At 52.3% G+C, this 57,671-nt stretch carries 51 protein-coding genes, 2 tRNA genes and 1 pseudogene (1 of these 54 running past the window's edge); 29 read left to right on the plus strand and 25 right to left on the minus strand.

The features are described 5' to 3' along the window. Window positions 1–286: 286 nt before the first annotated feature. The 9 genes from ACXAF9_RS15260 to glyA all read right to left on the minus strand — a co-directional run bounded on the left by ACXAF9_RS15260 (window position 287) and on the right by glyA (window position 10,522). On the minus strand, window positions 287–640 hold the full coding sequence (locus ACXAF9_RS15260; protein ID WP_475075553.1) for a hypothetical protein: 354 nt from the start codon (window positions 638–640) through the stop codon (window positions 287–289). An 84-nt stretch (window positions 641–724) separates the two neighbouring features. Further along, complete coding sequence (locus tag ACXAF9_RS15265; protein WP_475075554.1) at window positions 725–1,111, minus strand: MAPEG family protein; 387 nt, start codon at window positions 1,109–1,111, stop codon at window positions 725–727. 33 nt (window positions 1,112–1,144) lie between these two features. Further along, window positions 1,145–2,521, minus strand: a complete 1,377-nt coding sequence (locus ACXAF9_RS15270) for an L-serine ammonia-lyase (RefSeq protein ID WP_475075555.1) — start codon at window positions 2,519–2,521, stop codon at window positions 1,145–1,147. A 276-nt stretch (window positions 2,522–2,797) separates the two neighbouring features. Further along, on the minus strand, window positions 2,798–3,670 hold the full coding sequence (gene purU / locus ACXAF9_RS15275) for a formyltetrahydrofolate deformylase (protein WP_475075556.1): 873 nt from the start codon (window positions 3,668–3,670) through the stop codon (window positions 2,798–2,800). A gap of 209 nt (window positions 3,671–3,879) precedes the next feature. Next, the gene (locus tag ACXAF9_RS15280; RefSeq protein ID WP_475075557.1) at window positions 3,880–4,563 is read right to left on the minus strand and encodes a sarcosine oxidase subunit gamma; all 684 of its coding nucleotides are present in this window, start codon (window positions 4,561–4,563) and stop codon (window positions 3,880–3,882) included. Beyond that, complete coding sequence (locus ACXAF9_RS15285) at window positions 4,556–7,576, minus strand: sarcosine oxidase subunit alpha (RefSeq protein WP_475075558.1); 3,021 nt, start codon at window positions 7,574–7,576, stop codon at window positions 4,556–4,558. The genes ACXAF9_RS15280 and ACXAF9_RS15285 overlap by 8 nt, the downstream gene beginning before the upstream one ends. A 12-nt stretch (window positions 7,577–7,588) precedes the next feature. Then, entirely contained in the window at window positions 7,589–7,879 is a 291-nt protein-coding gene (locus tag ACXAF9_RS15290; RefSeq protein ID WP_475075559.1) for a sarcosine oxidase subunit delta, read from the minus strand. A gap of 20 nt (window positions 7,880–7,899) precedes the next feature. Next, window positions 7,900–9,153 (minus strand): sarcosine oxidase subunit beta family protein, encoded by a 1,254-nt coding sequence (locus tag ACXAF9_RS15295; protein WP_475075560.1) that lies wholly within the window; start codon window positions 9,151–9,153, stop codon window positions 7,900–7,902. A 103-nt stretch (window positions 9,154–9,256) separates the two neighbouring features. After that, entirely contained in the window at window positions 9,257–10,522 is a 1,266-nt protein-coding gene (gene glyA, locus ACXAF9_RS15300; protein ID WP_475075561.1) for a serine hydroxymethyltransferase, read from the minus strand. A gap of 419 nt (window positions 10,523–10,941) precedes the next feature. Here glyA and ACXAF9_RS15305 point away from each other — a divergent pair, with 419 nt between their 5' ends. Then, window positions 10,942–12,207: a DUF6630 family protein gene (locus ACXAF9_RS15305; RefSeq protein WP_475075562.1), complete on the plus strand. Its 1,266-nt coding sequence runs from the start codon at window positions 10,942–10,944 to the stop codon at window positions 12,205–12,207. Window positions 12,208–12,217: 10 nt separating this feature from the next. Then, window positions 12,218–12,826, plus strand: a complete 609-nt coding sequence (locus tag ACXAF9_RS15310) for a hypothetical protein (protein WP_475075563.1) — start codon at window positions 12,218–12,220, stop codon at window positions 12,824–12,826. A gap of 54 nt (window positions 12,827–12,880) precedes the next feature. Here ACXAF9_RS15310 and ACXAF9_RS15315 read toward each other — a convergent pair whose 3' ends face one another. From ACXAF9_RS15315 to ACXAF9_RS15325, 3 genes are all read right to left on the minus strand, one after another. Further along, window positions 12,881–13,324 (minus strand): hypothetical protein, encoded by a 444-nt coding sequence (locus ACXAF9_RS15315; RefSeq protein WP_475075564.1) that lies wholly within the window; start codon window positions 13,322–13,324, stop codon window positions 12,881–12,883. After that, window positions 13,308–14,186 carry an N-acetylmuramidase family protein gene (locus ACXAF9_RS15320; RefSeq protein ID WP_475075565.1) on the minus strand — a complete coding sequence of 293 codons (879 nt, stop codon included), beginning with the start codon at window positions 14,184–14,186 and terminating at the stop codon, window positions 13,308–13,310. Before ACXAF9_RS15320 ends, ACXAF9_RS15315 begins: the two co-directional genes overlap by 17 nt. An 89-nt stretch (window positions 14,187–14,275) precedes the next feature. Next, window positions 14,276–14,683 (minus strand): hypothetical protein, encoded by a 408-nt coding sequence (locus ACXAF9_RS15325; protein ID WP_475075566.1) that lies wholly within the window; start codon window positions 14,681–14,683, stop codon window positions 14,276–14,278. Window positions 14,684–14,953: 270 nt separating this feature from the next. On the opposite strand from ACXAF9_RS15325, the gene ACXAF9_RS15330 reads away from it, so the two are divergent. From ACXAF9_RS15330 to ACXAF9_RS15360, 7 genes are all read left to right on the plus strand, one after another. Further along, a complete protein-coding gene (locus ACXAF9_RS15330; protein ID WP_475075567.1) occupies window positions 14,954–15,883 on the plus strand; it encodes an ABC transporter substrate-binding protein in 930 nt (309 codons plus the stop codon). A 36-nt stretch (window positions 15,884–15,919) separates the two neighbouring features. Further along, complete coding sequence (locus ACXAF9_RS15335; protein WP_475075568.1) at window positions 15,920–16,984, plus strand: FecCD family ABC transporter permease; 1,065 nt, start codon at window positions 15,920–15,922, stop codon at window positions 16,982–16,984. Beyond that, a complete protein-coding gene (locus ACXAF9_RS15340; protein ID WP_475075569.1) occupies window positions 16,981–18,045 on the plus strand; it encodes a FecCD family ABC transporter permease in 1,065 nt (354 codons plus the stop codon). The genes ACXAF9_RS15335 and ACXAF9_RS15340 overlap by 4 nt, the downstream gene beginning before the upstream one ends. A 10-nt stretch (window positions 18,046–18,055) precedes the next feature. Then, complete coding sequence (locus ACXAF9_RS15345) at window positions 18,056–18,868, plus strand: ABC transporter ATP-binding protein (protein WP_475075570.1); 813 nt, start codon at window positions 18,056–18,058, stop codon at window positions 18,866–18,868. Between the two features lie 111 nt (window positions 18,869–18,979). Next, window positions 18,980–19,924: a hypothetical protein gene (locus ACXAF9_RS15350; RefSeq protein WP_475075571.1), complete on the plus strand. Its 945-nt coding sequence runs from the start codon at window positions 18,980–18,982 to the stop codon at window positions 19,922–19,924. 25 nt (window positions 19,925–19,949) lie between these two features. Beyond that, window positions 19,950–21,896 (plus strand): methyl-accepting chemotaxis protein, encoded by a 1,947-nt coding sequence (locus ACXAF9_RS15355; protein ID WP_475075572.1) that lies wholly within the window; start codon window positions 19,950–19,952, stop codon window positions 21,894–21,896. Between the two features lie 86 nt (window positions 21,897–21,982). Then, entirely contained in the window at window positions 21,983–22,504 is a 522-nt protein-coding gene (locus ACXAF9_RS15360; RefSeq protein ID WP_475075573.1) for a hypothetical protein, read from the plus strand. Between the two features lie 95 nt (window positions 22,505–22,599). On the opposite strand, the gene ACXAF9_RS15365 is transcribed toward ACXAF9_RS15360, so the two are convergent. Next, on the minus strand, window positions 22,600–24,771 hold the full coding sequence (locus tag ACXAF9_RS15365) for a TonB-dependent siderophore receptor (protein WP_475075574.1): 2,172 nt from the start codon (window positions 24,769–24,771) through the stop codon (window positions 22,600–22,602). 219 nt (window positions 24,772–24,990) lie between these two features. Here ACXAF9_RS15365 and ACXAF9_RS15370 point away from each other — a divergent pair, with 219 nt between their 5' ends. Next, complete coding sequence (locus ACXAF9_RS15370) at window positions 24,991–26,001, plus strand: helix-turn-helix transcriptional regulator (protein ID WP_475075575.1); 1,011 nt, start codon at window positions 24,991–24,993, stop codon at window positions 25,999–26,001. Window positions 26,002–26,026: 25 nt separating this feature from the next. After that, a complete protein-coding gene (locus ACXAF9_RS15375) occupies window positions 26,027–26,974 on the plus strand; it encodes an alpha/beta hydrolase (protein ID WP_475075576.1) in 948 nt (315 codons plus the stop codon). Between the two features lies 1 nt (window position 26,975). Here ACXAF9_RS15375 and ACXAF9_RS15380 read toward each other — a convergent pair whose 3' ends face one another. The 5 genes and pseudogenes from ACXAF9_RS15380 to ACXAF9_RS15400 all read right to left on the minus strand — a co-directional run bounded on the left by ACXAF9_RS15380 (window position 26,976) and on the right by ACXAF9_RS15400 (window position 31,912). Next, on the minus strand, window positions 26,976–28,286 hold the full coding sequence (locus ACXAF9_RS15380; RefSeq protein WP_475075577.1) for an RDD family protein: 1,311 nt from the start codon (window positions 28,284–28,286) through the stop codon (window positions 26,976–26,978). Continuing rightward, window positions 28,286–29,986, minus strand: a complete 1,701-nt coding sequence (locus tag ACXAF9_RS15385) for an Hsp70 family protein (protein ID WP_475075578.1) — start codon at window positions 29,984–29,986, stop codon at window positions 28,286–28,288. The genes ACXAF9_RS15380 and ACXAF9_RS15385 overlap by 1 nt, the downstream gene beginning before the upstream one ends. 88 nt (window positions 29,987–30,074) lie before the next feature. Further along, complete coding sequence (locus tag ACXAF9_RS15390) at window positions 30,075–30,464, minus strand: CBS domain-containing protein (RefSeq protein WP_475075579.1); 390 nt, start codon at window positions 30,462–30,464, stop codon at window positions 30,075–30,077. Window positions 30,465–30,571: 107 nt separating this feature from the next. Then, a pseudogene (locus tag ACXAF9_RS15395) lies at window positions 30,572–30,840 on the minus strand (ABC transporter permease subunit); the annotation flags it as partial. 166 nt (window positions 30,841–31,006) lie between these two features. Beyond that, window positions 31,007–31,912 (minus strand): choline ABC transporter substrate-binding protein, encoded by a 906-nt coding sequence (locus tag ACXAF9_RS15400; protein WP_475075608.1) that lies wholly within the window; start codon window positions 31,910–31,912, stop codon window positions 31,007–31,009. Window positions 31,913–32,389: 477 nt separating this feature from the next. On the opposite strand from ACXAF9_RS15400, the gene ACXAF9_RS15405 reads away from it, so the two are divergent. Further along, window positions 32,390–33,607 (plus strand): sigma-70 family RNA polymerase sigma factor, encoded by a 1,218-nt coding sequence (locus tag ACXAF9_RS15405; RefSeq protein ID WP_475075580.1) that lies wholly within the window; start codon window positions 32,390–32,392, stop codon window positions 33,605–33,607. Here ACXAF9_RS15405 and ACXAF9_RS15410 read toward each other — a convergent pair. Continuing rightward, the gene (locus tag ACXAF9_RS15410; RefSeq protein ID WP_475075581.1) at window positions 33,577–34,119 is read right to left on the minus strand and encodes a gamma carbonic anhydrase family protein; all 543 of its coding nucleotides are present in this window, start codon (window positions 34,117–34,119) and stop codon (window positions 33,577–33,579) included. The genes ACXAF9_RS15405 and ACXAF9_RS15410 overlap by 31 nt on opposite strands. Window positions 34,120–34,341: 222 nt before the next feature. Here ACXAF9_RS15410 and prlC point away from each other — a divergent pair, with 222 nt between their 5' ends. The 4 genes from prlC to ACXAF9_RS15430 all read left to right on the plus strand — a co-directional run bounded on the left by prlC (window position 34,342) and on the right by ACXAF9_RS15430 (window position 39,321). Continuing rightward, complete coding sequence (gene prlC, locus ACXAF9_RS15415; RefSeq protein WP_475075582.1) at window positions 34,342–36,363, plus strand: oligopeptidase A; 2,022 nt, start codon at window positions 34,342–34,344, stop codon at window positions 36,361–36,363. A gap of 66 nt (window positions 36,364–36,429) precedes the next feature. Continuing rightward, a complete protein-coding gene (locus ACXAF9_RS15420; protein WP_475075583.1) occupies window positions 36,430–36,690 on the plus strand; it encodes a YheV family putative zinc ribbon protein in 261 nt (86 codons plus the stop codon). 31 nt (window positions 36,691–36,721) lie between these two features. Then, window positions 36,722–37,312 (plus strand): DNA-3-methyladenine glycosylase I, encoded by a 591-nt coding sequence (locus tag ACXAF9_RS15425; protein WP_475075584.1) that lies wholly within the window; start codon window positions 36,722–36,724, stop codon window positions 37,310–37,312. Window positions 37,313–37,425: 113 nt separating this feature from the next. Beyond that, entirely contained in the window at window positions 37,426–39,321 is a 1,896-nt protein-coding gene (locus ACXAF9_RS15430; RefSeq protein ID WP_475075585.1) for a methyl-accepting chemotaxis protein, read from the plus strand. A gap of 38 nt (window positions 39,322–39,359) precedes the next feature. On the opposite strand, the gene ACXAF9_RS15435 is transcribed toward ACXAF9_RS15430, so the two are convergent. The 4 genes from ACXAF9_RS15435 to ACXAF9_RS15450 are packed head-to-tail and all read right to left on the minus strand — an operon-like array spanning window position 39,360 to window position 42,834. Next, window positions 39,360–40,712, minus strand: coding sequence for an MATE family efflux transporter (locus ACXAF9_RS15435; RefSeq protein WP_475075586.1), 1,353 nt, complete (start codon window positions 40,710–40,712; stop codon window positions 39,360–39,362). A gap of 5 nt (window positions 40,713–40,717) precedes the next feature. After that, the gene (gene znuB, locus ACXAF9_RS15440) at window positions 40,718–41,512 is read right to left on the minus strand and encodes a zinc ABC transporter permease subunit ZnuB (protein WP_475075609.1); all 795 of its coding nucleotides are present in this window, start codon (window positions 41,510–41,512) and stop codon (window positions 40,718–40,720) included. A 48-nt stretch (window positions 41,513–41,560) separates the two neighbouring features. Then, a complete protein-coding gene (gene znuC, locus ACXAF9_RS15445) occupies window positions 41,561–42,346 on the minus strand; it encodes a zinc ABC transporter ATP-binding protein ZnuC (protein WP_475075587.1) in 786 nt (261 codons plus the stop codon). Continuing rightward, window positions 42,343–42,834 (minus strand): Fur family transcriptional regulator, encoded by a 492-nt coding sequence (locus ACXAF9_RS15450; RefSeq protein WP_475075588.1) that lies wholly within the window; start codon window positions 42,832–42,834, stop codon window positions 42,343–42,345. Before ACXAF9_RS15450 ends, znuC begins: the two co-directional genes overlap by 4 nt. Window positions 42,835–42,948: 114 nt before the next feature. On the opposite strand from ACXAF9_RS15450, the gene znuA reads away from it, so the two are divergent. The 9 genes from znuA (at window position 42,949) to ACXAF9_RS15495 (ending at window position 49,973) form a co-directional block, all read left to right on the plus strand. Further along, a complete protein-coding gene (znuA, locus tag ACXAF9_RS15455) occupies window positions 42,949–43,977 on the plus strand; it encodes a zinc ABC transporter substrate-binding protein ZnuA (RefSeq protein WP_475075589.1) in 1,029 nt (342 codons plus the stop codon). Window positions 43,978–44,048: 71 nt separating this feature from the next. Beyond that, window positions 44,049–44,135, plus strand: a tRNA-Leu gene (locus tag ACXAF9_RS15460). A gap of 118 nt (window positions 44,136–44,253) precedes the next feature. After that, window positions 44,254–44,340 (plus strand) — tRNA-Leu (locus ACXAF9_RS15465). 465 nt (window positions 44,341–44,805) lie between these two features. Continuing rightward, entirely contained in the window at window positions 44,806–44,877 is a 72-nt protein-coding gene (pqqA, locus tag ACXAF9_RS15470; protein ID WP_084332595.1) for a pyrroloquinoline quinone precursor peptide PqqA, read from the plus strand. A 119-nt stretch (window positions 44,878–44,996) separates the two neighbouring features. Beyond that, a complete protein-coding gene (gene pqqB / locus ACXAF9_RS15475) occupies window positions 44,997–45,917 on the plus strand; it encodes a pyrroloquinoline quinone biosynthesis protein PqqB (RefSeq protein WP_475075590.1) in 921 nt (306 codons plus the stop codon). Between the two features lie 10 nt (window positions 45,918–45,927). Beyond that, window positions 45,928–46,692, plus strand: a complete 765-nt coding sequence (pqqC, locus tag ACXAF9_RS15480) for a pyrroloquinoline-quinone synthase PqqC (protein ID WP_475075591.1) — start codon at window positions 45,928–45,930, stop codon at window positions 46,690–46,692. Continuing rightward, window positions 46,689–46,964: a pyrroloquinoline quinone biosynthesis peptide chaperone PqqD gene (gene pqqD / locus ACXAF9_RS15485; RefSeq protein ID WP_475075592.1), complete on the plus strand. Its 276-nt coding sequence runs from the start codon at window positions 46,689–46,691 to the stop codon at window positions 46,962–46,964. The genes pqqC and pqqD overlap by 4 nt, the downstream gene beginning before the upstream one ends. Further along, a complete protein-coding gene (gene pqqE, locus ACXAF9_RS15490; RefSeq protein ID WP_475075593.1) occupies window positions 46,961–48,115 on the plus strand; it encodes a pyrroloquinoline quinone biosynthesis protein PqqE in 1,155 nt (384 codons plus the stop codon). Before pqqD ends, pqqE begins: the two co-directional genes overlap by 4 nt. Continuing rightward, window positions 48,081–49,973 carry an alpha/beta hydrolase family protein gene (locus ACXAF9_RS15495; protein ID WP_475075594.1) on the plus strand — a complete coding sequence of 631 codons (1,893 nt, stop codon included), beginning with the start codon at window positions 48,081–48,083 and terminating at the stop codon, window positions 49,971–49,973. Before pqqE ends, ACXAF9_RS15495 begins: the two co-directional genes overlap by 35 nt. On the opposite strand, the gene ACXAF9_RS15500 is transcribed toward ACXAF9_RS15495, so the two are convergent. Next, a complete protein-coding gene (locus tag ACXAF9_RS15500; protein ID WP_475075595.1) occupies window positions 49,952–51,268 on the minus strand; it encodes a peptidoglycan DD-metalloendopeptidase family protein in 1,317 nt (438 codons plus the stop codon). The two genes, ACXAF9_RS15495 and ACXAF9_RS15500, sit on opposite strands and share 22 nt — an antisense overlap. A 157-nt stretch (window positions 51,269–51,425) precedes the next feature. Here ACXAF9_RS15500 and ACXAF9_RS15505 point away from each other — a divergent pair, with 157 nt between their 5' ends. Further along, window positions 51,426–52,028 carry a gamma-glutamylcyclotransferase family protein gene (locus ACXAF9_RS15505; protein ID WP_475075596.1) on the plus strand — a complete coding sequence of 201 codons (603 nt, stop codon included), beginning with the start codon at window positions 51,426–51,428 and terminating at the stop codon, window positions 52,026–52,028. 331 nt (window positions 52,029–52,359) lie between these two features. Next, entirely contained in the window at window positions 52,360–53,307 is a 948-nt protein-coding gene (locus tag ACXAF9_RS15510; RefSeq protein WP_475075597.1) for a DUF808 domain-containing protein, read from the plus strand. Between the two features lie 83 nt (window positions 53,308–53,390). On the opposite strand, the gene ACXAF9_RS15515 is transcribed toward ACXAF9_RS15510, so the two are convergent. Then, window positions 53,391–54,515 (minus strand): porin, encoded by a 1,125-nt coding sequence (locus ACXAF9_RS15515; protein WP_475075598.1) that lies wholly within the window; start codon window positions 54,513–54,515, stop codon window positions 53,391–53,393. 426 nt (window positions 54,516–54,941) lie between these two features. On the opposite strand from ACXAF9_RS15515, the gene ercA reads away from it, so the two are divergent. Both ercA and ACXAF9_RS15525 read left to right on the plus strand, forming a co-directional pair. After that, the gene (gene ercA / locus ACXAF9_RS15520) at window positions 54,942–56,102 is read left to right on the plus strand and encodes an alcohol dehydrogenase-like regulatory protein ErcA (protein ID WP_475075599.1); all 1,161 of its coding nucleotides are present in this window, start codon (window positions 54,942–54,944) and stop codon (window positions 56,100–56,102) included. Next, window positions 56,086–57,671 carry the 5' portion of a PAS domain-containing sensor histidine kinase gene (locus tag ACXAF9_RS15525; RefSeq protein ID WP_475075600.1) on the plus strand. Its footprint extends 175 nt past the window's final position, so only the first 1,586 of its 1,761 coding nucleotides appear in the window; the start codon lies at window positions 56,086–56,088; its stop codon lies off the right edge, out of view. Before ercA ends, ACXAF9_RS15525 begins: the two co-directional genes overlap by 17 nt.

A 57,671-nucleotide genomic window follows, 5' to 3' on the forward strand; every position in this document is an offset into this window, starting at 1 on the left:
CTTAAGTTCTCGCTTAGATAGGCTGAAATCTGGTATCTTTGACCTTCGATCAACTGCTTGTAACTCATGGTAATACTCTTTTTTGTTTGGCGACGATAGAGTACCACCAACAGGCAGTTGATCTCTCCTCACCGTTTAACCATGAGTGGTGCACTTATTATCTGAATTTGCGGAGTATTTTTGACATCGTTGGTCATGCTCACTCCTTGAGCTGGAACTGTAGGCACTCAATTTTAAGAAACATGCCATAGGCTATGCGCTAATGGCATGTTTCTCTGAAAGAAGGTTAGATTTTGATTTTTCTAAATTCTTTCAGCCCTTTCTTAGAGTCTACATTGTTTGTAGTGCAGAGGCTTTTCAGCTTCTTTATAACCAGAATGCTCGGTATACAACTCGCAAACATAATAACGACTAATGCCAGCAAGATAGCCGCTGTGACAATTAAACGCCCAACATCTGCTTCGCTTTGCGCATTAAACGTATAGCCTTTTAATATAAACGTGTACGCAATAAAGCCAAAAAATAAGGCTTGGCCTAGATAAACAAAAACCAACTTCTTTTGATGCTGTTTTTTTAGTTCGATAACTTCGTCTTTTGGTAGTTTTGAAAGGTAATCGGTGTTTTCAATCATACGTGACATGCTTTCATCCTGAATGCATTATATAAGGTAGGTCGTTATTTTACGAAACAAACCTACCTCTTGTCTGTAAAGTGTACAGATGTCTTAAAACGCGCTCGTCGCGATGTAAAGACAGCACAGCATGCTGCTGACAAATACCAGTGATCGGATCAGACCCAACCCCTTGGCGTAACAGATTACAAACAGGACGCGTAAGGCTAAATAAACCCAAGCAATGGTATCGAATTGGTGCATATCGACATTGTTGGCGTAAGCGATGAAAGTTACGGCCACAAAGATGATAAGGGCTTCCCAGCAGTTATTCTGAGCGGCCACTAAACGCGCGCCTAAGCCTTTTAGCTCCGTGTATTGTCCACGTGGGTTGCGATTATCGATCTTCCCAAGCTGTTTAAATCGCACATAGGCAGTCATCCAGGTTAAAACAAATGGGAATAAGGTCAGAATAAACAGTACGTAATAGATGTGTGCCATAGGAAGGTCGCCATGCTAAAGGAGACCTTAACATTAGCACTCAATGGCATTCACGGCCAAACCGCCTTTGGAGGTTTCTTTATACTTGTCCTGCATGTCGCGGCCGGTGTCGCGCATGGTGCGGATCACCTTATCCAACGAGATGAAATGCTCGCCATCGCCGCGCAAAGCCATTTGTGCGGCGTTAATCGCTTTTACGGCCGCAATGGCGTTGCGCTCGATGCAGGGGACTTGTACTAAGCCGCCCACCGGGTCACAAGTAAGGCCTAGGTTATGCTCAAGACCGATCTCGGCGGCGTTTTCCACTTGGGCTTCGCTGGCCCCTAAAACTTGCGCAAGCCCAGCGGCTGCCATGGCGCAGGCGCTACCCACTTCCCCCTGACAACCCACTTCAGCACCCGATATAGACGCATTCTTTTTGCACAACGCGCCAATCGCGGCCGCAGCCAACATAAAGTCGACGACATCGCTATCGCTCGCGTCAGGGTTAAAGGTCATGTAGTACATCAGCACCGCTGGAATAATACCGGCCGCGCCATTGGTAGGTGCCGTTACCATACGCCCACCTGCGGCGTTCTCCTCATTCACCGCTAGGGCATAAAGGTTAACCCAGTCCATCCCCGAGAAGGTGGAGCTGATCACGTTCGCTTTGGTGCCTTGCTTTAACGAGGCGTGCAGCGAGTTAGCGCGACGGCGAACATTTAACCCACCAGGTAAGATGCCTTGATGATTTAAACCGTTTTCGATGCACTCTTTCATCACCGCCCAAATCTGCAGTAAGCCTTGGCGGATCTCGTCCCCTGTGCGCCAGACTTTCTCATTTTCCATCATCAATTGGCTTACGCTTAATTGATGCTGAGTGCACAGCTCCAGCAGTTGCACGGCGGTATTAAAATCGTAAGGGACGTCGGTTTGTGGCACTAAGTGCGCATCGCGCGTCGCTTCGCTTTGGTCCAATACAAAACCGCCGCCAATGGAGTAGTAGGTGTTTTCGTACAAAACGCAGTCATCGCTGTAAGCGACAAGGCGCATGGCGTTTGGGTGGTAAGGCAACGGGTCGTCAAAAAAGCGAACGTCGGTCGCGTAAATAAACTCGATTGGGTGGCTGCCATTCAGCGAAAGCTGGCCTTGCTCGATGGTGGCCTCAACGCGCGGGTGCAGCTCGTTAGGGTTAACTTTATCGGGCCACTCGCCCATCAAACCCGCAATGATAGCGCGATCCGTTGCGTGGCCTTTACCCGTAGAGCTTAATGACCCGAACAGCTCTACATGCACCGCTTTTACGTGTGGTAGTAAATTCTGGGCGTGTAGGTGTTCTGCAAATAACGCCGCCGCACGCATCGGGCCGACCGTATGAGAACTCGACGGACCAATACCGACCTTAAAAAGATCAAATACGCTAATACTCATACGGTGTACCTCAAGCCACGGCTTTTTAGATCATTATTCTGTTGGGTTAATACGCGATTATCAGTGGCCTTCAGCACTGAAACATTGCACGAAACGACATGCGATTCACTTGGATCGACGTTCACTCATCTGTTCTTTTTATTAAGTGATATCACAGGGATTATAGGGTGCTTGGGCTAAAATGTTGACCATTAGGTTTGTTGTATACCAGACGAAGGTCGAAGTGATATGGATAAGCTGAGGCGAAGAGGGGCATGATGCCCCTCGCATGAATCATCAGTTCGAAAACACGACCGTGCGTTTCCCGTTTAAGAACACGCGTTTTTGTACGTGGTAACGTACGGCGTTAAACAGCGTAATACGCTCAATGTCCTGACCTTTGGACACCAAATCCTCAGGGTAGAGGGAGTGATCCACAGTCTGAATGCCCTGTGTGATGATCGGGCCTTCATCCAGATCGTTATTCACGTAGTGAGCGGTCGCACCCACCATCTTCACGCCTTTCTCCCACGCTTGGTGATACGGCTTAGCGCCTTTAAAGCCAGGGAGCAGCGAGTGGTGGATGTTGATCGCTTTGCCATCCAGCGCTTGGCACATCTCAGGTGAGAGCACCTGCATGTAACGAGCCAGCACCACCAGATCGATGTTGTACTCTGCCAACAGTTTTAAGATCTCGGCTTCTTGCTTCGGTTTGGTCTCAGCCGTAATCGGCAAGTGGTAGTAAGGAATGTCATGCCACTTGGCCAGCGGCTCAAGGTCTGGGTGGTTGGAGATGATCACAGGAATGTCGATCTTTAGCTGGCCGGTACGGTGGCGGTACAGAAGATCGTTCAAGCAGTGATCGTATTTCGACACCATGATCGCCACACGGGAGCGATACCCCGGTGGGGTCAACTGCCAGGTCATTGCAAATTCGTTTGCGCGGGCTTGGAAACATTCGTTGAACTGCTCGGGGCTAAAGTCGGCGTGTTCTGGGTGAAACTCGATGCGGATAAAAAAGCGCTCAGACTCACGGTCATCGTACGAGTGAATCTCGTCAATGTAGTTGCCCTGTTCGGCCATAAAGCGGGTCACGACATCCACTGTGCCAATCGTGCTTGGGCAATCGGCGGTGAAGATCCAACGGTCAGTGATGGGGGATTGGCTCATATGTTTTACCTTTGTGATAAGGGCTAAGCGTAAGCGTGTTCAGAGCTGGTGGGCGGTTTGGGCCATCAGCAAAAAAAGGGCATCGATGCCTCATCGATACCCGTAAAAACCGTGCTGTCCTCTCGATTGCTTTCCAGGGGTTAGACAGTCGGTTCGGCCTGTGTGAGGTCACCACCGGTCGCGATGATCGACCTGATCGGGTGAGCGAATCAGGTGCGAACAACTAAGCCGTATTCTTGGCTTGCGGCTTGAATCCAACGCCACAAGTAATCCGAGAAGCTACGGCGTACCACCAACTCGAACTGATCTTCGCCGGTGCGACGAATCAGCGCGGTGGATTTGGCAAACAAGGTGCTGACCGCTTTACCCACGGGGAAGGCATCCAAGTGAAGGTCCACAGGCGTGCTTTTTTGCATCACACGAAGCGCATCGGGTCCACTGAGTTCAAACACCGTTTGGCCGCCGCTCACGTTGACCACGCTGTAGTGCCCTTCGATCTGCTTACGCAGTGACTCTTCGACCGTAAACGCACGCTCGTTAGGCAGTACGACAAGCCACTCATCAGGGCCGACCCAGCGTACCGAGAGGTCACCGTTTTCAGCGCTGGTCAGCGCTTGTGTGGGCAGCGTTACCCCAAGCACATTCTCACAGCCACGCATAAAGCTTGCGTTGCTTGGCTGGCCACGCAGGGTCAAATGTCCCAGCAGTGGCTTTTCGCAAAAGAACACGCCCGCCTGACCATCCCGAAGGGATGGACGAGGTGTCATATTGGTGTGGTGCAGCGGGGATTGGCCGCTGACCGACGCAGGTACTTGGTTCATGGTTGCACAATGGTGCTCATGGGTACCGGAATGGGCTTCGGTTGCCGTTGTCGGGGTGAGTACTTCAGACATTCTGACGCTCTCCTTTAGGGTCCAAGAAGATAGGGCTGCAGATTTCAGCCTCGATCACGCTACCGTCTTTCATTGGGTAGTAAACGGTGTCACCCATTCTGTTCAGACCATCGCTGATGAAGCCCATCGCGATGCTGTGTCCCAAGTTGGCGCTGTAGTAGCTGGAGCTCACATGGCCCAGCATGGTCATCGGGATCGGTTGTTTTGGATCCGCCACCGCTTGCGCACCTTCTGGGATCACCGCTTTCGGGTCTTTGGTTTTTAGGCCCACCATCTGCTTACGGGCGGCGCGAAGGTTATCTTCACGGTTCATGCCACGCTTACCGATGTAGCTGAACGGTTTCGCGTTCGATACACACCAGCTCATGCCCAAGTCGTGCGGGGTCACCGAGCCGTCGGTGTCTTGACCAACGATGATGAAGCCTTTTTCGGCACGCAGTACGTGCATGGTTTCGGTGCCGTACGGTGTTAGATCGTATTTAGCACCGTGCTCGAAGAGTTTTTCCCAAACGTGCAGGCCAAAGTTGGCTTGAACGTTGATCTCAAACGACAGCTCACCGGTGAACGAGATTCGGAACACACGTGCAGGTACACCTGCGACCGTGCCTTGACGCCAGTCCATGAACTTGAAGTTCTCGCCAGACAGATCAATGTCGTCGCACAGATCTTCCAACAGTTTGCGGCTATTAGGTCCCGAGATCGTCATGGTTGCCCAGTGATCGGTCACCGAGGTGAAGTAGACTTCAAGCTCTGGCCACTCGGTTTGATGGTACAGCTCAAGCCATTCCAGTACGCCGGCGGCGCCACCTGTCGTGGTGGTCATCAAGAAGTGGTTTTCACCCAGGCAAGAGGTCACACCATCGTCGAAGACCATGCCATCTTCGTGGCACATCAAACCGTAACGGCATTTACCCACCGCCAGTTTGGCCCACGCGTTGGTGTACACACGTGCTAAGAACTCACGCGCGTCTTTACCTTGGATATCAATTTTACCCAGAGTCGAGGCATCCAGAATGCCGACGCTGTCGCGGGTCGCTTTACACTCACGGTCCAGCGTTTGCTGCATGGTTTCGCCCGCTTTTGGGTAGTACCAAGGGCGCTTCCACTGACCGACATCTTCAAACAGCGCGCCGTGCGCCACATGCCAGCTGTGCATCGGGGTGTAACGCATCGGATCAAACAGATCTTTCGCGTGCATACCAGCTACCGCACCAAAGGTGACAGGCGTGTAGTTCGGGCGGAACATGGTTGTGCCGGTTTCTGGAATGGTTTTACCCAGTACATCGGCGGTGATCGCCATGCCGTTGATGTTACCGAGCTTACCTTGATCCGTACCAAAGCCCATCGCGGTGTAACGCTTAACGTGCTCGATCGACTCAAAACCTTCGCGGGTCGCAAGCTCAATGCCTGCGGCAGTCACATCGTTTTGGTAATCCACAAACTGTTTTGGCGCACGAGAGCGTTTTTTCGTGTGCGGCACATAAAAGAGCGCCATCGCAGGGCCAACGCCAACTTCTGCAACCGCAGGGGCTGTGATCTCGACCGGTGTTTTACCCAGTTCGGTGATCACCTTCGCGGCGCTTTCAAACCCTTCGCCAATGGCGCGGTCGTACGCCAGTGTACCGTTGATGCCGCCAGCAAACAGGCAGTTTTGGTTGGTTTTACCCGGCAAGAAGCCGATCGCTTCATCGCTCCAGATCGGGCGTGTGCCGGTGTGGCAGCACAGGTGAATAACAGGGCTGTAGCCACCAGAGCTTGCGATGGTATCGCAGCTGAGCTTTTGAGTGCTGCCCGAAATTTGACGACCATCGGCGCTGATGGAGGCCACCAAAGCACCGCTCACACGTTTCGTGCCTTGGGTATCGATGACCGCAGAACCTGTGATGATGTTCAGGCCTTTTTTACGTGCCCTCTCGATCAAATCGCCTTGTGGGTTGGCGCGGGTATCCACAATCGCCACCACTTTACGGCCTGCTTCGGCCCAATCCAGCGCGGTTTGGTAGGCGTAATCGTTGGTGGTCATCAAGACCAGCTCATCGCCTGGTACCACGCCGTAACGGTTGATGTAAGTCGATACCGCCGACGCCAGCATAGAACCCGGCAAGTCGTTGTTGCCATACACCAATGGACGCTCGTGAACGCCGGTGGCCAACACCACATGGTGCGCACGGACACGGTGCATACGCTGACGCGCTTGGCCTTCCGGTGCGCGATCGCCTAGGTGATCGGTTAAACGCTGGTGGATGGTTAAAAAGTTGTGATCGTGATAGCCGTTAACGGTCGCGTTTTTCAGAATCGTCACGTTCGCATTTTTGCTCAGTGTCGCTTCCACTTCGCTGACCCAAAGCGATGCTGGATTGCCGTTGATCTCAAGCGTGCTGGACAGCAATGAGCCACCTAACTCGTTTTGCTCATCGGCAATGATCACACGCAAGCCGCTTTCAGCCGCCAGCAACGCTGCAGCAAGACCGGCTGCACCTGCACCCACAACCAATAGGTCGCAGTGCTGGTTCATCTGATCGTAAACGTCGGGGTCTTTTTCCGTGGACGAACGACCAAAACCGGCCGCTTTACGGATGTACTTCTCGTACGTTTCCCACATGTTTTTTGGGTACATGAAGGTTTTGTAGTAGAAGCCAGGAGGCATCATTTTGCCACCGATTTTGCCCAGCGCGCTCATCATATCGAAATCAGCGTTTGGCCAGCCGTTGGTGGCGGTGCAGGTTAGCCCGTCAAACAGCATCTGCTGTGTGGCGCGCACGTTAGGTACTTGAGTTGCTTCGGTCGAACCGACTTGAAGAATCGCATTGGGTTCTTCGGCACCGGCGGCCATGATGCCGCGTGGGCGGCTGTATTTGAAACTACGGCCAACAATGTCGACGCCATTGGCTAACAGAGCAGAGGCGACCGTGTCCCCTTTAAAACCCGGGTATTGCTTACCGTTGTAGTTAAAGCTGATCGGTTTGCTGCGGTCGATACGACCGCCCGTGCTAAGACGATTTTTCTGGCTCATCTTCCGGGCTCCTTAAACTGCTTCATCGGTGAACTGTGGTTGTTCACCCATGAGGTACACTTCTTTGATTTCGTAAGTTACGGTGTCGCGTGTCATGTTAAAGAACTTACGACAGCCCGCGCTGTGGTACCAAATTTCGTGGCGCAGACCCTTGGTATTAGGGCGGTAGTACATGTAGTCGCCCCATTCCTCGTCCGTGCAGTTATCTGGGTCCAGCGGGCGCGGAATGTGAGCCTGACCTTTGTGATGAAACTCTTCCTCTTCGCGGTATTCTTCGCAGTGAGGGCAATAAATATGAAGCATGTTTTTCTCCTTACTGCTGATCAGTGAGCCACACCGGCCGCGCCGTGCTCATCAATCAATTTGCCGGAATGGAAGCGGAACATCGAAAACGGATCCGCAATCGGGTGAGCGCGTCCTTCAGCCAAGGTCGCTGCAAACACATGGCCTGAACCGGGTGTTGCTTTAAAGCCACCGGTACCCCAGCCGCAGTTAAAGAACAGACCGTTAACCGGTGTTTCCGAAATGATCGGGCAAGCATCCGGTGTGGTATCTACAATGCCGCCCCATTGACGGTTCATGCGTACCCGACTAAAGATCGGGAACATCTCAACGATGGCTTGTAACGTGTGCTCAATCGTTGGGTAGGAGCCGCGCTGGCCGTAACCGGTGTAAGAGTCGATGCCTGCGCCGATGACCAAGTCGCCTTTGTCGGACTGCGAGCAGTAACCGTGTACGTGGTTGGACATAACAACGCAGTCGATGATCGGTTTGATTGGCTCAGATACCAAGGCTTGCAGTGGGTGCGATTCGATGGGCAAGTTAAAGCCTGCCATTTTCGCCAATACAGAGGAGTTACCCGCCGCAACACAGCCAACGCGATCGGCTTTAATCACGCCGTGCGTATTGGTTTTTACGCCTACGATGGTGTTGTTCTCGATCACCATATCGATCACTTCGCAGCCTTGGATCAGATCCACACCCAGTGCATCGGCACCGCGAGCATAACCCCACGCAACCGCATCGTGACGCGCGTTACCGCCGCGACGTTGCACGGACGCTCCCAATACTGGGTAACGTGCGTTAGGGGAGCAATCCAGTGCCGGGATCTCTTTTTGCAGTTGCTCCGCATCCAGCATCTCGTTGTCGATGCCGTTTAAGCGGTTGGCATACACAAGGCGCTCGTTGGTGCGCATATCCTGCAGGGTATGACAGGTGTGATAAACACCGCGCTGCGAGAACATTACGTTGTAGTTCAAATCCTGAGACAAACCTTCCCACAGGCCCATCGCGTGCTCGTACAAACGCGCCGCTTCATCCCACAGGTAGTTAGAGCGCACGATGGTGGTGTTACGTGCCGTGTTACCACCGCCTAACCAGCCTTTCTCGATAACCGCCACGTTGGTGATGTTGTGCTCTTTGGCTAGGTAGTACGCTGTAGCCAGTCCATGACCGCCGCCCCCAACGATGATGACATCGTATTTCTTCTTCGGCGTGGGGTTACGCCACTGGCGCTGCCAGTTCTCGTGATGCGTTAAACTGTGTTTTAACAGTCCAAAACCTGAATAATGCTGCATCGTCTCAGCTCCAACTGCCCACTTGGGCGCGATCTATGGATTTGTTTCAAAAGGTGTCAGCGAATCAATCCCGCCATGACACCTTTACTCATCGAGTGCTCGCTTAGCGATACACTGGGTAGTCTTTGCACAGGGCTTGGACTTGGCCTTTCACCTGCTCGATAGCGCCTTCAAGCGCGGCTTCATCGTTCAGCACATCCAGGATGTCGCAGATCCAGCCCGCCAAAATTTTGCATTGCGCTTCTTTGAAACCACGCGTCGTGATCACAGGGGAGCCAATACGCAGACCCGACGTGACAAATGGCGATTGAGGGTCGTTAGGCACGGCGTTTTTGTTCACCGTGATGTGCGCACGACCTAAAGCTGCATCCGCCGCTTTACCGGTCAGACCTTGGCGGATCAAGCTCAGCAAGAACAAGTGGTTGTCGGTACCGCCCGATACCACATCAAAGCCGCGCTCAATGAACACATCCGCCATTGCACTCGCGTTTTTAACCACTTGGGCTTGGTATTCTTTGAACGCAGGCTCCAGTGCTTCTTTAAACGCAACGGCTTTACCCGCGATAACGTGCATCAGTGGGCCACCTTGGCCACCTGGGAATACCGCCGAGTTCAGTTTTTTCTCGATCTCTGGGTTGCTCTTCGCCAAGATCAAACCACCGCGTGGGCCGCGCAATGTCTTGTGGGTCGTGGTGGTGACCACATCCGCATACGGCATAGGGTTCGGATATGCACCGGCGGCGACTAAGCCTGCAACGTGTGCCATATCAACAAACAGGAAAGCGCCTACGGAATCGGCGATCTCGCGGAAACGCGCCCAATCCACAACGCGTGAGTAAGCCGAGAAGCCCGCAACGATCATCTTTGGCTTGTGCTCTTTCGCCAGTTGCTCCACTTCGTCGTAATCGATCTCGCCAGTTTCGGCGTTTAAGCCATACTGAACCGCGTTGTAGATCTTGCCCGAGAAGCTAACGGAGGCACCGTGTGTTAAGTGACCACCATGCGCCAAGCTCATACCCAGAACAGTATCGCCCGGTTGGCAAAGCGCCATGTACACCGCAGCGTTCGCTTGGGAGCCAGAGTGAGGCTGTACGTTGGCGTAATCCGCACCGAACAGCTCTTTAGCGCGACCAATCGCCAGTTGCTCGACTACGTCTACGTACTCGCAACCGCCGTAATAACGTTTTTCCGGATAGCCTTCAGCGTATTTGTTAGTCAGCACAGAACCTTGTGCTTCCATAACGCGTGGGCTGGTGTAGTTTTCGGACGCGATCAGTTCGATGTGGTCTTCCTGACGCTGCGCTTCATTTTCAATCGCTTGCCACAGTGCAGGATCAAACTCGGCAATCGTATCGGTCTTCTGGAACATGTGTGTCTCCACCTTTGGAAAAACCGTCATCAACGGTTCTTGAGTTCTTTCCAGCGATGGTAAAGGCGCAGGCGGGGCTGATGATGTGTCCTAACGCCCTAGGAATGTCCGAAAGCGACAAGGGGATTTACGTGTCGTTTTCCAAACAATCGCCTCGTTAGTTTTTTGACCTGCCGCCTAGAAACTAGGGCAATGCCCAAAGAGGTGTATGAGCGCAAAACCCAATCCGATCATTAGCGGTTGCTTGGTAGTAGAACTTCGCGCGGAAGAGTGGCGGGGCGGTAATGCCGGCGTCTGGCCTAGTGAGTAGGGATGTACCCTTAAGGTACGGGTTGGGGTATATTGAATCTTGCGGTGCAAAGGATGTATGCACGAACGCTTAAAGACTTTAAACGTACCTTAACTGACAGGGATGTAAGATGAATTCATTTGAATATGATTTCACAGAAGCGATTCTAGATGACCAACGTTTTGTAAATGAAAACCTTAAAGAAATTGAATTGGCTTTTAAAGATGATAATCTTTCTTTAGGTATGTATTTGTATTCGTCTTCGATGTTGTTTATTTTGGATAATATTCTTAGGCGGGTGCAAGGTAATAATATTAATGATTTTTCAGATGTTGTAGTAGATTGCAACTTTTTGTTTGATCTGTTCGAAGAAGTGGTAGAAAAAAATCTTGTTTCCTCTATTAGTCTGTTAGCTTTTAATAGGCTTTCGAATGAAAGGGTTGCTAGTCTTTTATTTGTTTTGTCCTTTTGTGTTGATAGAGGTTCTTACATTAAATTTATATCCTGTTCCAAATTTGATAACTTGAATTTTCTGTCTTTCTTAAAGCTTTTATATAAAGGTAGTGTTTGCCCGCTTTCTGTTGATAACAGAGAGTATGATAAATTGCTTCAGTTGAATAGCGGTGCAGCAAAAGAGGTGATCCCTGATTTTCTTAGGTCTTGGCCGTTATATCTTAAAAAAGATAAAGTTTCCTTTTGTTCTTATAGAAGTAATGGTAGAAATAATAAAGGTGCTTGGGATGGAGATGACTGCTACATTGTTATGCTTCTATCATTTCTATTTAGTGTTGATAAGGATCTAGACCCTAATGAAGAGTATCTACCCACCCACTTAATGCCTTTGTTCAAAGAGCGCTTTCCACTGTATGGCGTTTTAAGTAATGCTTCGCTTCGTGAATCTGCAGTAACAGTACCGCCCGCGGTGAAAAATACAGATATCCACCCTTACGCACAAACCATTCTGAATGAAGAGGAAGCCTTCATCGTTTCCGCTATCTATGCCTATTCTACTCTTGAGTATGTCAACGAGGTCTTTAAGCATCAGGAAGCGTCGGAAGATCTGATGGAGTTTGTCTCCATGCTCAATTGCAGCGAGTGTGAAGTGGGTGGCTTTGCATCAGACGAAATCTATTTCTCGATAGAAGTGGATCATAAGAATAAAGAGTCGGCGATTGAGTTTCTGAATCGCGCAGCGAGCTATATTTATGGCTCTACCTTCGAATTTGATCTGTTAGCGTGTGACACCGTTTATGAAACCATCCAAACCTTTAATCGTGCGCTTGAGCCGCTAGGCGGCATGGTTTACTCACTGGATACCGGTTGCGATAACTATCTGTTTTTTATTACGGATACAGCGAATAAAGCGCAACTGGATCGTATTTTTGAAGAGGTTTAAGGGGCGGCAGATGATGTATCCATATTTTAAACAATCTCTCCTCATCGCTTTAGGAGCATTTTTTTTTGCGATGAGTCCTACCTATGCGGCGGCCGAGCTAAGTTGCCCGCATGGTGAAACGTCTGCCGTAAAGCTTTATGTTCGGTCATTAAAATATGACCCTACCGTAGGCGGGTTGCTGTACGATTTTTACGTGCATAAATACTATCACCCTTCGGGTATTGAATATGTCACTTACAGTGGTACGGCCAAGAAAAACCCAGACGCAGGTATGATGCCGGTGTCTAAAAAAACACTTCATTTGTTTGATAAAACGATCACCTATAGCGACGGTAACCGATCGGAGCGCTCGCCGACTGATATAAAGGCTCGCTCTAAGATTCCTATTTCGTACAAACGCGTAAAGAACAGTTCAGATTTACCTTCGTATGACGGCTTTAAGTGTAACCCTTCGGTAAATAGTATGGGTGAGATGCATATGGAAGTCTGCAACGTACTGATTTACGGAAAAGTGGCGACCGTATCGGGGGAGACTCGTGTGGGCGGTTCAAATACCAGCACGCGATTTCTATCTTTAAGTCAGAAGTGCGTTCCAAAGCATTACTTTGAAGACCTTTAGTATTGTCGTTAAACGTTATGCAGATAAAAAATGGCTCCCGAAGGAGCCTTTCTACTATGGGTTATCCAGCAAATAGAGCTTGCTGAAGGACGCGCCTTCACAGGCGTAGTCGGTTTCGAGGCCTTCTTGCTCAATGGTAAAGCCGACCACTTTTTTCGGCCCGATATCCGGATCAGTCCGATCATAGAGGCTGACCTGTTTATCACCTACAGAAAAATCTAACGTATGCATGGTGACTTGAGGCCGAATGTAAGTCTCAAAAGAAAACTCATTGTTGAGTGTCCCCATCTGCTGCTTAGTGCCAACTGTGTCGGTTACCGTCGCTTCCAATTGATTTTCAGAATGAGAAAGGGTGATGGAGTAGTCCGTACTGGTGCACTCAAATACAGTAACCCGTTGCTCGTTTTCTTTTAACGTATCGCTCGTACACGCCGATGAAACCAAGGTCAAAGTGGTAACAGACAGGGCGGTAGCGAACCGCTTAATCTTTGTATTCATCGTAAGCCTTTTGAAGTTTTGTGTCGTAACTGTTCTCGGCGTATGAAGGCCCGTTATAGCCACGTGCAAAGGTAGCCCAGTTCTTAGAGATAAGGGCTGAGTCTAAATTAGTGGATTTTAGGTACTTTACTAAAGCGGTTAAATGCTTAGCTTCAGATTCGAACATATCTTTTACAAAAGATTCCACGTCTGAATAGCCGCATAATTTATAGTTGAATCCCATAATCTGGAACTTGCCCCACGACGCGGCCTTTAGCGCTTCTTTACGGTTTAAAGTCATAGCCATGATCAAACGTTCGTATTCTTTTTCACCGCCTTTATAGAGCTTTCGGTTCCAAGATCGGCTAGAAATGTGTGGATGAGTCTTATCGTAAGCTCTAGAGGTGTTGCGCGAGAAAATATGAGCTTCATATAGAATTTTTGGGCGGCCAGAGGCTAAAAAAGCACTTCCACGTGTTTCTACCTTAGCTACAGCTTTAATTGCAGCTACTTCGCATCCTATAAGCGCAGCTGCGCTTGTGTAGTCATCCTCAGTAATTTCTGATCGTGCTGAAACTACAGGGAGATGGGCACTTTGCTTTGCAGGACTGAGGCGAAGGTGTGACTTCATAGACGATTCAGTTCGTCCACGAGGATCTACACGTCCATCGGGCTTAATCATCCGGACGACGATCTTCTGGAACTCAATGATTGCGGCAACGGTTTTCGATTTTTCAGGGTTTCTGCCGAGTGTGCCGTCAACGGCTAGAGTTTTAATGTTGGGGATAAATCGGCTTAAACCATTGAGTGTTGTTTGAATGGTTTTGACATCACTAGGGTTGTTGGTGCCATCGACACCAACAGAACGCGTAATTAAAGACATGCATAACTCCATTTATGCAAATAATTGGAGTCTTCATGGTAAATATTTTGTATGTCCTAATCAACGTTATACAACAGGCAGCATCACCATCAAGACGGCTTAGCAAACCAACCCTGCACCCACTCCAGCAGACTGGTTTCTTCAACCTGAATCGACTTAAGCTTTTCTTTAAGGATATCCATCGGGGCTAATGACGTTTTGACCAAGATGTCTTCACCATCTCGCTCGTACTGGACGCTGAAATAAAAGTGCGAGCGGGTCACGTGCAGGAGTTGGTTGAAGATCAGTAAAGGTTGCTCTTCGCTGTGCATCATCTCCGGTGCGGGGAAAAACTTACCCAGCGTGAGGCTGTCGGCTATCTCTTCCACTTCGGTGTCGCACACAAGGGTGTGCAGTTCTTGGATGCGTCGTGCGAGTGTTTCATCAATCGCGATCTGAAACAGGCGAAGGTCAGAAGCCCCAGGGCCTTTGGTCGGCAAAGACAATGTGTTTGGCATGATGTATCCCTCGCTGAGCGTGATCATTGACGCATGATGCGATCGGTTTTGGACATCCCTGAAAACCGCTAGGGGTGTGGTTATCTATTATACGGCCGTTTTATTCAAAGAGATCAGGAAAAGTTCCCTTATTTTTAAACTTTTTTTGTTCAGCTTCCTAGAACGCAATGTTCCGCATGTTTCCTGTTTATAACGTAGCGGCTACTGCTAGAAATCAGTATCATAATGAGAATCATTCTCCTTACTGTTTGGGACGACAAGGGTAATACCATGATCCATTCTGCTTTACGTCACACCTTTAAGCGCAGCCTGTCAGTGTTAGCGTGTTCGGCTGCTTTGATTTCTGCTCCGTTTGCTTTTGCGGATGCGTACAACGTTGAGACTCTATACGGTTCGATCACTGTGCCAGATGAGCCACAACGTGTGGTTGTTTTGGACGATGCGGCATTGGATACCGCTTTAACGGTTGGGGTAACACCGGTGGGTACGTTGGCGACCCGTGGCGGTACGGCGGTGCCAGATTATCTGCAAGAAAAAGCCGGTGACATTCAAATTGTAGGCGCAGTACGTGAGCCAAACCTTGAGGCAATTTTTGCTGCAGAGCCTGACTTGATCATTGCGACCAGCAGCACGGATAAAGCGCTGTACGATAAGCTGTCACAAATTGCCCCAACGGTCGTGTCGACTTACAAAACCGGCCAGCCGTGGGAAGAGGGCGTGATGTTCTACGCGACTGCACTGAACAAAGGCGATGAGCTAAAAGGCAAAATCGATGAGATCCACACCCGCTTGGCGGATCTGAAAAGCCAACTGCCAGAAGGTAAAACCGTGTCGGTGGTTCGCTGGAACCCCCAAGGCCCGATCGTAATGTCGGATCGTCTGTTCATCGGTCAAATCCTTGAAACCCTAGGCATGAAGGTGCCTGAGATTGCGACAGGCATGGGGGCACGTCCTCACTCTGATACGCTGAGCCTTGAAAACCTAAGCCAAGTGGATGGTGATTGGTTGTACCTTGCGACGCTGAACAGCGATGGCAAAGAAGCGTTGGATGCGGCTCGTAAGCAACCTGCATTTGAGCGTCTGGATGCGGTGAAACAAGGTCATGTAACCACTGTGGATGGTCAAATCTGGTCAAGCGGCTACGGCGTGATGGCGGCTGATTCTGTTCTGGATACGTTGGAATCAACACTGGCGAAGTGAAGTAATGCTGATGTTTGACATCCTTCGGGGTGTGGCATGAGCCGCACCCTAGAGCCGTCTTGTTCTGAAAAGACGGCCACCCACCTTACCCAACAACGGTCGGCTTTGTCTGACCGTTCGTTGTTTCTAATGATGCTTGGATTGATCCCCATTTTATTGGGGATTTTGCTGTTCAGCTTGCTGGTCGGCGCGGGGGATGTGTCTATCTCGCGTGCATGGGCGGCCTTGATGGGCGCGGACGACCCCGATGCACACTTTACCGTTTTTCAACTGCGTGGCGTGCGTACCTTGCTGGGGCTTTCGGTGGGTATCGCCTTAGGGGCAGCCGGTACTTTATTGCAAGCGGCGACCCGTAACCCGTTGGCAGAGCCTGGTCTTCTTGGTGTCAGTGCCGGAGCCTCCTTTGCGGTGGTGATTGCCATTGCGCTCGGTGCCAGTGCGGCGTCGGTGCACGTGAGTGTTGCGATCGTCGGTGCGGTAATCGGTTGTATGTTGGTGCTGCTGGTTTCCCAAGTGCGTGGTGTGGGCGATGACCCGGTGCGCTTAGTGTTGGCCGGTGCGGCGTTCTCCTCCTTGTTGATGGCTTTTATCTCCTTGTTGTTGCTGTACGATCAGCGCGCAGCGGATGAGATCCGTTTTTGGATCATCGGTGCGTTAGGGGGGCGTCCTTTGGATGTGCTCAACTGGACCGCGCCCATCATTGCGATCTCCTTAGTGTGTTCACTTCTGATTGTGCGCCCTCTGGCAAGCTTGGCTTTGGGCGAGCAGATGGCAACCGGCTTAGGGCACAACCCGAAAATGACCCGTCTGTACAGCTTGTTAATCGTGGCAGCCTTGGTGGGTGCGGCAACCAGCGCCGCAGGACCTATTGCGTTTGTCGGGTTGGTAGTGCCTTTTGTGGCGCGGGCCTTTGTCGGTAGTGATGTGCGTCGTACGCTTTGGTTATCCCTCTTGATTGGCCCAATCTTGGTGGTGTTTGCTGACATCTGCTCCCGTTTGGTTGTTAAGCCTTATGAGCTGCCCATCGGTGTGATCACGGCGTTAATCGGGGCTCCGGTTCTGGTGATGGTAGTGCGCAGTCAAAGGATGCCAACGCTATGAATGCCAGAACAAAAATGCTCCACAAAAGTCGGCCGATTCCTGGATTTAAAGCGTGGCGCGTGGGTGGTTTCAGCGGGTTGCTCTCTACCCGAAGCGTCGCGACCGGCTTAATCCTAATGGTGGGCTTAGCCCTCGTCGTTGGCATCAGCCTCGCGTTTGGCAGCAAAGAGTTACCCATTACGGATGCGCTGTTGGCCAGTATGGGCATCGGCGAGCCAAGAACCGTGTTCTTGGTGCAAGAGCTTCGCATGATGCGGGTTGTGGCGGGTGTCTTTACCGGGTTTGCCTTTGGTGTGGCGGGGTGTTTGTTGCAAACCTTGGCACACAACCGTTTGGCAACCCCCGGAGTGATCGGCATTGATGATGGTGCAACGGCGTTTGCCGTGGCATCGATAGTGGCGGTCCCACTGACCATCGCGCCTTCCATGCTGGCGTTAACCGGTGCGGTCACGGCGGCGGTTTTGACCTTTGGCCTAAGTGGCGGCGCGGGTGCGCGCGGTTATCGATTTATCGTGGTTGGCATCGGCGTTGGCGCTTTGCTGGCGGCGATTACTAACCTGATGCTAGCGCGTACCGATATGGACAGTGCCAACGCAGCATACCCCTGGACGGTCGGGAGTTTAAACGCACGCAATGAGCAATCCGTTTGGTTATTGGGCGGTGCGTTAGTGCTGTTTTTACCGCTGATGGGGCTAATCGCTCGGCAGGTGAATACACTTCGGTTCAGCCCGCAGGTGGCGGCCGGTCTTGGGCTTCGGTTAAACCAAGCGCGCATCACGGTGTTGCTGATCTCCGTTGTGCTAACAGCATTGGCTGTCGGTGTAGTTGGCCCTGTGGGGTTAATCGCCTTGTTGGCACCCGAACTTGCCCGTTACATGAACGGTCATCGAACCGTCCCCATCTTTAACGCAGGCCTTGCCGGGGCGTTTGTTATGGTCTTGGTCGATTGGGTCGGGCGCATCTTGTTTACACCTGTCGAGATCCCCGTCGGGGTCATTCTGGCCGTTGTGGGCGGCCCTTATTTGCTGTGGATAGTTATGCGACCAAACGGTCGATTCTAATGGAAGAAGTATGTCAGGCTCAGAAGAAAACACCCTCACACAGGCCACGCTAAGCGCGGAATCCGTCAAGCTTGGGTACCGCGATCAGATCATCATCCCCAATCTATCCGTCTCTTTGCCCGAGGGTAAGGTCACAGCGATAGTCGGCCCCAATGGTTGCGGTAAATCCACCTTACTATCGGCTTTGGCCCGCCTTCGGGCACCCAAATCGGGCCAGGTGTTGTTGGATGGAAAAGTGATCCAATCCATGCCCAGTCGAGAAGTCGCAAGACGTCTGGCCTTACTGCCTCAGGAGGCCGAAGCCCCCGAAGGAATGACGGCGTTTGAGCTGATCCGCTTTGGGCGTCAGCCTCACCAAGGCTTGTTAAAACAGTGGTCCAAGGAGGACGAATGGATCGTCGAGAAGGCGCTTCGCTCGGCGGATATTTTGTCGCTTGCGCACAGGCCGCTGGATGAAATGTCCGGTGGGCAGCGACAGCGAGCGTGGATTGCGATGGCGATCGCACAGTCGACCCCGATCTTATTGCTGGATGAGCCGACATCGGCGTTGGATCTGGGCCACCAGATCGAGGTATACGAGCTGATTCGGCACTTAAGCCAAAATAAAGGCAAAACGGTGGTGATGGTGGTGCACGATCTGTCCAGTGCATGTCGCTATGCCGATCACCTGATCGCGATGAAAGAGGGAGAGGTCATTGCCGAGGGCGCACCGAGTGAAATCGTCACCGAAGCCTTGGTCGAATCTTTATACAATGTGAAGTGCACACTTTTGTCAGACCCCGTTTCAGGAACCCCAGTAATAACAGGTGCTTACACACGTTAAAGATAGAGACTTCCCCGTACTTTTTTGGGAGAAAGCGTTCTATTTACGACTTTTGATGGATTTTTTCTAATTTGAACTAAGCTTTAAGAACTGTCTACCGATAGGTTCTTCATGCGTACATTATTTCTCTTTGAAAAAATCCATGACAGCGCAGGACATTCGCTTCTGCGCTTTGGGGCAATGTGTTTGTGTGTTCTGCTGCTGGGCTTGAACTCGTCGGTGGCACACAGCGCCATTGTGAATAACAACCATCTGTTCAAGAAGGTCGGAGAGCTGCACGCCAAAGTGGAAGCTCTGGCTAAAGCCCATAAAAAGACCCTCACTGACATCGAAGCGCCTACCTTTTCTGATCGGCTTCCTATCCATTTATACGCCAAGTCGATCGACATCTACGATCAACTGCGCCGCTTAGACTCAGAGCTGGGTTTGGCGCCGATGTCACTGCCCAACAAAACCTTGCGTCCTCGCGATGTGATGAACCCGTTGAACCAGATCAACCAAGTGCTTGATCAGCTGTTGGCGAAAAAGATGGTTCTGTTGGCGGTGCCCGAATCTCAGGTTCCCTTGGGTAAGAGTGCGGCCGATGTCTATCAGCAGCTTTGGTGGTTAACCACCATGCTGTCGCAGTTGGTACCGCCACCGAGTGCGTCAGAAACTTTGGTGCAGTTAAAAGCCGTATCATTGGAGATCGATCAGATTGCCAAGGCGCTTAAGCAGGAGCCAAGTGCACCCAAGTCTGTGGTGGTCGAGGGTAAGATCCCGCGTGATGTTCTTCTGGTGCTCTATCAAGATATGCACCTGTTAGGTCGCTGGCAGCGTCAAACCAATGTGGAGTCGATGGCGCCAGGCGCTTTGCGCAGCGGTGTGCTGAGCATGGCGGACGTGTATGACACGACCCGATCTTTCTTGGCAGACCTGCATCGGATGAAAACCTCCATGTCGATCACCACCGATGTGAAAACGCCCGAGCCTAATAGCTCGGCGAGCGTTGATGCGTTGTACACCGAGGCCAAAGTGATCCATGACCAGCTTCGGTCTTTGACCGATCCGAAGTAACTGAATAGTCGAGTAGAGATCTCCTATGCGATTGAGTGATTTACCCTTAGCCGTCAAGTTAAGTCTGGTCCCCGCGGTGATACTGGCGCTCTTGACACTGTACAGCGGTGTGACCACTTGGACGTTGCTGGGCATTAATGATCAGGCACAGCATTTCAGCCGCGAGATAGAACCCAGCACGCGTCTATCCAGCGAGCTATCGAGCAACATTCTTGGTCGTACCAACCTGATTGAGCGCTACCTTCGCCAGCCTTCTGAGGCGGCGCTGTCGGAATACCTGACCCTGAGTGAAGAGGTAAACGCACTTTTTGCCGACAGTCACTTTGAGTTATTGACTCAACACGAGTTGATTGAGGATGACAGCAAAAAGCTGGATCAGTGGTTTGTCGAAAACTTAGTGCCCAAAGATAAAATCCTGCGAAGTAATCTTAAGCAGATCCAAAATGATCTCCTTCCAGAAACCTTGGAGTTGAGCAACAACATACGGGCGACGCTGAACCCGTCCGTGGATCAGACCTTGATTCAGTGGACCATTCAGGTCACGAATCACTTGCAAGCGGCCCTCATTCATTTGAATGCGTTTGTATCCGAGCACTCTGAAACTGAGTTTGATGCTTACAAAATGGAGCTTTATGGCGCCGAAAACGCCGTAATGGACCTTAAAGAGCGGCTACGCCGAGAGGATCAGGTGCGTTGGATTGGTACCATCGAAACCAACCTAGCTGAGTTGGCTCAAAAGGTTCAAACCGTCGCAAAAGATGCCAAAGAGCAGGATGTGATCTTAACCGATACCATCTTCCCGCTCACCGAAGAGGTGCTGGCCGCGACCAAAGAACAACAACAACGTATCTGGGCAGAGCTGAGCGCTGCCAGTAAAGAGATCGATGAGGCGCTCACGCAAGAGATCATTACGGTTCTGAGCTTTTCGACCATCATCGTTGTGTTGGCCGCAGGCCTGACTTGGTTGATTTCACGTCGTATTACACTGCCGATTCAGGACATCGTAAATACGATGGAAGACATCGCACAAGGCGGTGGGGATCTGACGCGCCGTTTGGTGTACGAGGGTAAAGATGAACTGGGGCGTCTATCGGATGCGTTTAACCAGTTTGTTGGGATGATCCGCACCATCTGTTTAGGGGTTAACGAAACCACCGAACAACTGAGCAAATCGTCGGTGCAGTTGCAGAAAACCGCGACCGAAGGCGAGTCTGGCTTAAAACAGCAAAAACATGAGTTTGAATCGGTCAATCACTCGACCCAAACCTTATCCGATACTTTCCGCTCGACCGCGGAACAAACCGCCAGCCTGCTGAGCATCGCCAACAATATTGCGGACAAATCCCGTGAGGGACAGCACCATCTTAACCAAAATACCCAGATGCTGAACCGCTTAGCCTCCCAAATGGGAGAGTCCTCTGAGGCGATGGCCCGACTGAACGCCAGCAGTGATAAGATCTCGGAAGTACTCCAGGTGATTACCAGCATTGCTGAGCAAACCAACCTGTTGGCGCTTAATGCGGCGATCGAGGCGGCGCGCGCCGGTGATCACGGACGCGGCTTTGCGGTGGTCGCCGACGAGGTACGTCAGCTTGCGATGCGCACGCGCACCTCAACCGACGAGATCAAAGTCATTGTGGATCAGCTGCAACAAGAATCGCAGTCGTCCGCCGAGATGATGTCGCAGAGTAACGAAATGACACAAACGAGCTTGCAGCAGATTGGCGAGCTGGCTAAGTCGGTTAATCAAACCAACCAACAAGTCGGTGATGCGGCAAGCTTGATTAGTCAAGTGGCCAGCACCACCGAGGAGCAAGCGGAGCAAGCCAGTGGCATTGCCAAGAGTATGTTGCGATTGGAGTCCTTGCTTGAGAACAGTCGCCATCAAGTCAGCACGACCTCGACAAACAGTGGTCAAATCAGCGGGCTTGCGGAACAACTCAAAGCCAATATGGGCCGCTTCAAAACTTAATGCCATCCTGAAACCTGTGTATTTTATGAACAAGAGCCCGTACACTACGGGTTCTTTTTTATAACTCGTTAAAGGGATCCAAACGAATGGTTAGAGGTGCTCTTTCAATAGCTTTGGTCGTCGCGATCTCGGGGTGTACTTCTACTTCCCCGGTTAAAGAAACTACGGCGGCAAATTATGATCATGCCATCGGCGTAGTGGATTCGACCTGTCTTGCTATCCAGCAAAATCACCTGCTTCAAGGGGAAGCACTGACCGTAGTGTCATTTGATGAGCCACAGCGTGTGGTACAAGCCTTTGTGGATGCCAGCGCGTCCAATGGCTGTGCCGTCAGTGATGAGCGCAAAGCGGCCAACGAACAAGCCGGTTTTAACTACTACTCCCTGATTGGTTTGCCAAAAGGCTTCACATCGGGTGCCGCTTTCGTATCGACGTTTGATGCCGCTCGCTTGCCCGAGATGGACGTTAACGCCAACGGTGAGTTTGAGGTTGTCTCTCAGTGCATGACCGAGAACAGCATGCGCGTGATGGTGACCGAAAACGGATCTATGCCAGTATGGGGCACGGAATACTTCCTCGGTGAAGGCCAAACCACGACCTGCCTGTAAGGGGCCGTTCTATTCTGGCTTAAAAAGCCCATCACAAAAAAGGCCAGCGTTGTGCTGGCCTTTGCTTTTGTGAGCTCTGCTTCAGAAAGCGAGGTTTAGAAGGTGTAGTTAAGACCGGCCATCACGTTGCGGGAAGGGCCGTAGAAGTTGAACGTTGCCACACTGCCCACGCGAGAATAATACTCACGATCAAACAGGTTGTTGATGTTAAGCGACAGCGTCAGCTGATCATTTACCGGGTAGCTCACCGATGCATCCACAACGGCATAACCCGGAGCCGTAATGCGTGTGCCAGCGCGCTCAAGATAGAACTCGCTCATACCGGTCACGCCAGCGCCAAGGCTTAAGCCATTCCAAGAGCCGCCTTCTACTGTGTATTTCGACCAAACTGAGAGCGCGTGGTGAGGCATCAACATGAACATGGTGTTGGTGTCGCCCGAAAGCTTCTCGGTATCCATGTAGGTGTAGCCTGCCAGTAATTCCCATGGGCCGTAGTTTCCGCTCATCTCCGCTTCAAAACCACGGACACGGGTTTCACCGGTCGCTACGGAGTAGGTTGAGATGGCATTACCATCGCTGTCGTACGGTGTGGCAGCACGGTTTTTGTCGTTCAGCTGGAAGATCGCCACACGGGTGTTGATCAGCCCATCGTTATAGCTGCCTTTTAGGCCCAGCTCGTACTGCTCGCCTTCACGTGCTTTGAGTAAATCACCGTTTTGATCGGTGTCACTTTGTGGCTTAAACACCTCGGAGTAGCTTGCGTACAGGGAGTGATCGGCATTGAGGTCGTACACCACACCGGCGTACGGTGTTAGGTGGCCAGATTGATCCCAATCGCTGCTGGTTTTTGCCCCAGAGGATAAAGTCGTGGTATCGGTCGAGATGTCAAACCAGCTCAGGCGCGCACCTGCAATCAGCGCTAAGTCCGACATTGGGCGGAAGGTCAGCTTGCCGTAAACACCGGTTTCGCTTTCATCGCTTTCAACCCGCTGCGTATAGGTCGGCGCCGTGTAGGCGACATTGGACGAATCGAACGTATTTACGTTGATTGACCCTAATCGGGACGCGCCGGTTTTATAATCCGTGTCGTAGTGCTTGTAATCCGCCCCCACAACAAACTCACTCATGTTGCCCATCGTCTCAAACGGTTGGCTGTAGCTGACATCCGCCGATAGCGTTTGTTGGTCAAAATCACGCTGGGTTGTGCGCAAGCTGGTGGAGCCATCGTCGGCAACGGCACCGCCGGTAAAGGCATAGTAGTACTTGGTGGAGCGATCCGATGTGCGAAGCGCCGCACGGCCATAGCCGCCGTTTTCAAACTCGTGTGTGAGATCGACAAACAGATCGGTCGAGTCGCCGTCAAAGTCGTTCCAATCCGCCCCTAAGAAGGTGGAACGGTCCCAATCCGCCAACGTACCGTCCGAATAGGCCGGAAAACCGTTGCTTGGCGTGATCTCTTTGCTTTGGTGCAACGCCCCCAAGGACAGCTGAGTGGTCTCACCAAGATCCATATCCAGTGTGGCATAAATGCTCTGGTCGAGGTTTTCGTTCTCATCGGTTTCGCTTGGCATATCTTCACGCGAAAGCACCACACGACCGCGTACCGACTCGCTTTGATTCAAGGAACCGGACAGATCCGCACTCAGTTGGTTGCGACCCCAGCTACCGACACCCGCGCTAATCGAACCCTGTGTGTCCGCGGTGGCACGCTTGCGCACCAAGTTGATGATACCGCCCAACTCACTGGAGCTGTTAAACAGACCCGATGGGCCACGCATGATCTCGACGCGGTCAAAGGCGCTGAGTGATGGCAGGGTGCCATTGATGCTTTGCATCGGAGCCGCTAAGCCGTCGATGCTGTACTCATCGTACTCATAACCGCGTGAAAAGATCGACGAGCGACCACTGTCGTTGCTGAGGGTGCGAAGGCCGGGTGTGTACTTGGCCGCATCATCTAGGTGGGTAAAGCCGCGATCCGTTAGGTAGTCGTGTGTTAGAACGGTGATCGATTGCGGAATATCACGCAGTGATGCCGGTGTTTTGGTCCCTACAGTGGCGGAATCAACGCTGTAACCTTGCGTCTCTTCACTGGAGGGCATGTCGTACAGGGCGTTGCCATCGACGGTCAGTGTCGGAAGGCGAATCTCTTTAGCGACCTCGACCGCTAACACGTGCTTCGAGAAGGGGATCAAAGCCAATGAAAGCGTTACGAAGGCTAAAGAGGGGCGAACCCGGAAAGAGGTTGGACGATACGTCAGAGCAGTCATACAGCGAAGTCCTCAAAAGGCATGAACAGTGTGTTGCTTACATGCGTTTGATAATAAAAATGAGAATCTATTGCATTTGGTTGGCAATGTTCGCATTATTCCAAAACACCGACATCGCCGCTTATGCGCAACGCTCAAACCGTAGTGCAAAGCAATCATTCTGATCACAACGGCTGTACAGCCTGCAAAAAGCTAAGCACACTTCGCGCTGGAAACATCATGAACAGTTTTGCATCAGGGAACGCCAGACTCAGTCGGCAAGATTTGATCCGTAATGCACGTGATGTGTCAGGTTATCGCCTGCATACCGAACACGATCGCTCGACACGCCAAAGGCCACCGAATCGACCCAAAGGGATGATTGAAGGTTGGATTATGACAGAACACCTGCAACCGGGTATGTCATTCCATGTGATCAATGGTCACGCCTTACAGGATTTCTCGATTGAGGCTCAGATTAAGCCGTGCTTAAAAATATCCCTGATTTTAGAAGGGGATACGCACATCAGCTTTGGCGAGAAAGGCTATAAGCTGGAAGCGAAACCGCGTACGGCCAACCTGTTGAAGCTGACCGAACACGAGCGCTGCCACTTGCAAAGCGTTGAAGGGGTTCATCGTGAAGCGATCAACATCACGTTGGAGCCGGAGTGGTTTGAATGGGCGGGGGTATCGACCACCAAATCGGATGCGATGCTGACCGAGCACTTAAGTACGCTATCGATGACCTTGCCAGAGCATCTTTGGCTGCAAGCCAAGTACCTTGCCCATCAGCAAGAGAGCTCACGCGCAGGGCAATTAGCCCGTGAGGGTTTTGTCCTATCGCTGATGTCGCATTGGTTATCCCACCACACAAGCGCGCGTACGCCACGCCGTGACCGGCCTGAAAGCCGCCGTGCACAGCAGTTTGTGGAGTTGATGAGCAGCAACGAGGTACTGGACTGGTCATTAACCCAAGTGGGGGATCATTTGGGGATGAGTCACGCAACGTTGCAGCGATACGCGCGCGAGTGCTTGGGTGTGAGCCTGACGCAGTATTTGCGAGAGCAACGTCTGCGCAAAGCCTGCGTGGCACTCAAGCGAGATGGCATCACGATTTTCGAAGCCTCGATGATGGCCGGTTACAGCCATCCCGGTAATTTTACCGCGGCGTTCAAACGCTACTTTGGTGTGTGCCCAACCGATGTGTATAGGCATGGTTTAGATCGCATACTGGCGCGTGGTGTAGGTTAGGTTTTAAGCGTTAAGGAGAGGATCGTTGTTGTACGCTTTCACCGTACGGTCTTTGGGCCGTATTATTCGACGAGGCATCATTATGGCCAGTATGTCCACATTGGCTGCGTGCACCACGCTGTCCCCAAACACCGAGCTTACACCGGTATCGGTGCCAAACTCCGTTCAGATCGACATGCTCGATCAATACCGATCCGATCAATCACCCACCGACGAAGGTCGGCGCTTGTTGGTCTATGTACCCAACACGCCTGCCCCTGAGACCGGGTTTCCTGTCATCTTCCTGTTGGATGGTAATGCGTATTTTCGCTCGGCGGTGGATGAGATCCGTTTGATGAGCGCCCATCCGGTAAAAGGCGTTGAGCCTGCAATCATTGTTGGGGTTGGCTATCCGATCGACACTCCGCACGATATTCCGCGCCGATGGTTTGATTTAACCCCGCCGACCAATACCCCGGTGAAAGCACCGCTCTCGCACATGGCACAAGAGACCCCCATCCAATACGGTGGCGCACAAGCACTGGGCGATTTTATCGAACAACAAGCCAAGCCTTGGCTCGCAGCGCATTACCCTGTGGATAAACAGCGTTACATGTTGATGGGGCACTCGTTAGGCGGCTTGTTCACCTTAAACACCCTGCTGTCAGAGCCGGAGCGCTTTCAGAAGTACGTCGCCATCAGTCCATCGCTTTGGTGGAATGACCACTATCTACCCAGCCACTATGCCCAAGAGATGACCAATCCCACGCTATTACAAACTGAGGAATGGCCATCTAAGCAGGTCTTGATCGTCGTAGGGGGTAACGAGAAGCCCTTTATGAAGCCCGATGCGGAATCCTTCGCGACCCAGATGAGCCCTTGGCTAGAGGAGATCTCGGTCAAAGAGATCTCCCACATGAACCACGGCATGGTGGTTCAGCCCGGCATAGCGCTGGGCCTGGAGGCGGTATTGGGGCGTAAGGCGGCTGAGTAGGTCATTCGGTCTTCTCCCGCTTAATCACCGCCGTGCCTGAGCAGCGGTCGTGGAGTACACGATCGTCTTTGAAAAAAATATTCAGGAAAAAAGTGAATTTGGCGGTTACGGTAAAGAAGGCTAGGCAGATAAAACGCCACAGCGCTTGGAAGAAGTGAATCTTTCCTCCTTTGCTGTTCACCACCTTGTGTTTAAACAGCAGCATCCCTGGGGTTGCTTGCAGCTTAGACGACTCAAGTATGGGAATCACCAAGGCCCAAAGTAAGAGTGACAGTGGCGTGCTCCATCGATACTCGTCCGGTAAAAAGACCGTCAGAAGGCCGACGACGCCGAAACCTGTGAAAAAGAAAATCACATCCACCAAATAGGCGACCAGGCGGTGGAAGCGGTTGGCATAGGGCAGTGTCGGCTCAGCGCGTTGAGCGGACTGCGGTGCCTCATAGATGTCCAGTTGTGCATCGGCTTGCTCATTGGGCATGGCTGCATTGAGCTCGTCGATAAAGTCATCAAGGTTTCTATCCAGCGATGGGTCGTTGGCGTCGAACTTTTGATCGGTCCAGCGGAAAAAACGGTTCAGTAACACCAAGGTGTCTCGGTTGAGCACTCGGGTGTACAGCGTGTAGTAGATCGCCCGATTAAGTACCTCTTTGCTGATGATGATTTTGGATTGAAGGTCGTACAGTAAAGGGTCGTCTAACAACGCCTGCCAACGGGCCAAGTCATTTGCAGTGTGCTCATCTTCCATCAGGTTGCGGCACCTACGAATAAAGGCGTTTACTTCGGCATACGCTCGCAGCTCTTCCTCGCTGAGTTCTTCCTCGTCATCTTCATACTCATCCCAGGAGTCATCCTCCTCCTCTTGGATGGGCTCCGGTGTGGGCGCGTCTTCAGGGGTATCAAGAATGAGCTCATCATCGATTAAATCGTCAGAAGCGGCCTCTTTCGGGGCTTCATTGCGTGTGGTTTCAAGTGTTTCGTTCGGTGAAGTGTCTTCATTGGGCGCGCGGTTGGTTTTACGCTCGCGCTCAAACGATTGCTCCCACTCCGACAGAGGCTGGTCTTCATCAGGTTCTGAGGCGGCGGGCTCACTTGAAAATGTAAAAGCATCCGTTGGTGCCTCATCATCAAAGAACACTGGCGTTGCAGCGCGCGATTTTGCGGCCTTCAGCGCTGTTTTATACGCGGCATGCAACTGCTGAAACCCCGATGGGTTTTCATCCGGTTTGTTCTCTTTTAACAGCTTGGCGTAAGCGACCTTGATGGTTTTAGCATCAGCATCAGAGGGTACGTCCAGTACATCCCACCAAGCCATTACAGGCGCCTATCATCGTCTAAACGGTTAAGACGGTCGGTCAGGTTGGTGCGCGTTCGGATGATCTCTAAGGATCGCTGGGCTTCTAGGGCTTTTTCGAAGCGCTCGATTAAGTCGGCGACCTCATCACGATCATAACCTAGGAGTGACTCGTAGGCGTTTTCAGCACGCTGCAGCAACTCCTTATTTTCTGGCACATCCCGCGGGTGGATTTTGAGTTTCGCCATCTTCTCTTTGGACTTGGCCAATACTTCTGGGCTTAAGTCCGTGGTCAGGTTCATGATCTGGGTGCTGTAACGTTTATTGGTCATCGGGACGTGCACATCCACATCCAGCAAGCCGTTCATGTCGTATGTGTAGCGGATATAAATCGATACCGCACCGGCGGGGCGCGGTGGTACATCCAGCTCGATGGTCCCCAGTAAAATGTTGTTCTTGATTAAGCGACTTTCACCTTGATAGATCTCTACCTTAACTGTGGTCTGGTTATCGTTCGCGGTTACCACGCTGCGCTCAAAGCTGGTCGGAACCGTCGTGTTTCGCTCGATAATGGGCAGGAACAAGCCGCCTTGTTCGCCGGTGGTATCGTTTTGGTTTTGAACCGCCGTCCCCAAGGTATAAGGACACACATCGGTCAGAACCACATCGTCCAAATCACAGCTTTTCGCTTTAAGTCCGGCTTGAATGCCAGCCCCCAGTGCAACCACAAGGTCGGGGTCGATATTGCACAGCGGCAAGCGTTTAAACATGCGAGTTACTAAGGTACGTATTGGCTGCATGCGCGTGGCGCCGCCGACCAGAATGACTTCATCAATGTCATTGGGGTTTAAACCTGCGTCCAGTACGGCGCGCTCAATCGGTAAGCGCATGCACTGAATCAACGGCTCGACGAGGCTTGCAAACTGATCGCGGGACAGCGTCCAAACGGAGGTTTGCGAAGGGATAACCGCCTCGACACTGACCTGCTGCTCACTGGTTAAGGTGCGCTTGGCCCGTTCCATAGCGCCCCAAAGGGCCGCTTCATCGGCTTGCTTTAAGGTGGCTGTTTCGATCTTTTGATCTTCACAAAAGTGTTGGATCAGCACTTTGGTAAAGTCCTCGCCCCCAAGATAGTTATCCCCAGCTGAAGCATGAACTTCGATCACACCGCTGAAATACTCAACAAGGGATACGTCAAACGTGCCACCGCCAAGGTCAAGGATCAGGTATTGCGCGCCTTCCTCTTGATTTTGTAGGCCGTATTTTAACGCCGCGGCGGTTGGCTCGTTGATTAAGCGTTCCACCTTAAGACCTGCAATTTCGGCGGCCATTTTGGTGGCTTTGCGCTGCAGGTCATTAAAGTAGGCCGGTACACTGATGATGGCTTCGGTGATTTCCTCATCAAGGAAGGCTTCGGCATCCTCTTTCAAGGATTGCAAGATAAGGGAAGAGAGCTCGACCGCGCTTAACACTTTTTGATCCAGCGAGATGGTTCGATCGGTACCCATCCAGCGCTTAAATGCGGCGATGGTCATTGAAGGGTGCGAGACCAAACGATCCAATGCCGCTTGTCCGCAAATCAGGTGTTTGTTGTCATCCACCCCAACTACGGACGGGGTTAAGTAACTGCCCGCTTTATTGGGGATCAGAACCGAGTCGCCGTCTTGCCAAACCGAGCAAGCGCTGTTGGTGGTACCCAGATCAATACCGATGATAGCCATAGTTTTGATGTCCTTATCCGGCGGCTAGGCTGCCGCACTTCTATACGTCTAAAGTGCGGACAGTTTAGCAGTATTGATAAGGAGCGATCTACGCCACTTGGTTTTGGAAATGCTTACCTAAAAGCGCATGGTAGAAATCCTTGTCGGATAAGAGTCCAACCAGATCGTTACCCGTTCCAAGCAGAATGGGCAGTCCTGTGCGGTAACGGATCTCGATGGCATCGCGCATCGAGATATCAGGCGGTGCAATCACCAAGGTGCTTGGGTTCATCGCTTCCATCGATTCCCCCTCGTGCCAGTGCAGTAAGCTTAACGCCTCGCCTTTATGGACGGCGCTTAAGTGCCCCAGCGTATCGCTGACCAGACAGGTTTGATTCGCGGCATCCAAAAGATAGGGTACATCGGGCGTTACCGGATGGCTTAGGCGGGTCATCAGCGAGTGGCCGCGCAGTACGTTAAGTGGGTTGGTGTGTGCCACAAAGCGGCGGACATAGTGCTGTTGGGTTTGAGGACGATCTCTTCTGGTTTGCCGTGTTGGATGATTTTAGCCGATTCCATGATCGCAATGTGGGTGCCGATTTTAAGCGCTTCGTCCAAATCGTGCGGGACTTTGCTGATGCCCAAATAGGTTAGGCGAATCGGGGCGGCGATGGCGAAGATGATGGTGGAAATAAGGCCCGGAACAACCCCTAAACCAAACAGCACTAAGGTTGGGATTAGATACACAAAGGTTGGGATGGTTTGCATCAGATCAAGCACCGGGCGCAGGGCGGTGTACATCAAGGTTTATGCGCGGCTACGAAACCAATCGGGATGCCGATCACCACGGATAACAGGGTGGCTGTGATTACCAATCCACAAGGGATTCCATCCACTGGCCAAGCGGGAGTTTTTTGCGAGGTAAGCCAATCCATATCAAGACCTTCTGTTAGGGCGCAGTTCGCCGCAGCCCTAACCGAAGGTTGGACTGGGCACGTTAGGTGAGGGGAGTCCCCATCGATGTGCGCTGAGTCATGGTGATCAGTTCAGGTAAGCCTGAACCGCCTCCAATCCGTTACCGCCTTCCAGCGTTGTGACGCCTTCAAGCCAGGTGTTGAGAACCTCTGGGTGGGCGGTCAGCCAGCTTTTTGCAGCGGCTTCAGGTTTTCTGCCCTCATCCAGAATGGCGGCCATCACATCGTTTTCCATCTCAAGCGTGAAGCTTAAGTTGGTCAGTAGCTTGCCAACGTTTTTGCACTCGTTGGTGTAGTTGCGGCGAACGTTGGTGTAAACCGTGGCGCCACCAAAATCCGGACCGAAGTAATCGTCTGTCCCTGTGAGATACTCAATCTCGAAGTTTTTATTCATCGGGTGCGGTGCCCAACCCAAGAACACAACCCATTGATCGCGTTTCACCGTGCGGCTCACTTGCGAGAGCATACCCGCCTCACTGGACTCGATCAGGGTAAACTTCGACAGTCCATCCACATCGTTTTTGATCATATCGTCGATCAAACGGTTACCGTCGTTACCAGGCTCAATACCGTAGATGCGGTTCTTGAACGATTTGGCATTGGTGGCCAAATCTGAAAGATCTTTCACCCCTGCATCCCACGCGTTCTTCGAGACCGCGAGTGTGTACTTAGCGCCTTCTAGGTTGGCGCGCAGCGTCTCGACCGAGCCGTTTTGCTCGTACTTGGCAATGTCCGATGCCATGGTTGGCATCCAGTTACCCAAAAACACATCAATATCGCCGTTGGCGAGCGACTTGTACGTCACCGGCACCGATAACATCTGAGTGGTTGGCGCGTACCCTAAGCCCCGCAGGAGCTCGCTGGTCAGTGCGGTCGTGGCTGTGATGTCGGTCCATCCGACATCCGAGAATCGAACGTTTCGACAATCGGCCGCATATGCCTGAGAGCCGGCCACTAAGGTCGTTGTCATCATCAGTGCGGTCGAAAACCGGCTACAAAACGTTTTCATGCATCTTCCTCGTTGATTGGTAAGTGCTTTTAAGTGTAGTAGCGATGCGATTTTATGCTTGTAAAAACTCGTTTTTTCGCACCGCTCTAGTACGCTAACCAAAAACGTCTGTATATGCCATGAATGATTCATAAACATACGGACTGCGGGGTTAAAGTCAAAATTAAGCCAAGTGTCGTGATCAGCTAAGAGGTGTACAAAATCACAGGGACTTTTTTGTGATCTAGATGGCTGTTTTAAAAAGGGTTTGATTGCGTTGCTGGTGTTTATTCACGTCGTGATTACCAATGTGTGGTTTCGTTTCAACAGGCTTTCAGGCTGAAAAATGTCGCCTAAACCTAACCCAATGTCGTTTGGATTGGCCTTAAAAACGGCACGTCGATCAAGGTCATCGGTTTTTCTCGTTTAAGCGTAGATAAGCATAATGAGTGGGAGATCATCATGCAGACCCTAAACGAGTGGAGTGCAGAGTCTTGGGAAAGCGCCTTGTCGCCTCAAGAGATCCGCCAGTCCATTGATATCTACAAAACCCAAGTGGGGCGCTTCTCATTATTGAGCGCCGATGATGAGCGTGCATTGGGGGATCAGATTCACCAAGCGCTTCGCGACATGCTGTATCCATTGTTGAACACCGAGCAGGGCGTCAGTGCCTTGGAGCAGCTTCTAGTGGAGTACCTGTACGGTTTCCAAAACAAAGACGGTCAAACGTCGAAGCGTTGGACGATGGATATGAGCCCCGATTATTGGCTCAACTTGGTGTTCAGTACGTGTGATTTGATTAAGCTGCAACACCGTTTGACCCTCTCCGCAGCGGACGACATCACCAATGCGCAGTTTAATCTGGTCTCGATTGTGAGCAGTCTCTCGATCAGCCGCTCGGAGCTTGTGCATCTGTGCGAGCGAGAAGCCACCCCCGGGAGCGTCGGCTTTAAAGCGATTGCCCGTTACAACCGGATTCGAAACCGCCTGATTGAATCGAACCTGCGCTTAGTGTTCTCGGTGGCGGCTAAATTCAGCCGTTTGGGCGTGCCCTACAGCGATCTTATCCAAGAGGGGAACATCGGATTGATCAAAGCGGCGGATCGATTCAACTTTACCAAGGGGTTCCGGTTTTCGACCTACGCGCTACTGACCATCCAAAACACCGTGAAAAGCGCGCTGCAGCGTAAATACCCGATCATCGCGCGGCCAAGCTATCTGCAGGAAAAGATGAGCCTGATTCGTGATGCGCAGCACCGTTTTTGGCAAGCCAAGGGGCGTAAGCCGACCTTAGCTGAGTTGTCGGATGCGTGCGGCGTACCGGTATCCCAGCTTGAAAAGATCGAAGCCTTTCCGGATGTGGCGGTACCGATCCGCGATGCCGGTTACGACGAGGATGAAGTGTTCAGTGTGGACATAGAAGATGTGTCCCAACGCACCGATGCTCCGCTTATCGAGGCGGATCAAAAAGCGGAGTTTGAGCGACGCTTCTCGATCTTAAATCAGCGCGAACAGCTGGTGCTGTCGATGCGTTTTGGGGCTGGTTTTGCCAAGGAGTTCACCTTAAAAGAGGTGGCCGAAACGCTCGGCTTAAGCATCGAGCGTGTCCGGCAGATCGAGAAAAAATCCCTTAAAAAGTTAGATCAATTTCACTCCGCCCAAAACTCGGATAAGTGTTGATCTTTCAGCTTCACGTAGTTGTTGGCGGTGTAGGTGAAAAAGCTCATCTCTTTCTCGGTTAAGGGGCGTACCTGTTTTGCAGGGCGCCCAACGTACAGATAACCGCTTTCTAAGCGCTTACCAGGCGGGACTAAGCTGCCACCCCCGATTACCACATCGGACTCGACCACCGCACCATCCATCACCATCGACCCCATGCCCACCAACACACGATCGCCAATGGTGCAGCCGTGCAAGGTGGCTTGGTGGCCCACTGTCACGTAATCGCCAATGGTGAGTGGGTAACCGTCCGGGTTAAAAGGACCTGCGTGTGTGATGTGCAACACCGAGCCGTCTTGAATACTGGTGTTCTGCCCGATGCGGATGCGATGCATGTCGCCGCGGATCACAACTAAGGGCCAAACGGAGCTGTCATCGCCAATCTCGACATCCCCAATGACGACGGCCGATGGATCAACAAACACCCGCTCACCCAGTTGTGGGGTGTGACCTTGAAATGGACGAATTTTCATCTTGGCTCCTTGTTGGTCGCTATGAAACGTATCGAATCTTCGGTTTGTGGCTTGGTCTATTCACTTTGACAGGCGCTTTACGCTTGCATTCCACAATTGCAGCCTCATTGTATACTAAATCCACCAAGGCTCTTGGGTCGTACCGAAGGTAATGAAAATCGGTATCCATAGATCAAGAGCCGATCGGTGCACGCGATTGCCTGAACCAAAAGGAAACGAATCATGACCAGTCCACTGCAACAAAACGCTTTGCTGCCGCCTTTTAGCCAGATTACGCCTGAGATGATCAAGCCTGCGATTGAGGCGATCCTGAAAGCGAATCGTGAAGAGGTCGCACGCCTAACAGAAGAGCCCTACGGGTCGACGTGGGCCAGCAAAATTGAAGCCTTGGATGAGATGGGCGATCGCTTAAGCAAAGCTTGGTCACCGGTGTCGCATTTAAACAGCGTGGTGAACAGCGATGCGCTGCGTGAAGCGTATAACGCTTGTTTGCCGATGCTTTCGGAATACTGGACCGAGATGGGCCAACACGAAGGCATGTTCAAAGTCTACGAGCAGGTGGCCAATACCGAACTGAACGCGATTCAGAAAAAAGTGGTCGACAACAACCTGCGCGATTTTCGTTTATCGGGCATTGATCTGCCGGATGATCAGAAAAAACGCTACGCCGAGATTCAGCAGCGTTTGTCGGAGTTAACCACCAAGTTTTCCGAAAACGTACTGGATGCCACCAACGCGTGGGAAAAACAGATCACCGATGTGAGCGAGTTAGCAGGCTTGCCGGAATCGGCCTTGGCAGCGGCCAAACAAGCGGCTGAAGCGAAAGAGCTGGATGGGTATCTGATCACACTGGACTTCCCCTCTTACTTGCCGGTGATGATGTACGCGGATAACCGCGCTTTGCGCCGTGAAGTGTACGAAGCGTTCGCCACACGTGCCTCTGATCAAGGGCCAAATAAAGGTGAGTTTGATAACTCAAAGGTCATGGTCGAGATTCTGACCTTGCGCAAAGAATTGGCGGCCTTGTTGGGTTTTGAGTCTTACGCGCATTACTCCTTGGCGACCAAAATGGCCGAATCACCCGAGCAAGTACTGAGCTTTTTAGGGGACTTGGCCGAGAAAAGCGTGGACGTTGCACGCAGCGAATACCAAGCGCTGTGTGACTTTGCTAAGAGTGAATATGATGCTGATGAGGTACTGGCGTGGGATGTGTCCTACTACTCTGAGAAGATGAAGCAAGCGCATTATGCGATCTCGCAAGAGATGCTGCGTCCTTACTTCCCAATGCCCAAAGTGCTTGAAGGGATGTTTACCATCGCCGGTAAACTCTTTGATGTGAGCTTTGAGGAAGTCACCGAATTTGATACCTACCACAAAGACGCGCGCCTGTTTGAAGTTAAACGCGAAGGCGAGGTAATTGCACGTTTTTACCTAGACCCGTATGCGCGGGCGAAAAAACGTGGCGGTGCCTGGATGGATGTGTGCCGCACGCGCCGTCGTTTGGCGGATGGCTCGTTACAGCTGCCAACCGCGTATTTAGTGTGTAACTTTAATGGCCCTGTGGGCAGTGACCCTGCGTTACTGACACACGATGAAGTAACCACCCTGTTCCACGAGTTTGGTCATGGTTTGCACCACATGCTGACCCAGATTGAGTTTGCCGATGTTTCGGGCATCAGTGGTGTTGCGTGGGATGCGGTCGAGCTGCCGAGTCAGTTCATGGAAAACTGGTGCTGGGAGCCAGAGGCGCTGGCGCTGATCTCGGGGCATTACCAAACGGGCGAAACCCTGCCGCAGGATTTGTTGGATAAGATGCTGAAAGCAAAGAACTTCCAGTCGGCGCTCTTTATGGTACGCCAGTTGGAATTCTCCTTGTTTGATTTCCGTCTGCACCTTGAATATGAAGCGGGTAAAACCGACATTCAAGCCTTGTTAAACGATGTGCGCGCACAGGTGGCGGCAATCACGCCCCCTGAGTTTAATCGCTTCCAACACAGCTTCTCGCACATCTTTGCAGGCGGTTATGCCGCGGGTTACTACAGCTATAAATGGGCAGAAGTGCTGTCGGCCGATGCGTTCTCGCTGTTTGAAGAGCAAGGCATCTTCAATGAAGCGGCCGGCCACAAATTCCGCTCGACCATTTTGGAGCAAGGTGGCTCCAAAGAACCGATGGATCTGTTTGTGGAGTTTCGAGGTCGTGCCCCAAGTGTGGATGCATTGCTGCGCCATTCGGGCATACAATAAGCACGGATAGAGTAAGCACACGAACAGAATGAACACAGGGCGCTCTCGGGCGCCTTTGAGGTCAGTATGAGCACAGAAAAAATCATCAAACGTTTTGTGGCGGGCGCGGTTTGCCCACGTTGCGGGGAGTTGGATTGCATCCGTGTATACCGCAACGAGATTCGCGAATATCGCGAATGCGTGAATTGCGATTACGTCGATGGACAAAACCTAGATGGTACGCCAGAACCCGAAGAGCTGGAGACCCGCGTGAATCGTCAAAAAGAGGACACGCCGGAAACTCAGCCGATCCGTATTGTGGATCTTTCGGCCACCACCAAGCATTAACTCAGTTTTCGCCAACACAAGGAGCAAAGGGATGTGCAATCGCTGCGGTTGGGCGCAACACACGGAGCTTGAGGCGCTGTATCACGATCAAGAGTGGGGGCAGCCTCAAAAAAATGACCACGTGTTGTTTGAGTTCTTGATCTTAGAGGCCGCGCAAGCGGGGCTAAGCTGGCGTACTGTGCTGGAAAAGCGCGAAGGCTACCATCACCACTACGAAGGATTTGACCCGGTTAAAGTGGCTGCGTTTGATCAAGATAAAATTGAGCAGATGCTGCAAGACCCAGGGATTATCCGCAACCGCCGCAAGGTGGAGTCCTCGGTGGAAAACGCCCGGATTTTCCTAGAGATCCAACAGGAGTTTGGCTCCTTTGCCCGTTTTGTGTGGTCGTTTGTCGATCATCAACCGATCCAAAATCAGTGGACGGCTTACGCGGATGCTCCGGCTGAAACCGACGAGTCCAAGGCGCTCTCGAAGGCGTTAAAAAAACGCGGCATGCGTTTTGTTGGGCCAACCATCTGCTACGCCTTTATGCAGGCGATGGGCTTGGTGAATGATCACGAAGTGACCTGCCCGCAGTACCGTGTGTGTCAAGACTTAGCGAAGGACTGGTCGCCTGTGTAAGAGGGTGATCTTCACGAATTTATTTTGCTTAAGAATTAACCTTTTCCTCATTCTTGAACTAACCTTGCCGATATAGACAGAACAATAACTGTTGAACCGTGTGAGGCTTTTTTATGTTCCTAACCTTGAAGGCACGCCTATTAGGCATCAGTGTCTTGTCTGTTGTCGTGATCGTTGCCGTACTGGTCATCAAGACATACATTGTTGACCGAGAGCGTTCCATGGAGGCGCTTCATAGGGATGTTTCTCACTTTACGTCAGCCTATGGGGCTGGAGTAGGACAGTGGATTAAAGACCGTCAACAGGTGATGAGCGCACTCAAATCCGCCATCGAAGAGAATCCATCCGAGAGTCCCTATCCTAAAATTCTGCAAGCCCATCAATCGGGCGGCTTCGGTTTAACCTATTACGGTAACGCCGAGGGGGAGATGTTCCGACAAGATCCCTCACTGGATAAGAACAACAGCAATTACGACCCGCGTGAACGGGGTTGGTACAAAGCGGCCAAAGCAGAGCAAGGCCCCGTTGTAACCGCACCTTACGTCAGTAAAACCTTACAGGAGCTGGTGGTCACTTTGACTGAGCCTGTGATGAAAGGCGGTCAGATGATCGGCGCGGTCGGTTCTAACGTGACGTTATCCAATCTTGCCAAGCGTACCGGCCGTTTAGAAGTACCCGGTAACGGCTACGCGATCTTAGTGGATCGCAGTGACCAGATCATCGCGCACCCAGATGCGCAGCTGCAGTCCAAATCGCTTGCGGTGGTTAATCCGTTGCTGGCGGGCGACTCGTTGACGAAGCTGATCAAAGAAGACCAGTTAGTCGAAACCCAAGTGGATGAGCTGGATCGTTTTGTTTACGCCTCGGCCATTCCGAACACCTCTTGGGCGTTGATCTTTGTGATGGATAAAGCCACCTTGCTGAAGCCGTTATACGCCACCTTGGCCAAGCAAGCGGTGATCGGTCTTGTACTGATTGTGATCATGAGCTTGATCCTGATTGCCTTGTTTAAAGTGATGTTCAAAAACCTTGAACGTGTCAGCCAAGCGCTTAAAGACATCTCGGAAGGGGAAGGGGATCTGACGGTTCGTATCCCGGTCAACAGTCGTGATGAGATTGGTGTGTTGGCTCAAGGGTTTAACCAGTTTGTTGAGCGTCTGCACGGGATCATTAACCGCTTAAGCCAAACCTCGGGTCGTTTAACGCAAACGGCGGATCATTTTACCGATGCAGCCCGCAACCGTAGCCAGCGTATCCAAGTCCAGCAGGATGAGATCAACATGGTGGCCACCGCGGTAACGGAGATGGCTTCAGCAACCCAAGAGATCGCCGGTAACGCAGAAGGCACAGCTCACGCGGCGCGTGACTCAGTGACCATCAGTGAAAGCGGGCAGGTTCAGGTTGAGAAAAGCCAGAAGTCGATTCAAGCCTTGGCCAGCGAAGTAAAGCGTGCCACGGATGTGATCAGTGACCTTGAGCGTCATACTGATCACATCAGCGGTATCCTATCGACCATCAGTGGCATTGCCGAGCAAACCAACCTGTTGGCGCTTAACGCGGCGATTGAGGCGGCGCGTGCCGGTGATCACGGTCGAGGCTTTGCCGTGGTAGCCGATGAGGTGCGTGTGCTTTCGCAACGCACGCACGACTCCACTGGCGAGATCCAAAGCATGATCGATACCCTGCAAAAGACCACGCAACAAGCGGTGGCCAGCATGGGACGTGGTCATTCGATGGCTTCGCAAAGTGTAGAAGATGCCGACGCTGCGCGTGACAGCTTAGCGAAGATCATTTCAGCGATTGCTGAGATCTCGGACCGTGCGATTCAGATCGCCTCGGCCGCCGAAGAGCAAACCTCGGTAACCGAAGAGATCAGCTGCAACACGAATGCGATCAGCGATGTGGCTTCTGCGATGGCCGACGAAGGCGTGAAAGCCGCCGACCAAGCCGAAACCTTGCGTGCGCTGATTCGCGAAATCGAAAACGAAGTGAAGCGATTCCGTCTGTAATCGCCGCCTTCCTGACGCGCGTAAGAGCGAAAGCCTCTTTACGCGCGTACTTCCTCCTGCCAACGCTCTTGGCGCGTCAGCTTCATGCTCACCCGAAACGCCGTGATGGCACGTGCGGCAAACAGGCCGGTAAAGGCCAGCCATAATCCGTGATTACCCAACGGCTGGGTTACCCACCAAAGCGGTAGATAGATCACAAATACCGAGATCAACATGGTGTTTTGCATCGCTTTGACCTGAGTGGCACCGATGAAAATCCCATCCAGCAAAAAGCTCCACACCCCCACTAAAGGCAAGAAGATCAGCCAAGGCAGGTAGACCATGGCGACCTCACGTACCGCCTCAAGCGAGGTCAGCGCAAAGATGATCTGTTCGCCGGCCACGCCAAAAAAGAGGGTAAAGCCTGCGGCGGTTGCGAGTGACCACAGTGTGGCGGCACCGATGGCACGATAAAAACCGCGCACATCTTTGGCCCCTAAGCGTTTGCCCGTCAGCGCTTCAATCGCATGGGCAAAGCCGTCCAAACCGTTTGAAATGATCATGACAAAGTTCAGCAGCACCGCATTGGCCGACAGCACGCTGGTGCTTTGTTGCGCACCTTGGGAGGTAAAAAACGCGATGGCAAACAGCAGGCTTAAGGTGCGCACAAACAGATAACGATTGACCCGAAAAAGCTCGGCGTAATCCGAAAGCTTGGTGAGGCTTGCCGCGACCCATTGGCCGCCCAGGTCGCGAAGCAAGGACCTTGCAAACCATAAACCCAGCAATAAGCTGCCGTATTCGGCGATCACCGAGGCCAGAGCCACGCCGTCGGCGGTCATCCCCAAACCGTACACCGCGATCAGATCCATCACCATGTTCAGAAGGTTGGTCACCAGCAGTAACACAAACGGAATGCGGGTGTTTTGGTTGCCGACAAACCAGCCAAGTAGGGCGTAGTTACACAGCACAGCCGGTGCGCCGTAGATGCGCACTTCGGCGTACGCGCGCGCCGCTTCACTGACCAGAGGCTCCGCATCCATAAACATGAGTGCGGCATTGATCAGCGGGGTTTGCAGCACAATGATGGCTAAGCCAATCACCACACCCATCACCAAGGACTGTCCCAGTAAGGTTCGGTTACGATCCGCTTGGTTGGCCCCAACGGCTTGGGCGGTCATGCCGGAGGTGCCCATTCGCAAAAAACCAAACGCCCAGTACAGCACCGAGAAGATCATCGCGCCAATCGCCACCGCCCCGAGGTAATGCCCTTCGGGTAAATGACCAATCACCGCGGTATCGACTAAGCCGACCAAGGGCACGGTGATGTTGGAGAGGATCATTGGCCAAGCCAAAGACCATACCTCGCGGTGATCCGCTCGGTTGGGCTTAAATCGAGATAACAGACTCACGCTGATTAACCGCGCCCAGCCGGTTGAGGCTTAATGAACGCGATCATAAAGAGGGTCAACGCCGAGACAACCACAGATGGCCCTGCGGGGGTATCCAGATACCAAGACGCGGCAATCCCCATCAGGACCGACAGAGACCCGATGAAGGAGGCGAAGATTGCCATCTGCTCTGGGGTGTGGGAGATGCGTCGTGCCGTTGCCGCCGGGATCACCATTAAGGAGGTAATCAAAAGCACCCCAACGACTTTCATGGCCACCGCGATCACCAAGGCGATCAACAGCATTAAGATCAGCTTGGTGCGCCCCACGGGGACGCCTTCTACCTGGGCTAACTCCTCGTTGATGGTGATGGCCAGTAAGTTGCGCCAATACACCTTGAGCATCACTAACACGAACAGACCGCCAGCACCGATCCAAAAGAGGTTTTCGACCGAGATCGCTAACAGGTCGCCAAACAGGTACTCCATTAAATCGATGCGGATATTGTCCATAAAAGAGACGGTCACAAGCCCGAGCGACAGTGTACTGTGCGCCATGATACCGAGCAGCGTATCGGTCGCGATCTGCCGCTGGCGTTGCAGCATGACCAAAACAAACGCGAGTAATAAACAGCAGACGATGACCGCAATGTTCAGATCAACGTCCAGCAGCATGCCTATGGCCACACCCAATAAAGCGGAGTGCGCAAGGCTGTCGCCAAAATAGGCCATGCGACGCCAGACAACAAACGCACCCAAAGGCCCTGCGACAATCGCAACCCCGAGTCCGCCAAGGATGGCATAGAGTAAAAAATCCCACATCATTGGTGTTGTATCTCTTGTGTTAAACCAGACAAAACGGTGAAAACATCAGTGTTGATGCGTATGGCAGCACTCATCGGGTTTGGGATGATCGGTAATGATATCGCCGTGTGTATCGTGCTGGTGGTTATGGTGGTGACTGTAAAGCGCCAAGCTGTCGGCACCGCGCTGACCAAACATCTCAATAAACGATGGATCGTTACTGACGTGCTCTGGATTACCCGAACAGCACACATGGCGATTTAAACAGATAACGTGATCGGTAGAGGACATCACCAAGTGAAGGTCATGCGAGATCATAAACACACCGCACTGGCGCTCTTTACGGATGCGCGCAATCAGATCGTACAGCTCAATCTGACCGTTAATGTCCACCCCTTGCACAGGCTCATCGAGGACCAAAAGCTCAGGGTCTTGAAGCAGGGCGCGTGCCAGCATGACCCGCTGTGTTTCCCCACCGGAGAGATCGTGTAGCGAGTGGTTGAGCAGGTGGTCGGCATTCACCGAGCCGAGCGCTTGATCAATGGCAGGCTTTGACGCTTTGCGTGCGGTTTCCAGAAACCGTTTTACGGTCAGTGGAAAGGTGCGATCAATCAGCAGTTTTTGGGGCATGTACCCAACCCGAAGCCCATCTGGGCGCCAAACCTTCCCGTGGGAAGGATTGATCAAGCCCAGTACAACTCGGACTAAAGTCGTTTTACCGGCGCCGTTGGGGCCGATTAAGGTGGTAATGCAATCGCGGTGCAAGGACAGGTTTACCTGATCCAACACCGTGTTTTGGCCAAACCGAACGGAAACATCCTCTAGGCGGATGATATCAACCGGTGTGCTCATTCAGCGTTTTCCTTTTGGCAGGCAGGGCAAAGACCTGCAATCTCTACCGTTTCGGAACTGATCTTAAAGCCCACACCAGCGGCCGTATCGTGAATGCTCTGGTGGATGCTGGCCGCTTCGAGCTCCATCACACTTTGACACGTTGTACAGATTAAAAAGCTGTTTTTACAGCGGTGTTCAGGGTGCGAGCACCCAATAAACGCGTTCAACGAGGCGAGGCGGTGGACGAGTCCTTGCTCTTGCAGGAAGTCCAACGCGCGATACACCGTCGGTGGCGCTGAATTAAACCCGGCTTCGGCAATGGCCGGCAGCAGGTCGTACGCACCTAAGGGTTTGTGGCTTTGCCAGATCAGTTGCAGTACCAATTCACGAATCGGGGTTAAGCGCTGTTGGCGGCTTTTGCACAGGGCTTGTGCGTCGCTCAACGCTTGATGAATGCAGTGATCGTGGTTGTGCTCGGGCTTAAAAGCCAGTTCTGAATCAGTCATAACTCAATACATCTTTTTAGGTAGGACCATTGAAGCACGGCCAGCGGCTCTAGTCAGCCTAAATGTGTTCTGTTATATTATAACAATAATCAATCTCATGTAAGGTTTTGCTCCATGCATTTGTTAGGGTCTCCTGCGCTTTATGCGGGTTTTAAAGGTTTCGTGTTACGTCCTGCCTATCTCTCTGGTGTGTTATGCTTCGGCATCAGCGCAGGCGTACACGCGGTTGAACATCCTGTGGTTACCAGCATTCAGCCCTTGCAACTGATTGCCAGTGACCTCCTTGCAGGCCTCAGTGAACCTGTAAGTTTGTTGCCGGCGGGGGTCTCTCCGCACCAATACGCATTAAAACCGTCGGATATGCGCCGCTTAAAAGAAGCGGAGTTGACCGTCTGGGTTGGTCCTAACTTGGAGCGTTTTCTTGAAAAGCCGTTAAGCGGGTTGGAAGCCGACCGCGTTTTAACGCTGCTGGATGCGGAGCACGCTGAAATCGATCACGATCACGAAGCCGAGCATGCCGAGCACGACAGCCACGATGAGCACGATCATCATGGCGAAGAGGTAGATCACGACGACTATCATGATGATCACCACGCCGATGACGGCGATGGACACGATCACGGCGGCGTTGATCCACATATATGGATGGACCCGTACGAAGCCCTCGAAATTGCCGGCAAGATAAAACAAGCCCTCGAGAAGCAACACCCAGGGTGGCACGAGACCCTGGATAACAACTACGCGCGCATCGAGGCGGAGGTTAAATCGCTCGATCAATCCTTAAAAGCGGAGTTTGAGCCGGTACACGAGGTGGGCTTTGTGGTGTTCCACGATGCGTATCAGCACTTTATTCAGCACTATGGTTTAAACTTTAAAGGCGCTGTCACTCTTAACCCATCACAAAAGCCAGGTGCGCGTCATATGGCGGAGCTTCGCGAGCAAGTGGTCGGTGCAGAAGCTAAGTGCGTGTTCAGTGAGCCGCAGTTTAACGATTCCGTGGTTAACAGCATTGTGTCAGGTAGCCAAGCGAAGGTCGCTCAGCTCGACCCGTTGGGTCAGTCTGTAACGCCAGGAAAGGGCGCCATCACAGCGTTTTACCGCTCTTTCGCAACGCCTATTTTGGAATGCCTGAAAGAATCGTAAAAAGCGTAAAAATTGTGGGTTAAACGCTTCACAAACCCCAAATGGGGCTATATAATGCGCCCCACTTTCGAGCAGATGTGGTGGAATTGGTAGACACGCCAGCTTCAGGTGCTGGTGCCTTCACGGGCGTGGGAGTTCGAGTCTCCCCATCTGCACCAAGTCGTTTAGCGCTTGGTGCTGCAGATTGAAACGCTTTTAGCGATCTATTCTCTGAACAGTTTGAAAGTCTTCTTCGCCGAAAGGCACTGAGCGATGGCTCATAAAACACATGCCGACGCAGATGTGGTGGAATTGGTAGACACGCCAGCTTCAGGTGCTGGTGCCTTCACGGGCGTGGGAGTTCGAGTCTCCCCATCTGCACCAATCGGATCTTCTCTATCCCCTTTATTAATACCCTACATAGATCGTTCACACTTGTGGATAAGTGGATGTATATCCAATGCATTGGGTTTGCGCTATGCTTCTTGCTCGTTCGATCATATCTTGTCGAAGCTTCTTAACAAACACCTAGGAAACGCCTCATGTTTGTTGCCATTGGTGGCGCAATGTTGGTAACGAGCCGTTAAGCGCTGTAACACCTTGATCGTAAACGCTCTGTTACTGATAAATCGCTGAAATGAGGCACATCCTTTCGGAACTAGAAAAGTCGGTCTAGGCTCTATAAGAGAACACCAGCGCGTAATCGGCTTTAAAACTAGTTCGGAGGGGTGAGGCGTTTTTAGACGTTTTCGTTCCAAAGTACCATATGTCGGTTCATGCACCTTTTCTATGATTGAGTAAGTCTTCGGACACAAGCATTACTCAATAACAACAAAAGAGGTAGTCATTATGTGGACTAAACCAGCTTATCAAGACCTGCGTATCGGCTTCGAAGTAACAATGTACTTCGCAAACCGTTAATAGAGAGATCTCTCTACTAGCACCTTTGAGGTGTTACCTTCAGATGCCGGGTCATGCTCCCCGGCGTCTGAACTATAATAATAACGAGCGCCACCACTCTTCAGAGCACCGAGTCTTATATGAAAATACAGGTTTTAGGTTCCGCGGCAGGCGGAGGGTTTCCTCAATGGAATTGTAACTGCGCCAACTGCAAAGGCTTTCGCGACGGTACGTTAAACGCCAAAGCGCGCACACAATCCTCTATTGCAGCCAGTATCAACGGTGAAGACTGGATTTTGTTTAATACCTCACCGGATATCTTGGCCCAGCTTGCAGCGTTTAAAGCGATGCAGCCAGCGCGTGCGATTCGTGACACTGGCATCGCGGCCATTGTGTTAATGGATTCGCAAATCGATCACACCACTGGGCTTTTGATGCTGCGTGAAGGTTGCCCACACGATGTGTGGTGCACAGACATGGTGTATCAAGACCTGACCACCGGATTCCCCGTCTTCAACATGCTGGAGCATTGGAACGGTGGCCTTAACCGCAAAACGATTCCGATTGATCAAGCCGATAACTCGTTTGTTGTGGATCAAGTCCCGGGCATTCGTTTAACGCCCATCCCACTGCGCAGCAGTGCACCGCCGTATTCGCCACACCGAAATGATCCACATCCGGGTGACAACATCGGTATTTTGCTGGAAGACATCGAAACCGGCAAAACCGTGTTTTATGCCCCAGGTCTTGGCAAAGTTGATGCGCACCTTCACCCATTGATGTCGAACGCCGATTGCTTACTGGTGGACGGCACGCTCTGGCAAGAGGATGAGATGATCGTCGCAGGTGTTGGGGATAAGCTCGGTGTCACCATGGGGCATCTGCCGCAATCTGGCGAGAACGGCATGATGGCCTACCTTGATACTCTGGATAAACCACGAAAAGTGCTGATTCACATCAACAACACCAATCCGATTTTGGATGAAGATTCTGAGCAGCGCGCGACCTTAACGCAAAAAGGCATTGAAGTCGCATACGATGGTATGCGCATCGAGTTATAGGAGGCCTGTGATGAGCAGCGCATCAGCCAAAGCGCCTATGAGCCGCGACGAATTTGAAGCGGCCTTAAGAGCGAAAGGTGAGTTTTATCACACCAAACACCCATACCATGTTGCGATGTACGATGGACAGTGTACGCCAGAGCAGATCCGCGGGTGGGTGGCGAATCGATTCTATTATCAGGTCAGTATTCCGGTAAAAGACGCCGCGATTCTGGCCAACTGCGATGATCGTGATACCCGTCGTCAGTGGATTCAGCGCATTTTGGATCACGATGGCTATGACGGTGCCATTGGTGGTATTGAGGCGTGGCTGCGTTTGGGTGAAGCCGTGGGGTTAACGCGAGATGAACTGTTATCGCAAGAACACGTATTACCTGGCGTTCGTTTTGCGGTTGATGCATATGTGAACTTTGCCCGTAGAGCGACATGGCAAGAAGCGGCCAGCTCGTCGCTAACAGAATTATTCGCACCGACGATTCACCAAAACCGTTTGGACACTTGGCCGACGCATTACCCTTGGGTCAAGGAGGAAGGATATCAGTACTTCCGCCAGCGACTCACTGAGGCGCGCCGCGATGTAGAGCACGGCCTGCACATCACGTTGGATCATTACACCACTCGCGAAGCGCAAGAGCGTATGCTCGAAATTCTGCAATTTAAGCTGGATGTGCTCTGGAGCATGTTGGATGCGATGACCATGGCGTACGAGCTGAATCGCCCGCCGTACCACACAGTGACCGATCAAAAGGTCTATCACAAAGGACTAAAGCTATGACCCGCAACGATGTGCCCGCGCTGGAAACTATGTTCCGCTTCCAGTGGGAAGAAGCGCAGCAGTCTTACGTCCTCCTGTATCCAGAGGGGATGGTTAAATTAAACGGCCCAGCCGGGGAGATTCTGGCGCTGGTAGATGGTGAGCGTTCGGTCGATCAGATCATCGCGCACCTGAACGAGCAGTTTCCAGATGCCGGCGGGGTGGATGAAGATGTGTTGGCGTTTATGGACGATGCGCTCAACCAACACTGGATTCGTCAGGTGAATGCATGAGTGGTGCGTGCCAAGGTAAACCCAATCAACCCCCTAAAACGCATGGGCAGCCGTTATGGCTGTTGGCGGAGCTAACCTACAAGTGTCCGCTGCAATGCCCATATTGCTCCAACCCTAAAGACTTTGCGGCGTTTAATGACACCGAGTTGACCACCGACGAGTGGGTCAAGGTGTTTGAACAAGGCCGTAAAATGGGCGCGGTGCAGCTGGGGTTTTCGGGCGGTGAACCTTTGGTACGTAAAGACTTAGATGTGCTGATTCGCGAAGCGCGTCAGATGGGTTACTACACCAACCTGATTACCTCGGGTGTGGGGCTTAACGAGCACAAAGTTGAATCCTTTAAAGAGGCTGGCTTGGATCACATTCAAGTCAGCTTTCAGGCCAGCGATGAGTCGGTCAATAACATGCTGGCCGGATCGAAAAAGGCGTTTGAGCAAAAGCTCAAGATGGCTCGCGAGGTCAAAACGCAGGGTTACCCCATGGTGCTGAACTTTGTGACGCACCGACACAACATTGATCGGATAGATCGCATCATAGAGCTGTGTGTAGAGCTTGAAGCGGACTACGTAGAGCTTGCCACCTGTCAGTACTACGGCTGGGCGTTTGAAAATCGCCAGCAACTGATGCCGACACGCGCGCAATTAGAGCGTGCCGAACGGATCACCAATGAGTACCGCGAAAAACTGGCCGCCGCCGGTAACCCGATCAAGCTGATCTTTGTTACACCGGATTACTACGAAGAGCGCCCAAAAGCCTGCATGAACGGCTGGGGCCAAGTGTTTTTAACGGTCACGCCGGACGGTCAGGCCTTGCCGTGTCACAGCGCGCGCATGCTGCCGATCGAGTTCCCGAATGTACGCGATATGCCGCTGGATCAAATTTGGGGTCGATCCCCAGGCTTTAATCATTTCCGTGGTTATGAGTGGATGAAAGAGCCGTGCCGCTCGTGCGATGAGAAAGAAAAGGACTTTGGTGGCTGTCGTTGCCAAGCCTTTATGTTGACCGGCGATGCCAATAAAGCCGATCCTGTTTGCGGAAAGTCGGCCGATCATCATATGATCGAGCAAGCACGTACCGAGGCCGAATCGCCGATTACACAGGAATTGCTCTTTAGGAATGAACGCAACTCTCGAGTCTTCTGCAAAGGCTGATTCGCAGAATCAGCCCGCCACCCGTTTCTCGGCCGCGATGGCGGTCGAAGGTATGACCACTTACGCCCAGCTCGCCTGCAATCAGCGCGGGGATCTGTACTGGATCGCTTACGAGCCAAGCAAGGGCGGTATCAACCGCCTGTATCGTAAAAACGCTCAGGATCACTCACTTACCTGCTTAACACCGGATGGCTTTGAAGTGCGCTCGCGTGTGCACGAATATGGTGGCTTATCTTGGTGCTTGATCAGTGACGATGAGTGGGTGTTTGTACATCAAAAAGATCAGCAACTGTACCTGCAAAGTACTGTAGATACACACCCTGACCGGCTCACGGACCGGCCCGACAGCCGTTTTGCCGAGCCTATGTACTGCCAAGCACATCAAGCGATCATCGCCATTGAAGAGACCCACCAAGAAGACCAAGAGCCTGAAAACCGGCTGGTGAAAATCTCCCTCGAGAAGGGGGAGGTCACGGTACTGCACGAGGGCTATGACTTTTACAGCGGTGTGGCGGTATCGCCTTGTGGATCGTATGTGAGTTTTATTGCGTGGCAGCACCCGAATCAGCCGTGGACGGCGACGCATTGGCTGGAAACCCGTTTATCGCCAGAGGGCCAGGTTGTTGAAACGCACGGCCTTGCTGGGTTTGATCAGGCGATGGCGTTACAGCAACCGCGCTACACACACACAGGTGAGCGCTGGGTGATATCGGACCATGAGGGGTGGTGGAATCTGTATCGTTATCACGATCAAGCGCTTGAGCCCGTGTGGCGTGTGGAGGCCGATTGCGCCTCATCCCCTTGGCAGGTAGGGCAAGTGAGCTACCTGACGCCAGAACAAGTGGATGCATCCGCTTACGTGATTACGGTTAAGCAAGCGCAAGGTGTGTTGGTGGCGGTCACAGACGGTTGCGTCAGCGGTCAGTTTGCCACCGATTGGCAGCACTTCAGTGCGCTGGCCAGCTCCAAGACGCACCTGTATGCGGTGGCCGCCAGTGAAACGGCGCTCTCAAACATCATAGCCGTGGAAAAACAGACAGGCTCAGTTACGCTGCTAACGGACAATGCCGTCTCGGTAGCTGCCTCGAATATCGCAAGGCCGATCTCCATCACGGTGACGCATCAAAGCGAATCGGTACATGGTTTTTTCTACCCGCCCTCCAAGAACACCGAGGGTGAACCACCGCCTTTGGTGGTGTTTTTGCACGGTGGGCCTACCGCCTGCACCTATCCTGTCTTAAACCCCAAAATTCAATACTGGGCAGGCCAAGGCTTTGCTGTGGTGGATATCAATTACCGAGGCAGCTCCGGTCATGGGCGTGACTATCGTATGGCGCTCAAAGGCCAATGGGGTATCAGCGATGTCGAGGATTGCCAGTGGATGGTGGATGAGCTGATTGCACGGGGTTGGGTGAACCCTAAGCGTGTGTTTATTCGTGGCAGCAGCGCCGGTGGCTTTACCGCCTTAGCGGCGTTGGCTTTCACCGACCGCTTTGCTGCAGGGGCCAGCTTGTACGGGGTAACCGACCCGTTGGCACTGACTAAGGCGACTCATAAGTTTGAATCGCGCTATCTGGACTGGTTGATTGGTGACCCGTATCGGGATGTGGGTTTGTACGCGGCCAGAGCGCCGTTTGCCCACAGCGACCGGATTACGGTGCCCGTACTGTTTTTACAAGGGGAGCAAGACCGCGTGGTGGTGCCAGAGCAAACCCGAGAGATGGTGCGATTGCTTCAGCATCGCGTGCGGGTAGAGGTGCATTATTACGAGGATGAGGGGCACGGGTTTCGTGCCCCTCTGAACCAGATCGATGCGCTAGAGCGCGAACATCGATTTTACTGCTCGGTGGATGCCTGAGCACCGCTCAGCATCGCCAGTTTGGTTTGGCTCATGCTGTTGAGCTGATCTTTCACCAGCTTGTTGAAGGCTATACGCTCGCTGCCGTCGATCTCGGTCATAATCGGTACATCATCGCCCATGGCATTGACTGCGCGGTTATTCACAAGCAATTCGTAGTGCAAATGCGCACCTGTCGAGCGCCCCGAGTTACCTGAAAGCGCAATCTTCTGACCACGTGTGATGGCTTGGCCTTTACGCACCAGCGCTTTGCTCAAGTGCAGATAGCGGGTTTGGTATTTTTGGCCGTGCTTAATCTTGATGTAGAGACCGGCGTAGGCGTGTTTTACGACCTCGGTCACGATGCCATCACCTGTCGCGTAGACCGGCGTGCCAATGCCCACAGCAAAGTCAGTACCGTTGTGTGGACGGATCAGCCCAGTCACTGGGTGGCGGCGTTTTGGATTAAACTTGGACGAGATGCGTGCCTTTACATGCAGCGGGGTACGGGAGAACGCGCGCTCCATGCCGTTGCCGTCTTTATCGTAGTAGCTGTCTTTATAAAGGAAGGCGGTAAGCTCGCGGCTGCGATTGTTAAGGCGGATTGCCTCAATTTTAGAATCGCCGGTTTCAACGCCATTCACACTCTGGCGCGAGCGGATGATCTCAAACGTATCACCACGGCGGAAACCTTTATTAAAGTTCATGCGGTCTTTGAACAAGGAGGAGATCGACATGATCTCGTTGGCGTTCATACCGACCTTGCGAGCGGATTGATAGAAACTGCCGTTAATTTCGCCCGCGACAATCTCTTGCTCCCAAACCCCAGGGAGGATCTCTTCATTGTATTCAAAGCCTTTATCCCCAATGCGCGCGTAGGTCACTTTGTGGGCAGGGCTAAACTCAAGCTCGAGCTTTTCGAGGGTGTTGTTTTGACGATCGACCCAAAAGCGTAGGTGGTTACCAGGCTTTAGGGTATCCAGTGCCAGTACCGCAAGGTCCGATTCCAGTACGCTGTACATATCGGCTTGGGGGAGGCGCACTTTGTTAAAAATCTGGCTTAGGGTGTCGCCTGTGTCGATGGTGTAAAAATAATCTTCTACGTTGGCCGCTTTTTGCGTTTCGATCTCGGTTAGCGGCTTCTCGCTGATCGGCGGCAGTGGCGCGATGGTCAGCTCTAAATCTTGTTGTTTTGAATCAAAGCCACCTAATACAAATAAAAATGCGACAAAAACGGAGGTAATAGCGATGATTTTGCGGTGAATGGAAGGTAACTGCTTCCAGAAATTCCCCGCGACCTTGAAAAATGGGCGCATAGATAACAATACCGATGAATAAGTACGTACAAAGTATGTTGATAAAGGTAGCGTATTGACCCGTTAAAGCCAAGTTTGTTGCGTAAACATCTGTATAATTATTGGCTTATCTCAGGTTTTTGATGTGGTTTACACGATTTCGAAAGGTGCATACTCAGTGAATGTTCAGGAAACGCACTATCTGTTTGGATATGGCAGCTTAATTAATGCCATTAGTCGCTCGGTAACAGGCCAAACCGGACAAGCACGCCCCGCGTGGGTAAAGGGCTATCAGCGCCATTGGTCAACCATAGGCGAAGGACTGACGTTGAGCACGGTGGCGGTCACGCAAAGCACTCATGGCGTCACCAATGGCGTATTGGTTGAGGTGCCTGCCAGTGAGCTTGCAGCCTTTGATGAGCGAGAGTTTGGTTACCGTCGTACCCAGGTGGACCCCAGTGCTTTAACGGTTGATGGGGAGTGCGATCTGTCGCGTCCTGTCTGGATCTACTACAAAGACGCCATCATTGATCCGCATGAGGCTGCCCCCATTGTATTGAGCTATGCCGATGTGATTTTGGCCGGCTGTTTATCGATCAGCCATGCGTTTGCAACGGAGTTTGTGGAGACCACCTTGGGGTGGCAAACGGCCTTAATGAATGATCGTCACGCGCCACGTTACCCGCGTGCGCAGCCAGAGATCGATGTTAAAACGCTAGAGCCTTATCTGTCGGCGGTCGCCCACTCAGGCGTGTGTGTTAAGAAAGGCTACGCTGGATAAAACTTGATTGATTTTTGACCACAAAGTGGCAGGCCTAAAGTAGTAGCCATTTTCCTGCTTTTGCAGAAGGGCGTTTTTTGTTGCGCTGCATCATACTGAAGGGGTTGTTTATGAGAGGAGCAAGTCACCGTGGCTTCTTTCATGGCTCTACTCTGTTGCCATCCCTGGCGATTTTCTTGTTGGTAAGTGTAGTACTTACATACTCTTTAGCCCGTACACTGTACGGGCTTTTTTTTGGCCTGAATTTCAATCGGGAAGTGATCGTGCAGCGCACATTCAGATCTTTTTCGGTATGCTTGCAGGGCAATATACACCTAAGGAAAAGGACACTATGGCTGGTTCAAGTTTATTTGCTTTGATTGATGACATCGCGACGCTGTTAGACGATGTTGCGAGCATGACGAAAGTCGCGGCGCGAAAGACCGCAGGCGTGCTGGGGGATGATCTTGCCCTGAACGCAGAGCAGGTAACGGGTGTACGTGCCGAGCGAGAACTGCCCGTTATTTGGGCGGTGGCCAAAGGGTCGATGCTGAACAAGGCGATCTTAATCCCGGCGGCGTTGGCGATCAGTTACTTTATCCCGTGGTTGATCACGCCGCTGCTGATGCTAGGCGGTCTGTTTTTGTGTTTCGAAGGCTTCGAGAAGATCGCACACAAACTGCTGCACAGTGCCGAAGACGATGACGCCCACAAAGAGAATCTTAAACAGGCCGTCAGCGACCCAGACGTCGACATGGTTGAGTTTGAAAAACAGAAGATCAAAGGCGCGATCCGTACCGATTTTATTTTGTCCGCCGAGATCATCGTGATCACGCTGGGTACCGTGGCCACCGCTACCCTTTGGATGCAAAGTGCGGTGCTGGTGGGCATTGCACTAATCATCACCGTTGGGGTTTACGGCTTAGTCGCCGGCATCGTGAAGATGGATGATCTCGGTTTGCACCTGATGCGTGACCATGTGGCCGGGCAATCCATGACCTTTGGCCAACGTTTTGGGCGTGGCTTACTGGTGATGGCACCCAAATTTATGAAGTTGTTGTCCATCGTTGGTACGGCGGCCATGTTCATGGTTGGTGGCGGTATTTTATCCCACGGTATTCCGGTGGTGCATCACGCCATCCAACACGCGGCTGAAGTGGTCGCGACGTGGCCTGCGGGGGCGGTCTTGTCCGCGTTAACCCCCACCTTTTTGGATGCAATGCTCGGCATTTTGGCCGGTGGTGTTGTGGTTGCGATTGTGACGATCGGCAAGAAGCTGTTCGGTAAGTCTGGTCACTAAAGGAGATTAAAGGGCTTACAGAAAAGGCATTAAAACATCGAGGGGGGATGAAGGGGAGTCGCCCCTCGATGTGCTTTAGACGATTACCAAATCAGTAAGGCACCCAGTGCGATGGTGTCGGTATCTTGGGTTGCGCTTTCAGTCATGTTGTACTCAGCGACCAAGGTTAGGTTGCTGTTGACGGAGTGGAACCACGCAACAGAGGTGTTCTCAAGATCCAACTCGTTACCGCCATCGGTGGTACCGCCTTTGTTCTCGCCGTAGGACAGAACCAGACGCTCGCTACCGAAGCTGTACGAGCCTTGCACCAGATAACCATCCACATCACCTTTATCGGTGGTGACTAAGTTACCAAGGCCAGCAGTGCCCACACCATCCGCTTGGAAGCCCGATGCGGTTAATGACAAGCCACCAAACTTCACGTTAGCACCATAAGAAACACCGTTGGAATCGATGTCATCGCTGCCGTTGTCGGAGCTTTGAGACATACCGCCAACCCAGAGTTTTACGGGTACGTTTTCAGAGGCATTAAAGTTGTAGGTCAGCTCCGCTTCGATGCGGGGTGTGCTCTCTTCTGAGCCTGCACCGGATTTGGCAGGGTCCATTAAACCGACGGCCAGCTGCATGCCGCTCATGTCAGGCGTGCGGTACGTGATCTGTGAGTTCGGGAACGGGTACAGGTAACCGGTACCGATGTTACCGAAGGACACGTTGTTGCCATCGACGGTGGTGGTGTGCGTTTGGCCGTAACCGAGCAGAATCTCATCGTTCATGATGTTAGAGCGGTTGAACAGCGCAAAATCTTTACCGATCAGTACCTGACCCCAATCGCCATCGATGGTGCCGTAAAACTGACGTACGTCGATGGTTGAATCCACCAAGTTGCTGTTGGCATCGTTGATCGACACCCAGAACGAAGAGCGAGCGCCCAGTTTTAGATCGCCCATCTGCTTGCTGGTGTTAAAACCAATGTAGTTAGGCAAGAAGCCCATCTTAACGCGGGACTGTGTGCGGTCCAGGCTGTTGTCATCGTTGTCCACTTTGCTATGAACATAGAAGGTGTTCAGAAGGCCATCGGCACTGAAGGTGGTGCCATCTTGGTTGTAGAGCTCAATCCCTGCCGAAGCGTGAGAGGCCATACCAACAGCGATGGTCAGCGCTGACACTTTGAACAGAGAACGGGTGGTGAAGCCTTTATTGTTTTTCATGATTTCCCCAACATTATTATTGTTAGTTTTGGTGCTGTTCATCGTGCAGAGAGTTTGTGGCGGACAGAATGCCTCTTTGGTGTCTGCAAAAGGGGACTATTGTCTATTGTCTTCGACCCTCCTCTTGTCAGGGTCATAGGCTGTAACACAAGGGTCGGGTAGGGCGTACGACAGGGTCTTAAACATACATGGCGTATGGTATCTGCTACCAAGGTGTTTAAATTTTGAGCAGTTGCAGCATCGCCACTTTAAAGAGGCCGCTATTGGATAAAGGATGCATTGAAACCAGAGGGGGTTCTTGATTATGCTCGAACTCTTGGCGTACGCCGTACAAGCCTCAGGATGAGCGTTGGTGTATGCGCTTAATAATAACAACGACATGAATGGGCGAGTGATCCTCGACCGGTTCGTAAGAGAGCAGTAGCTATGAATTCTGTATCGCACCTGCGCAAGTTTGTCTCGCCCGAGATCATCTTTGGCGCAGGGGCCCGTCACAGCGTCTCCAACTACGCACACAGTTTTGGCGCGCGCAAAGTCCTCGTGGTATCGGACCCCGGTGTCGTCGAGGCGGGTTGGGTCAAAGATGTGACCGACAGCCTAGAGCGCGAAGGCATCGCCCATGTAGTGTTTACCGATGTATCCCCCAACCCGCGTTGTGAAGAGGTGATGGCAGGGGCTGAGTTTTACCAAGAACACGGCTGCAACTTGATTGTTGCGGTCGGGGGCGGCTCCCCCATGGATTGCGCTAAAGGGATTGGTATTGTCTCCACGCACGGACGTCATATCCTTGAGTTTGTCGGCGTGGATACCATTGATAAACCGATCCCTCCGCTGATTTTGATCCCAACGACGGCCGGTACTTCGGCCGATGTGTCCCAGTTTGCTATTTTGTCGGATCAGAACGATAAGGTAAAAATCTCGATTGTCAGTAAATCGGTAGTACCCGATGTTTCGCTGATCGACCCCGAAACCACCGTTACCATGTCCCCCTTCCTAAGTGCTTGTACGGGTGTTGATGCGCTTGTGCACGCCATCGAAGCCTTTGTATCCACCGGGGCGGGGCCTTTAACGGACATGCACGCCTTAGATGCGATGCGCCTGATCAACGGGCACCTTGAAGCCTTGGTTAAGAACCCGACTGATCTTTATCTTCGCGAGCAGGTGATGCTGGGCTCAATGAAAGCCGGCCTTGCGTTCTCCAATGCGATTTTGGGGGCGGTTCATGCCATGTCCCACAGTTTGGGGGGCTTTTTGGATCTGCCGCACGGTTTGTGTAATGCCATGCTGCTGGAGCATGTGATCAGCTACAACTTTAAAGACGCGGAAGACCGCTTCAAAGTGGTGGCGGATGCGCTGGGTATCGATACCCGAGGGCTTACGCCGCCGATGATCAAAGAGCGGCTCGTGCAGCATGTGGTGCGCTTAAAACAGAACGTCGGCTTGATGGAAACACTCGGCAGCAGCGGTGTGAACATCAGTGATATTCCGGTGTTGTCGGTGAAGGCGATGCGTGATCCGTGCATTTTGACCAATCCGCGTAAATCCAACCAACGCGATGTCGAAGTGGTCTATGAAGAAGCGCTATGAGTCACCGGAACACTCCGAGCCGCAAGAACCCACCGTCGAGGAGCTGATCGGCCTAGGTCATCAGTCGGCCCGCAAAAACTACTACTCGGAGCTGACCGAAAAGCTCGAAGAGCTCGAAGCCGAGCGCAATCGCTATAAATGGCTGTTTGATAACGCCCTGCATGGCATCTTTCAGGCGGATTTGGCCGGTACCTTGCGCGGCGCTAACCCTGCGATGGCCAACCTTTGCGCGGCGAACTCGGTTGAGTTCTTCCAAGAGCGGGTCAAAACCTTGGGGGAGGATCTTTTTTACGACCCCAAAGAGTATTTGCAGCTGATCAGCCGCTTACAGCGCGACGGAAAAGTGTTTCGATTTGAGACCCGTTTGGTGCGGGTTGATGGGGCGATCATCTATGTATCGATGAACGCGCTGCTAAAACAAGAAGCCGACGACACCACCATTGAAGCCTTTGTGCAGGACATCACCGACCGGGTGAATGATCAGATTCGCCTACGCAAGCTCAACGAAGAGCTGGAAGAGCGGGTCATGAACCGCACCAACGCCTTGGCGGAGCTAAACACCCAACTGCTGGATGAGATTGCCGAGCGTGCCGCCGTGCAAGACGCCCTAGAAGAGGCCAAAGAGCAAGCGATCAAAGCCAACGTCAGTAAAGATAAGTACCTAGCGGCGGCCAGTCACGATCTGTTACAGCCACTGAATGCGGCGCGTTTGTTGGTGGCCACTTTGCGGGAGCGCACGCTGGCGGCGGATGAGGCGCATCTTGTGGATCGCACTCATGTCGCACTTGAAAGCGCGGAGGAGCTGCTGACGGATCTTCTGGATATCTCCAAATTGGATCAAAACGCCGTGCAGGCTGACTGCTCGGAGTTTCATCTCTCCCAGTTACTGAACACCTTGCGCTCGGAGTTTGAAGCGGTGGCCGAGAGCCAAGCGCTGAAGCTTATCGTGCGCGATACGCAGGCGGTGATCAAAACCGATGCGCGTTTGCTGATGCGCATCCTTCGTAATTTTGTCAGCAATGCCATGCGTTATACCGAAACCGGCGGTGTGCTGGTGGGGGCGCGAGCACGCGGCGATCATTACCTGATCGAAGTGTGGGACACCGGCGAAGGCATCCCTTTAGAGCAACGCCAAGCGATCTTTCGTGAGTTTAATCAGCTACCCCAGCATCGCAACGGGGAGCGAAAAGGGGTGGGTTTAGGGCTTGCCATCGTGGAGCGCATTGCTTGTGTGTTAAACCTTAAGGTGGATGTGAGCTCCTCGTTGAATCATGGTTCGGTGTTTCGAATCTGGGTGCCCAAAGGGGATGCCAAAGCGCTCCAAAGTGCCCCGATTGCACGGACGCATCCAGTGGCCAGTACCGAGGGCTTCCAAGGGCAAACGGTGCTGGTGGTGGATAACGAGCCGGACATTCTGCTCAGTATGCGCGCTATCCTGACCCAGTGGGGGATTGAGCCAGTGGTGGCCGACAGCGCTGAAACCGCGCTGGAGCTGTTGCAAAGCGCTAAGTTAACGCCGGATGCGTATCTGTTGGATTATCACTTAAACGATGACCAGACCGCCGCGGA

The organism is Neptunomonas sp. ABH4_499 (assembly GCF_056160565.1).

What these genes read in the sequence shown, in the direction of transcription:
- ACXAF9_RS15260 (WP_475075553.1), bottom strand. Translation starts at nt 640, where the DNA reads ATGTCACGTATGATTGAAAACACCGATTACCTTTCAAAACTACCAAAA.
- ACXAF9_RS15265 (WP_475075554.1), bottom strand. Translation starts at nt 1,111, where the DNA reads ATGGCACACATCTATTACGTACTGTTTATTCTGACCTTATTCCCATTT.
- ACXAF9_RS15270 (WP_475075555.1), bottom strand. Translation starts at nt 2,521, where the DNA reads ATGAGTATTAGCGTATTTGATCTTTTTAAGGTCGGTATTGGTCCGTCG.
- purU (WP_475075556.1), bottom strand. Translation starts at nt 3,670, where the DNA reads ATGAGCCAATCCCCCATCACTGACCGTTGGATCTTCACCGCCGATTGC.
- ACXAF9_RS15280 (WP_475075557.1), bottom strand. Translation starts at nt 4,563, where the DNA reads ATGTCTGAAGTACTCACCCCGACAACGGCAACCGAAGCCCATTCCGGT.
- ACXAF9_RS15285 (WP_475075558.1), bottom strand. Translation starts at nt 7,576, where the DNA reads ATGAGCCAGAAAAATCGTCTTAGCACGGGCGGTCGTATCGACCGCAGC.
- ACXAF9_RS15290 (WP_475075559.1), bottom strand. Translation starts at nt 7,879, where the DNA reads ATGCTTCATATTTATTGCCCTCACTGCGAAGAATACCGCGAAGAGGAA.
- ACXAF9_RS15295 (WP_475075560.1), bottom strand. Translation starts at nt 9,153, where the DNA reads ATGCAGCATTATTCAGGTTTTGGACTGTTAAAACACAGTTTAACGCAT.
- glyA (WP_475075561.1), bottom strand. Translation starts at nt 10,522, where the DNA reads ATGTTCCAGAAGACCGATACGATTGCCGAGTTTGATCCTGCACTGTGG.
- ACXAF9_RS15305 (WP_475075562.1), top strand. Translation starts at nt 10,942, where the DNA reads ATGAATTCATTTGAATATGATTTCACAGAAGCGATTCTAGATGACCAA.
- ACXAF9_RS15310 (WP_475075563.1), top strand. Translation starts at nt 12,218, where the DNA reads ATGATGTATCCATATTTTAAACAATCTCTCCTCATCGCTTTAGGAGCA.
- ACXAF9_RS15315 (WP_475075564.1), bottom strand. Translation starts at nt 13,324, where the DNA reads ATGAATACAAAGATTAAGCGGTTCGCTACCGCCCTGTCTGTTACCACT.
- ACXAF9_RS15320 (WP_475075565.1), bottom strand. Translation starts at nt 14,186, where the DNA reads ATGTCTTTAATTACGCGTTCTGTTGGTGTCGATGGCACCAACAACCCT.
- ACXAF9_RS15325 (WP_475075566.1), bottom strand. Translation starts at nt 14,683, where the DNA reads ATGCCAAACACATTGTCTTTGCCGACCAAAGGCCCTGGGGCTTCTGAC.
- ACXAF9_RS15330 (WP_475075567.1), top strand. Translation starts at nt 14,954, where the DNA reads ATGATCCATTCTGCTTTACGTCACACCTTTAAGCGCAGCCTGTCAGTG.
- ACXAF9_RS15335 (WP_475075568.1), top strand. Translation starts at nt 15,920, where the DNA reads ATGAGCCGCACCCTAGAGCCGTCTTGTTCTGAAAAGACGGCCACCCAC.
- ACXAF9_RS15340 (WP_475075569.1), top strand. Translation starts at nt 16,981, where the DNA reads ATGAATGCCAGAACAAAAATGCTCCACAAAAGTCGGCCGATTCCTGGA.
- ACXAF9_RS15345 (WP_475075570.1), top strand. Translation starts at nt 18,056, where the DNA reads ATGTCAGGCTCAGAAGAAAACACCCTCACACAGGCCACGCTAAGCGCG.
- ACXAF9_RS15350 (WP_475075571.1), top strand. Translation starts at nt 18,980, where the DNA reads ATGCGTACATTATTTCTCTTTGAAAAAATCCATGACAGCGCAGGACAT.
- ACXAF9_RS15355 (WP_475075572.1), top strand. Translation starts at nt 19,950, where the DNA reads ATGCGATTGAGTGATTTACCCTTAGCCGTCAAGTTAAGTCTGGTCCCC.
- ACXAF9_RS15360 (WP_475075573.1), top strand. Translation starts at nt 21,983, where the DNA reads ATGGTTAGAGGTGCTCTTTCAATAGCTTTGGTCGTCGCGATCTCGGGG.
- ACXAF9_RS15365 (WP_475075574.1), bottom strand. Translation starts at nt 24,771, where the DNA reads ATGACTGCTCTGACGTATCGTCCAACCTCTTTCCGGGTTCGCCCCTCT.
- ACXAF9_RS15370 (WP_475075575.1), top strand. Translation starts at nt 24,991, where the DNA reads ATGAACAGTTTTGCATCAGGGAACGCCAGACTCAGTCGGCAAGATTTG.
- ACXAF9_RS15380 (WP_475075577.1), bottom strand. Translation starts at nt 28,286, where the DNA reads ATGGCTTGGTGGGATGTACTGGACGTACCCTCTGATGCTGATGCTAAA.
- ACXAF9_RS15385 (WP_475075578.1), bottom strand. Translation starts at nt 29,986, where the DNA reads ATGGCTATCATCGGTATTGATCTGGGTACCACCAACAGCGCTTGCTCG.
- ACXAF9_RS15400 (WP_475075608.1), bottom strand. Translation starts at nt 31,912, where the DNA reads ATGATGACAACGACCTTAGTGGCCGGCTCTCAGGCATATGCGGCCGAT.
- ACXAF9_RS15405 (WP_475075580.1), top strand. Translation starts at nt 32,390, where the DNA reads ATGCAGACCCTAAACGAGTGGAGTGCAGAGTCTTGGGAAAGCGCCTTG.
- ACXAF9_RS15410 (WP_475075581.1), bottom strand. Translation starts at nt 34,119, where the DNA reads ATGAAAATTCGTCCATTTCAAGGTCACACCCCACAACTGGGTGAGCGG.
- prlC (WP_475075582.1), top strand. Translation starts at nt 34,342, where the DNA reads ATGACCAGTCCACTGCAACAAAACGCTTTGCTGCCGCCTTTTAGCCAG.
- ACXAF9_RS15420 (WP_475075583.1), top strand. Translation starts at nt 36,430, where the DNA reads ATGAGCACAGAAAAAATCATCAAACGTTTTGTGGCGGGCGCGGTTTGC.
- ACXAF9_RS15425 (WP_475075584.1), top strand. Translation starts at nt 36,722, where the DNA reads ATGTGCAATCGCTGCGGTTGGGCGCAACACACGGAGCTTGAGGCGCTG.
- ACXAF9_RS15430 (WP_475075585.1), top strand. Translation starts at nt 37,426, where the DNA reads ATGTTCCTAACCTTGAAGGCACGCCTATTAGGCATCAGTGTCTTGTCT.
- znuB (WP_475075609.1), bottom strand. Translation starts at nt 41,512, where the DNA reads ATGTGGGATTTTTTACTCTATGCCATCCTTGGCGGACTCGGGGTTGCG.
- znuC (WP_475075587.1), bottom strand. Translation starts at nt 42,346, where the DNA reads ATGAGCACACCGGTTGATATCATCCGCCTAGAGGATGTTTCCGTTCGG.
- ACXAF9_RS15450 (WP_475075588.1), bottom strand. Translation starts at nt 42,834, where the DNA reads ATGACTGATTCAGAACTGGCTTTTAAGCCCGAGCACAACCACGATCAC.
- znuA (WP_475075589.1), top strand. Translation starts at nt 42,949, where the DNA reads ATGCATTTGTTAGGGTCTCCTGCGCTTTATGCGGGTTTTAAAGGTTTC.
- pqqB (WP_475075590.1), top strand. Translation starts at nt 44,997, where the DNA reads ATGAAAATACAGGTTTTAGGTTCCGCGGCAGGCGGAGGGTTTCCTCAA.
- pqqC (WP_475075591.1), top strand. Translation starts at nt 45,928, where the DNA reads ATGAGCAGCGCATCAGCCAAAGCGCCTATGAGCCGCGACGAATTTGAA.
- pqqD (WP_475075592.1), top strand. Translation starts at nt 46,689, where the DNA reads ATGACCCGCAACGATGTGCCCGCGCTGGAAACTATGTTCCGCTTCCAG.
- pqqE (WP_475075593.1), top strand. Translation starts at nt 46,961, where the DNA reads ATGAGTGGTGCGTGCCAAGGTAAACCCAATCAACCCCCTAAAACGCAT.
- ACXAF9_RS15495 (WP_475075594.1), top strand. Translation starts at nt 48,081, where the DNA reads ATGAACGCAACTCTCGAGTCTTCTGCAAAGGCTGATTCGCAGAATCAG.
- ACXAF9_RS15500 (WP_475075595.1), bottom strand. Translation starts at nt 51,268, where the DNA reads ATGCGCCCATTTTTCAAGGTCGCGGGGAATTTCTGGAAGCAGTTACCT.
- ACXAF9_RS15510 (WP_475075597.1), top strand. Translation starts at nt 52,360, where the DNA reads ATGGCTGGTTCAAGTTTATTTGCTTTGATTGATGACATCGCGACGCTG.
- ACXAF9_RS15515 (WP_475075598.1), bottom strand. Translation starts at nt 54,515, where the DNA reads ATGAAAAACAATAAAGGCTTCACCACCCGTTCTCTGTTCAAAGTGTCA.
- ercA (WP_475075599.1), top strand. Translation starts at nt 54,942, where the DNA reads ATGAATTCTGTATCGCACCTGCGCAAGTTTGTCTCGCCCGAGATCATC.